The 57,671-nt window shown below is 63.1% G+C and carries 45 protein-coding genes (1 of these 45 only partly in view); 13 read left to right on the top strand and 32 right to left on the bottom strand.

All coding sequences use genetic code 11. The annotated features are described in order from the left end of the window. The 3 genes from hppD to AB5Y80_RS12065 all read right to left on the bottom strand — a co-directional run. Window positions 1-676 carry the 5' portion of a 4-hydroxyphenylpyruvate dioxygenase gene (gene hppD / locus AB5Y80_RS12055; RefSeq protein WP_041214989.1) on the bottom strand. Its footprint begins 479 nt before the window's first position, so the window shows 676 of its 1,155 coding nt (coding positions 1-676); it begins with the start codon at window positions 674-676; its stop codon lies off the left edge, out of view. Between the two features lie 239 nt (window positions 677-915). Continuing rightward, on the bottom strand, window positions 916-1,569 hold the full coding sequence (locus AB5Y80_RS12060; protein WP_368172977.1) for a haloacid dehalogenase-like hydrolase: 654 nt from the start codon (window positions 1,567-1,569) through the stop codon (window positions 916-918). Further along, on the bottom strand, window positions 1,566-2,210 hold the full coding sequence (locus AB5Y80_RS12065) for a TIGR01621 family pseudouridine synthase (protein WP_368172978.1): 645 nt from the start codon (window positions 2,208-2,210) through the stop codon (window positions 1,566-1,568). The genes AB5Y80_RS12060 and AB5Y80_RS12065 overlap by 4 nt, the downstream gene beginning before the upstream one ends. A gap of 88 nt (window positions 2,211-2,298) precedes the next feature. Between AB5Y80_RS12065 and AB5Y80_RS12070 the strand changes: the two genes are divergently transcribed. Then, the gene (locus AB5Y80_RS12070) at window positions 2,299-3,891 is read left to right on the top strand and encodes a GGDEF domain-containing protein (RefSeq protein ID WP_039038778.1); all 1,593 of its coding nucleotides are present in this window, start codon (window positions 2,299-2,301) and stop codon (window positions 3,889-3,891) included. A 103-nt stretch (window positions 3,892-3,994) separates the two neighbouring features. On the opposite strand, the gene AB5Y80_RS12075 is transcribed toward AB5Y80_RS12070, so the two are convergent. The 3 genes from AB5Y80_RS12075 to AB5Y80_RS12085 all read right to left on the bottom strand — a co-directional run bounded on the left by AB5Y80_RS12075 (window position 3,995) and on the right by AB5Y80_RS12085 (window position 7,969). After that, the gene (locus tag AB5Y80_RS12075) at window positions 3,995-5,548 is read right to left on the bottom strand and encodes a PAS domain-containing methyl-accepting chemotaxis protein (protein WP_039038779.1); all 1,554 of its coding nucleotides are present in this window, start codon (window positions 5,546-5,548) and stop codon (window positions 3,995-3,997) included. A 121-nt stretch (window positions 5,549-5,669) separates the two neighbouring features. After that, window positions 5,670-7,328, bottom strand: a complete 1,659-nt coding sequence (locus AB5Y80_RS12080) for a fatty acid--CoA ligase (protein WP_182936146.1) — start codon at window positions 7,326-7,328, stop codon at window positions 5,670-5,672. 59 nt (window positions 7,329-7,387) lie between these two features. Further along, a complete protein-coding gene (locus tag AB5Y80_RS12085) occupies window positions 7,388-7,969 on the bottom strand; it encodes an alpha/beta hydrolase (protein ID WP_266141962.1) in 582 nt (193 codons plus the stop codon). A 298-nt stretch (window positions 7,970-8,267) separates the two neighbouring features. Between AB5Y80_RS12085 and AB5Y80_RS12090 the strand changes: the two genes are divergently transcribed. Then, a complete protein-coding gene (locus tag AB5Y80_RS12090; RefSeq protein ID WP_323919573.1) occupies window positions 8,268-9,320 on the top strand; it encodes an AraC family transcriptional regulator in 1,053 nt (350 codons plus the stop codon). Between the two features lie 280 nt (window positions 9,321-9,600). Here the strand turns inward: AB5Y80_RS12090 and AB5Y80_RS12095 are convergent, their stop codons facing one another. The 12 genes from AB5Y80_RS12095 to AB5Y80_RS12150 form a co-directional block, all read right to left on the bottom strand. Further along, on the bottom strand, window positions 9,601-12,093 hold the full coding sequence (locus AB5Y80_RS12095; protein ID WP_368172979.1) for an RND family transporter: 2,493 nt from the start codon (window positions 12,091-12,093) through the stop codon (window positions 9,601-9,603). A gap of 71 nt (window positions 12,094-12,164) precedes the next feature. Then, window positions 12,165-13,250: a WD40/YVTN/BNR-like repeat-containing protein gene (locus tag AB5Y80_RS12100; RefSeq protein ID WP_368172980.1), complete on the bottom strand. Its 1,086-nt coding sequence runs from the start codon at window positions 13,248-13,250 to the stop codon at window positions 12,165-12,167. Window positions 13,251-13,392: 142 nt separating this feature from the next. After that, window positions 13,393-14,754, bottom strand: coding sequence for a DUF1329 domain-containing protein (locus AB5Y80_RS12105; RefSeq protein WP_323883283.1), 1,362 nt, complete (start codon window positions 14,752-14,754; stop codon window positions 13,393-13,395). Window positions 14,755-14,780: 26 nt separating this feature from the next. Beyond that, window positions 14,781-16,712, bottom strand: coding sequence for a DUF1302 domain-containing protein (locus AB5Y80_RS12110; RefSeq protein ID WP_323883286.1), 1,932 nt, complete (start codon window positions 16,710-16,712; stop codon window positions 14,781-14,783). Between the two features lie 558 nt (window positions 16,713-17,270). Beyond that, a complete protein-coding gene (locus AB5Y80_RS12115; protein WP_323883288.1) occupies window positions 17,271-17,900 on the bottom strand; it encodes a CoA transferase subunit B in 630 nt (209 codons plus the stop codon). Between the two features lie 94 nt (window positions 17,901-17,994). Beyond that, entirely contained in the window at window positions 17,995-18,696 is a 702-nt protein-coding gene (locus tag AB5Y80_RS12120; protein ID WP_039038784.1) for a CoA transferase subunit A, read from the bottom strand. A gap of 201 nt (window positions 18,697-18,897) precedes the next feature. Further along, entirely contained in the window at window positions 18,898-19,917 is a 1,020-nt protein-coding gene (locus AB5Y80_RS12125; protein ID WP_368172981.1) for a YeiH family protein, read from the bottom strand. Beyond that, window positions 19,905-20,885 carry a DsbA family protein gene (locus AB5Y80_RS12130; protein ID WP_323881288.1) on the bottom strand — a complete coding sequence of 327 codons (981 nt, stop codon included), beginning with the start codon at window positions 20,883-20,885 and terminating at the stop codon, window positions 19,905-19,907. Before AB5Y80_RS12130 ends, AB5Y80_RS12125 begins: the two co-directional genes overlap by 13 nt. After that, entirely contained in the window at window positions 20,882-22,201 is a 1,320-nt protein-coding gene (locus tag AB5Y80_RS12135) for an MFS transporter (protein WP_182936143.1), read from the bottom strand. Before AB5Y80_RS12135 ends, AB5Y80_RS12130 begins: the two co-directional genes overlap by 4 nt. Window positions 22,202-22,406: 205 nt before the next feature. Then, entirely contained in the window at window positions 22,407-23,456 is a 1,050-nt protein-coding gene (locus AB5Y80_RS12140; RefSeq protein ID WP_039038787.1) for a 3-keto-5-aminohexanoate cleavage protein, read from the bottom strand. A 52-nt stretch (window positions 23,457-23,508) separates the two neighbouring features. Further along, the gene (locus AB5Y80_RS12145; protein ID WP_266141957.1) at window positions 23,509-24,357 is read right to left on the bottom strand and encodes a TauD/TfdA family dioxygenase; all 849 of its coding nucleotides are present in this window, start codon (window positions 24,355-24,357) and stop codon (window positions 23,509-23,511) included. 74 nt (window positions 24,358-24,431) lie between these two features. Next, window positions 24,432-25,412 (bottom strand): quinone oxidoreductase, encoded by a 981-nt coding sequence (locus tag AB5Y80_RS12150; RefSeq protein WP_042016948.1) that lies wholly within the window; start codon window positions 25,410-25,412, stop codon window positions 24,432-24,434. A 381-nt stretch (window positions 25,413-25,793) separates the two neighbouring features. Between AB5Y80_RS12150 and prpB the strand changes: the two genes are divergently transcribed. The 4 genes from prpB (at window position 25,794) to prpF (ending at window position 31,934) form a co-directional block, all read left to right on the top strand. Further along, the gene (prpB, locus tag AB5Y80_RS12155; protein ID WP_368172982.1) at window positions 25,794-26,678 is read left to right on the top strand and encodes a methylisocitrate lyase; all 885 of its coding nucleotides are present in this window, start codon (window positions 25,794-25,796) and stop codon (window positions 26,676-26,678) included. 64 nt (window positions 26,679-26,742) lie between these two features. Next, window positions 26,743-27,900: a 2-methylcitrate synthase gene (gene prpC, locus AB5Y80_RS12160; RefSeq protein WP_301482303.1), complete on the top strand. Its 1,158-nt coding sequence runs from the start codon at window positions 26,743-26,745 to the stop codon at window positions 27,898-27,900. A 58-nt stretch (window positions 27,901-27,958) separates the two neighbouring features. Then, window positions 27,959-30,577 (top strand): Fe/S-dependent 2-methylisocitrate dehydratase AcnD, encoded by a 2,619-nt coding sequence (gene acnD / locus AB5Y80_RS12165; protein WP_323922294.1) that lies wholly within the window; start codon window positions 27,959-27,961, stop codon window positions 30,575-30,577. A gap of 157 nt (window positions 30,578-30,734) precedes the next feature. Continuing rightward, window positions 30,735-31,934 carry a 2-methylaconitate cis-trans isomerase PrpF gene (gene prpF, locus AB5Y80_RS12170; protein ID WP_323943401.1) on the top strand — a complete coding sequence of 400 codons (1,200 nt, stop codon included), beginning with the start codon at window positions 30,735-30,737 and terminating at the stop codon, window positions 31,932-31,934. Window positions 31,935-32,038: 104 nt separating this feature from the next. On the opposite strand, the gene AB5Y80_RS12175 is transcribed toward prpF, so the two are convergent. From AB5Y80_RS12175 to AB5Y80_RS12185, 3 genes are all read right to left on the bottom strand, one after another. Beyond that, window positions 32,039-32,272, bottom strand: coding sequence for a DUF6719 family protein (locus AB5Y80_RS12175; protein WP_319903873.1), 234 nt, complete (start codon window positions 32,270-32,272; stop codon window positions 32,039-32,041). A 162-nt stretch (window positions 32,273-32,434) separates the two neighbouring features. Then, window positions 32,435-33,481, bottom strand: coding sequence for an alpha/beta hydrolase (locus tag AB5Y80_RS12180; protein WP_368172983.1), 1,047 nt, complete (start codon window positions 33,479-33,481; stop codon window positions 32,435-32,437). A gap of 97 nt (window positions 33,482-33,578) precedes the next feature. Further along, window positions 33,579-35,735 (bottom strand): TonB-dependent siderophore receptor, encoded by a 2,157-nt coding sequence (locus tag AB5Y80_RS12185; protein ID WP_368172984.1) that lies wholly within the window; start codon window positions 35,733-35,735, stop codon window positions 33,579-33,581. A gap of 130 nt (window positions 35,736-35,865) precedes the next feature. Between AB5Y80_RS12185 and AB5Y80_RS12190 the strand changes: the two genes are divergently transcribed. From AB5Y80_RS12190 to AB5Y80_RS12205, 4 genes are all read left to right on the top strand, one after another. Then, entirely contained in the window at window positions 35,866-36,810 is a 945-nt protein-coding gene (locus AB5Y80_RS12190) for a helix-turn-helix transcriptional regulator (protein ID WP_368172985.1), read from the top strand. Between the two features lie 163 nt (window positions 36,811-36,973). After that, window positions 36,974-37,630: a Bax inhibitor-1/YccA family protein gene (locus AB5Y80_RS12195; protein WP_010675134.1), complete on the top strand. Its 657-nt coding sequence runs from the start codon at window positions 36,974-36,976 to the stop codon at window positions 37,628-37,630. A gap of 264 nt (window positions 37,631-37,894) precedes the next feature. Beyond that, entirely contained in the window at window positions 37,895-40,036 is a 2,142-nt protein-coding gene (gene yccS / locus AB5Y80_RS12200) for a YccS family putative transporter (protein ID WP_368172986.1), read from the top strand. A gap of 122 nt (window positions 40,037-40,158) precedes the next feature. Beyond that, the gene (locus tag AB5Y80_RS12205; protein ID WP_039038798.1) at window positions 40,159-40,503 is read left to right on the top strand and encodes a TusE/DsrC/DsvC family sulfur relay protein; all 345 of its coding nucleotides are present in this window, start codon (window positions 40,159-40,161) and stop codon (window positions 40,501-40,503) included. Between the two features lie 105 nt (window positions 40,504-40,608). Here AB5Y80_RS12205 and dedD read toward each other — a convergent pair whose 3' ends face one another. From dedD to AB5Y80_RS12240, 7 genes are all read right to left on the bottom strand, one after another. Continuing rightward, on the bottom strand, window positions 40,609-41,412 hold the full coding sequence (gene dedD / locus AB5Y80_RS12210) for a cell division protein DedD (protein ID WP_029314728.1): 804 nt from the start codon (window positions 41,410-41,412) through the stop codon (window positions 40,609-40,611). Window positions 41,413-41,591: 179 nt separating this feature from the next. Then, on the bottom strand, window positions 41,592-42,851 hold the full coding sequence (folC, locus tag AB5Y80_RS12215) for a bifunctional tetrahydrofolate synthase/dihydrofolate synthase (RefSeq protein ID WP_368172987.1): 1,260 nt from the start codon (window positions 42,849-42,851) through the stop codon (window positions 41,592-41,594). A gap of 2 nt (window positions 42,852-42,853) precedes the next feature. Then, window positions 42,854-43,717, bottom strand: coding sequence for an acetyl-CoA carboxylase, carboxyltransferase subunit beta (accD, locus tag AB5Y80_RS12220; RefSeq protein ID WP_010675139.1), 864 nt, complete (start codon window positions 43,715-43,717; stop codon window positions 42,854-42,856). A gap of 119 nt (window positions 43,718-43,836) precedes the next feature. Continuing rightward, window positions 43,837-44,646: a tRNA pseudouridine(38-40) synthase TruA gene (gene truA / locus AB5Y80_RS12225; protein ID WP_368172988.1), complete on the bottom strand. Its 810-nt coding sequence runs from the start codon at window positions 44,644-44,646 to the stop codon at window positions 43,837-43,839. A gap of 147 nt (window positions 44,647-44,793) precedes the next feature. Then, window positions 44,794-46,920 carry a FimV/HubP family polar landmark protein gene (locus AB5Y80_RS12230; RefSeq protein WP_368172989.1) on the bottom strand — a complete coding sequence of 709 codons (2,127 nt, stop codon included), beginning with the start codon at window positions 46,918-46,920 and terminating at the stop codon, window positions 44,794-44,796. 293 nt (window positions 46,921-47,213) lie between these two features. Continuing rightward, window positions 47,214-48,230 (bottom strand): aspartate-semialdehyde dehydrogenase, encoded by a 1,017-nt coding sequence (locus tag AB5Y80_RS12235; protein ID WP_041214974.1) that lies wholly within the window; start codon window positions 48,228-48,230, stop codon window positions 47,214-47,216. A gap of 147 nt (window positions 48,231-48,377) precedes the next feature. Continuing rightward, window positions 48,378-49,499 carry a 4-phosphoerythronate dehydrogenase gene (locus AB5Y80_RS12240; RefSeq protein ID WP_042016923.1) on the bottom strand — a complete coding sequence of 374 codons (1,122 nt, stop codon included), beginning with the start codon at window positions 49,497-49,499 and terminating at the stop codon, window positions 48,378-48,380. Between the two features lie 250 nt (window positions 49,500-49,749). Between AB5Y80_RS12240 and AB5Y80_RS12245 the strand changes: the two genes are divergently transcribed. Beyond that, window positions 49,750-50,472: a phosphatase PAP2 family protein gene (locus AB5Y80_RS12245; protein ID WP_042880100.1), complete on the top strand. Its 723-nt coding sequence runs from the start codon at window positions 49,750-49,752 to the stop codon at window positions 50,470-50,472. Window positions 50,473-50,525: 53 nt separating this feature from the next. Here AB5Y80_RS12245 and AB5Y80_RS12250 read toward each other — a convergent pair whose 3' ends face one another. Further along, complete coding sequence (locus tag AB5Y80_RS12250; RefSeq protein ID WP_368172990.1) at window positions 50,526-51,347, bottom strand: MetQ/NlpA family ABC transporter substrate-binding protein; 822 nt, start codon at window positions 51,345-51,347, stop codon at window positions 50,526-50,528. Between the two features lie 335 nt (window positions 51,348-51,682). On the opposite strand from AB5Y80_RS12250, the gene AB5Y80_RS12255 reads away from it, so the two are divergent. Both AB5Y80_RS12255 and AB5Y80_RS12260 read left to right on the top strand, forming a co-directional pair. Continuing rightward, window positions 51,683-52,417 (top strand): NYN domain-containing protein, encoded by a 735-nt coding sequence (locus AB5Y80_RS12255; RefSeq protein ID WP_368172991.1) that lies wholly within the window; start codon window positions 51,683-51,685, stop codon window positions 52,415-52,417. Between the two features lie 8 nt (window positions 52,418-52,425). After that, window positions 52,426-52,965, top strand: coding sequence for an isochorismatase family protein (locus tag AB5Y80_RS12260; protein WP_368172992.1), 540 nt, complete (start codon window positions 52,426-52,428; stop codon window positions 52,963-52,965). A 2-nt stretch (window positions 52,966-52,967) separates the two neighbouring features. Here the strand turns inward: AB5Y80_RS12260 and modF are convergent, their stop codons facing one another. The 3 genes from modF to AB5Y80_RS12275 all read right to left on the bottom strand — a co-directional run bounded on the left by modF (window position 52,968) and on the right by AB5Y80_RS12275 (window position 57,156). Continuing rightward, complete coding sequence (gene modF / locus AB5Y80_RS12265; protein ID WP_368172993.1) at window positions 52,968-54,431, bottom strand: molybdate ABC transporter ATP-binding protein ModF; 1,464 nt, start codon at window positions 54,429-54,431, stop codon at window positions 52,968-52,970. A gap of 160 nt (window positions 54,432-54,591) precedes the next feature. Next, the gene (locus tag AB5Y80_RS12270) at window positions 54,592-56,151 is read right to left on the bottom strand and encodes a diguanylate cyclase (protein WP_368172994.1); all 1,560 of its coding nucleotides are present in this window, start codon (window positions 56,149-56,151) and stop codon (window positions 54,592-54,594) included. A 300-nt stretch (window positions 56,152-56,451) separates the two neighbouring features. Continuing rightward, window positions 56,452-57,156 (bottom strand): EAL domain-containing protein, encoded by a 705-nt coding sequence (locus AB5Y80_RS12275; protein WP_368172995.1) that lies wholly within the window; start codon window positions 57,154-57,156, stop codon window positions 56,452-56,454. Window positions 57,157-57,671 lie beyond the last annotated feature (515 nt).

The following is a 57,671-nucleotide window of genomic DNA, read 5'->3' on the forward strand; positions in this document are numbered from 1 at the left end:
TGGGAATGCGAATTTTGCCGCAAGGGGCCGTCATGGCGCGCGAGTGCAGTCCGGTCAGTTTGCCCTCGATGTCGAAGTAGCGGATTTCCCGGAAGTTGCCGATCCGCTCGTAGAAATTCGACCAGAGGTTCATGTTGCCGCGATGGACGTTGTGGGTCAGGTGGTCGATCTCATAGAGCCCCGCGTCCACCTCGGCCATGCGGGCCTGCCAGTCGGGGTAGAAGATAAAGTCCACGTCATAGATGGAGCCCCGCTCGCCATAGCGATCGACAAAGGAGAGGGTACTCTCGCCGATGCCGTAGATGGCGGGGATGTTGAGTTCCATGGGGCCTATTTTGCCCACAAACGGCTTGGCCCCCTGGCCGATGGCGTACTGCTGGGCACGGCCGGCATCGCTCACCCGAAACGCCATGCCGCACACGCTCGGACCATGGGCCCGGGCAAACTCCTCCGCCTGGGAGTGGGGCTCGGCATTGACCACGAAGTTGATGTCCCCCTGGCGATAGAGCCAGCACTGCTTGTGCCTGTGCTTGGCCACTTCGGCAAAGCCCAGTGAGACGAACAGCGCCTTGAGGGCCGCAATGCCCTTGAGATCCGGCGCCGTGTACTCGACAAACTCAAACCCGTCGGTGCCAAGGGGGTTGATGGTGTGAGTACGGGAAGAGGGGGTGGTCATGATGCGCTCCTTGCGATGAACTGATAACGAAACGGGTCACGCCGCAAGGGCTCGACAGGCAGCCCGCACGGCATTGTTAACAACTTGTTTCATTAGAGTGGCGAGCGCAGGGAATGAGAAGGGGCGGCGTTCAGATAGTTTGGCGGGGGTCCGCGCCAAAAAATGTAAATGAAATGTGACATCACAGCCCCAGCCTTGCACTGCGCTCGTTAGCGTCCCGCAAGGCTGTCAGCTTTGCCTTACAGCGACCAATAACGGGGTTCGATATGGGGCAGTACCGCCCTCGCCTTTAGCAATCGAGTCCTTTGCGGATTGATGAGCCAGGCTTGCTCCCCCAACGCCAGCAGGGGCAGATCGTGCAGGCTGTCACTCAGGGTGAGCGCGGCCTCCAGGGTCAGGAGCTCGGGCAGCAGCTTGTGCCTGCCATGGCAATAGAAGCGCGGCACCAGGCCGCCGAAACGGTAACCCATCCGCGAGCCGATGATGCGGTGAGGGAGCCTTGGCAGTTGACGATGGATCTGGGCACGGACTAGGGCGCGGGGACTGGCGGAGATGACCCAGCAGCGGTACCCCTCCCCCGTCAAGAGGGCTCGCGCCTCCCGATACAGATCGGGCCGGGTCAAGCTGTACTGCCGTACCAGGGCGCGCCAGGCCAGGGGGGATAGCCCGAGGGTGATGGCCCACCAGATGAGTGCAATGCCGCGACTGCGCTGACCTGGCAGCAGATAGATCACGGCGCCGAGCGCCATCAGTGGCCACAGCAGCAGCGGCCAGATACGGCGGCGCAAGATGAAACGCAGCAACCCTGCATGGCTGTCATCCGGCGCCAGCGTGTCATCGAAGTCGGCCAGGATCCAGCCGCGGGCTGGGACTCTCGCGGCTGCAGCGCTCATTCGGAGATCTCCGCGATGACGGCATGCAACTCGGGCAGGAGGAACAGCGCCCCCTCATCGGGCGGACAGACGAGATCGAAGCTCTCACCTGCCAGGGTGAAGGCGAGGCGCCAGGCGTGCAGATAACCGCGATCCGCCGCCGTGCCGCCGTAACGCTCATCTCCGAGGATGGGGGCTCCCACGCTCTTCAAGGCCACCCGGATCTGGTGGGTCTTGCCGGTCCGGGGCTTGATGCGATAAAGGCGCAGCCCCTCGCGCACCGAAACGGAGTCGAACCAGCTGATGGCCGGGTTATCCTGGGTGCGGCTCAGCATCCAGCTGCCGCCTCGCCCTTTCTCCATGTCCCCCTTCACCCAGCCCTGCTTCTTCTTCGGTTTGCGATCGGAGAGGGCCAGATACTGCTTGCTCACTTCCCGCGCCGCGAAAGCCATGCTGAGGGCGCGATTCGCTTCGGCGGTGCGGGCCAGCAGCACCAGCCCAGAGGTCATCTTGTCCAGTCGATGGACCGGATAGAGGTCAAGACCGGTATCCATTCTGACCCGATTGACGAGACCCGGCTCGCCGGCATCATCGTGCATGCCAATGCCCGGACGCTTGTTGATCACCATGAAATCTTTGTGCTGCAATTGTATCCGGTACATGTATAACCCTTTAGAATGTTATTTGTTAACAACTTGAATGCAGGCCTGCAGGCCATCTTCATGGACCCTCAGCACAAGAATCGCACGAATGAAAAAATGCCTGTTTTGGCTGTTGTTGCTTGGCATCACTTGCTTCTCGCCCCTCCAGGCCAGTGAACGGACACGTGATCTGCCGGAGAAGGTGGTATTGCAGTTGCGCTGGCTGCATCAGCCCCAGTTTGTGGGCTATCACATGGCCAAGGCCAAGGGGTATTACGCCGACGCTGGTCTGGATGTCGAGATAAGGCCAGGTGGCAAGGGAATAAGTCCGGTTCAGGAGGTGCTGGCCGGACGCGCCGACTTTGGCGTCGGCAACACCGAGGTGCTGACCCACTACGCCCAGGGCAAGCCGCTGCTGGCGCTGGCCAGCGTCTACCAGCACTCTCCCTCCATCTTCCTGGCACGCCGCGACAGCGGCATTCTCACCGTTGCGGACATGCGTGGCAAACGGATCATGATGTTTCCGGGTCATCAGGATGCCGAACTGCTGGCCACCCTCTACTATCAGGGGCTTCACGAGCGCCAGCTCATCCCGGTACCCACTTCGGTCAACATCGACGATCTGATCGCCGGCCGGATAGACATCTTCAACGCCTATCTGAGCAATGAGCCCTTCTATCTGGAAGAGCGCGGCATCTCGGTGTCCGTCATCAACCCTCGCAACTACGGCATCGATTTCTACAGCGACATTCTCTTCACCACCCAGGCACAGGAGCGGCTCAATCCGGAGCGGGTGGCACGTTTTCGTGCAGCCAGCCTCAAGGGATGGCGCTATGCCCTCACCCACCCCGAGGAAGCCATCGCCCTGCTGCGCACGGAGTATGGCGTCAACCGCAGCCAGGCCCACATGGAATACGAGTTGCAGATGAGCAAGGAGATGATCCAGCCGCTCTATGTGGAGATCGGGTATATGAATCCGGATCGCTTCGCTCACATCATGCAGCAGCTGGTGGAGATAGGCCTCCTTGCCAAGCCGGTCTCCCTGACCCGTTTCCTCTATCAGGTCCCCTCAGAACAGTGGATCTTCTGGCGCCCCTGGTTCCTGCTGAGCCTGGGTGTTGGTGGTCTCATCCTGCTGCTCTCCCTCTATCTTCTGATGAGCAACAAGCGGCTCAACCAGGAAGTGGCCCTGCGCAAGCAGCGAGAGCAGGAGATACTGCAACTGGCCCGCCTCGATCCCCTTACCGGGCTGCCCAATCGCCTGAGCCTGATGGAGCAGTTGAAACACCAGGTACAAAGCGACAATCCGGGCTGCCTGCTGTTTTGCGATCTCAATGACTTCAAGCGCATCAACGACAACTTCGGCCACAGCCAGGGGGATGCCATCCTCTGCCAGCTGGCCAGACGGATCCACGACGCCATCGGCCACCAGTGCTATTTTGCCCGCTTGGCGGGGGACGAGTTCATCCTGCTGCTGCCGGGCTACGATATTCGTCAGGCAGAGGAGGTCACCGCCGTGATCCGCCAGGCCATGCAGGCCCCCTTCGTGGTCAATGACCAGCCGATGCAGGTGGGCATCAGCATCGGCGTCAGCCACTACCAGCATGACTGGAGCCCGGAACAGTGGCTCATCCAGGCCGACAGGGCCATGTATTGTGACAAGGGTGGCCGCGTCATCACGCTGGCGGAGCAGTCCGGCTGACTGGCTCATCTCCCGGCACACAGAGCCGATACCCCCATGAAACCAATAAACAAGAAGGCCACCCCAGGGGTGGCCTTCCTGCATTGCATGAGTCTGACCGCTCTTACCCGAAGGTCTGCCCCAGGGATTTGAGCTGGCGAGCCTTGGTGAGCAGGATGTCGCTCGAGGCATCCATGTCCTGCATCTTGTTGCTGTTGGTGTGGGAGTGCTGGGAGATGGCGTTGACGTTGCGGCTGATGTCCTCCACTACCGCCTGCTGCTCCTCTGCCGCCGTCGAGATCTGGGCCGAGAGGTCCACCACCCGTTCTATTTCCGCCAGCACCTGATGCAGGCTCTCTGATCCCTGGCGGGTCAGGGTCACGCAGGATTGGGTCTGTTGCAGGTTCTGCTGCATCATTCCCTTCCAGCCGTTCAAGGTACGCTGGATCTGGCCTATGCTGCTCTGGATCTGCTCGGTCGCCTTGTGGGTGCGCGTGGAGAGGGTTCGTACCTCGTCCGCCACCACCGCAAATCCTCGCCCCTGCTCCCCTGCCCGCGCCGCCTCGATGGCGGCGTTAAGCGCCAGCAGATTGGTCTGATCCGCAATGCCCTGGATCTCGCTCATCAGCACACCGATGCGATCCGACTCCTCCGCCAGTGCCACGGCGGCCGTGAAGGCATGCTCTGCCTGGGTGGCCAGCTCCGTCACCCTGTGCTGGGTATCTTCCAACTGCTGGTCGGTGTGTTGGCAGTGCGCCTTGGCCTGAGCTATCTGGTTGTCCGTCTCCAGGATATTGCGGGCAATCTCGTGGGCTGTCGCCGCCATCTCGGTGATGGCCGTCGCCACCTGCTGGGTCTGGACATCCTGTTCGGCGATGTCGGCGCTCGCCTCGCTGGAGGCTGTTTTCAGATGCACCGCGAGATCCTGCAGGGAGAGGGTCGCATCGTCCACTCGTCCAAGGACGGTGCGGATCCTGGCCTGCAACAGCTTGATGTGGAAGTCTGCAATGGCACTGGCATCCTCCCCCGAATAGATGAGCCGGGTCAGGCTGTCATATTCGTCCGCGAGCTGTCGCAGATAACGGGGGGTAGTGATGAGGGTGTCACGATAGATCAGGGCCAGCCACAAGAGGGGCAACAGGGTGAACAGCGGCCCCCAGGGCCCCATCAGATAGGCTCCCCCCGCCAGCATCAGCAAGACACCGACGATGGCCAGCCCGTGGCGCATCGGGCGCAGGCTCAATCCGCCCTTTCGCTCCCCCCGCTCCACGCTCTTCAATCTGGCATAGGTGCGCCCGGCCACGGCTTTCATCTCCGGCGCGGCGCGACTGCGGACCGACTGGTAGCCATTGATCCGCCCCTGCTCGAAGATGGGGGTGACATAGGCATCCACCCAATAGTAACGCCCATCCTTGCAGCGGTTTTTCACCATGCCGCGCCAGGGTTTGCCCTGCTTGAGCTTGCCCCAGAGGTCAGCAAAGGCGGCCTTGGGCATGTCCGGGTGGCGAACCATGTTGTGGTGCTGGCCTATCATCTCTGCCCTGCTGTATCCCGCCACCCGGCAGAAGTGGTCATTGGCATAAGTAATGACCCCCTGAAGATCCGTGGTGGAAACCAACTGTTCACTGGACGGAAAATCCACCTCTTCATCAACGAGATGAATCTGGGTTCTGTTCATGGCGCACGCCTCTTGTGTGATAACTCAGTTATCGTAGTCAAGCCATGGCAGCCCGGCCAACAAGGCCCCTCAGACAGTGGGGATGACTGAGAGGCCGTCCTCTGGATCTATGACGGCGCCCTCAGTTCTCCACCGCCGGATGGCACTCGCGCTCCCGGATCAGCTTCTTGTTCACCTTGCCGACACTGGTCTTGGGGATCTCCTGCACTATGCGGATCTGGCGCGGAATGGCCCAGCGATTGATGCGACCACTGTCGACGAACCCCTGCAGGTGCGCCTTGATGGCCTGGGGATCCAGGTTCGTCCCCTCCTTGCCGACCACCAGGGCCAACGGGCGCTCCCCCCACTGCTCGTCCGGCACCCCCACTACGGCCACCGAATGCACCCCGCAATGGGCGCTGATGAGGCTCTCCAGCGCCAGCGAGCTTATCCACTCGCCACCTGTCTTGATCACGTCCTTGATGCGGTCCTTGATCTCCACCGTGCCGTCCGGGGTGATGGAGGCCACGTCCCCGGTGTGCAGCCAGCCGCCATCCCACAGCTCAGCCCCCTTGGCGGGCTCCTTCAGGTAGCCCTGGGCCAGCCAGGGGGCGCGCACCACTATCTCCCCCATGGCCTCACCGTCGTGGGGCAGATCCTTGCCCTCGGTATCGACGATGCGCAAGTCCACCAGGCCGATGGGCTTTCCGGTCTTGATCCGCAGCGGCAGTTGCTCCGCCATGGGCAGCGCCAGCTCCTCGGGAGCGAGGTGCACCACGCACAACAGCGGGCAGGTCTCCGACATGCCGTAGCCGGCGTGCACCCGTATCCCCTTCTGGCTCGCCTGGGTCGCCAGCCCGAGCGGCAGCGCACTGCCTCCCAGCAGCATCTTCCAGCCCTCGAACGAGGTCTGCCTGGCCTCCTCGCAGTCCAGGATCATCTGCAATATGGTCGGCACGCAGTGGGAGAAGCTCACCCCCTCGTCGCGATAGAGCTTGACCAGCTTGTTCGGCTCGTAGCGCCCCGGGTAGACCTGCTTCACCCCCAGCATGGTCGCCACATAGGGGACGCCCCAGGCATGGACGTGGAACATGGGTGTGATGGGCATGTAGACGTCGTCGGAGCAGAGCAGCGACTGGCCCGCATGGGCCGCCAGGGTGCCCAGCTCGTTGAGGGTGTGCAGCACCAGCTGGCGGTGACTGAAGTAGACCCCTTTGGGATCCCCGGTGGTGCCCGTGGTGTAGAACAGGGTCGCCACCGAATATTCGTCGAAGTCGGGGAAGTCGAACTGGTCGTCCGCCCCGGCCAGCAGCGTCTCGTACTCCCCGAGCAGGGGCAAACCGGTAGAGGGCGACTCCCCATCGGTCAGCCGGATGTAACCGCGCACCGTGGGCAGCTTCTCCTGAATGGAGTCCATCATGGGCAGGAAGTCGTCATGAACCAGCACCAGGTGATCCTCGGCGTGGTGCATGGTGAAGGCGATCTGCTCCGGCGACAGGCGCACATTCACCGTGTGCAGCACGGCGCCTATCATGGGTACCGCGAAGAAGCACTCGAGGGAGCGGTGGCTGTCCCAGTCCAGCAGGGCCACCGTGTCCCCCGGTCCAATGCCCGAGGCGGTCAACAGGTTGGCGAGGCGGTGGATGCGCTGATTGAGGGTGCGGTAGTCGTAGCGCAGCCTGTCTGCGTAGACGATCTCCCGGCCCGGGTGATGGCGCCCCCCGGACAACAGCAGGCTCTTGATCAGCAAGGGATAAGCATGGGCTCCCTGGGCTGGCGGTATGATCCTTGTCTTCACCATACGGACTCCTTCCGATTCGTGTTTGGGCGCAGGGGAGCCGTCTCCCCTCACCATCTGAGTTAGCGGGCGTCGAGACGCCCGAGCAAGGCCTCGGCCTCTGGCCAGGGGCCAAATCCGCTCGCCGGATTGAGGTGTCCCACCGCCCCGGCATCCACCAGCTCGCTCCCCCACTCCCCGGCCAGGGCACGCACCGCCGCAGGGCTCGCCAGGGGATCGTTGTGACTCAGCACTACCAGACTCGGGAACGGCAGCGTCATACGGGGCAAGGGGTGCCAACCGCCGGCCGCCATGGCCTCCTTGCTGGGATAGTGGGAGGGCCAGTCGGCATCCAGATCCGGTGGCGTCACCAGCAGGGCGCCCTTTATCCTGTGCTGACTGACAGCGCCGTACTGGGCAGCCCAGTGGGCCACCATCAGCACCCCGGCGCTGTGGGCCACCAGGATCACCGGGCCCTCGATGGCGGCGAGCGCCGCCTCGATGGCCTCGACCCTGGCCTGGCAGTTGAGCTTGTCCGAGGCGAGCGGTGGCACCGTCACCACCTTGTCAAGCCTCTCGGCGAGCAGGGTCTGCCAGTGATCCGCCACGTGTTCACGCAGGCCGGGCACGATCAATACGGTGGCCTCGGGCTGACATTCCTTCATGTATCTTCCCCTGTTCAGGCGCTCCGGCGACGGCCGGATGACATCGGGACCACAGTAAGGTGCCGGGCCCCCGGCTGCTTTACCTTGGATGCCATGAAGTTGTCTTTTTGCGACAGAGACTCGGCCGGACAAGGCGGCGATCGCTGGGCCTGGATGCCATCGGAAGCGGACTGTGAGCGAGCTCACCCCCTGAGATCTGCGACTAACAGATAGGTTAATAAGCCTTCCCATGATGTAGCCAAAATGATAATAAATAGTTAACAACCAGCAGATGAGCTGTCGCCATGGGAACTGCATCATGACCCTTCTTGCCAGAGCCGCTACCCTCACCAACTACCTCGACGTCGCCCGCCAACTGGGCCTCAATACCCCCCACCTGTTGTCGCAAGCCGGCCTCAGTGCCTCTATTCTGGATGTGCCCAATCAGCGCATCCCGGTTTCCACCATCATCAACTTGCTGGAGCTCACCGCCCGCACCGGCGACTGCCAGAGCCTGGGGCTGCGCATGGCAGAGCATCGCCAGCTGTCGGACTTTGGCGAGGTGAGCCTGCTGCTGAGCTATCAGCCCAACCTGCGCGAGGGCTTGCAGGTGATGGTGCAATACATCCATCTGTTCAATAACGCCCTGGCCATCTTCATCGAGGAGGCGGGCAAGGCGGTGATCATTCGCGAGGAGATCATCACCGACGCCCCCATGCCCTCGCGCCAGGCCACCGAGCTTGCGGTCGGCGTCATGTATCGCTTCTGCGCGGCCCAGGTCGGGGTCGGGGCGAACTGGCATCCCATCAGCGTCAACTTCACCCATGACGCGCCGGCGGATCTCTCCATCCACAAGCGGCTGTTCGGCTGCAAGCTGGAATTTGGCAGCGAGTTCAACGGCATCGTCTGTCAGTCAGCGGATCTGGACATCCCCAACCCCCTGGCCAACCAGGCCATGGCCCGCCATGCGCGCCAGTACCTCGACACCCTGCTGGTGGAGACCCAGCAATCCCTGATGACTGACGTGCGCAAGGCCATCTACCTGCTGCTGCCCATGGGGCGCGCCACCATAGAGCAAATAGCCCGCACCCTGGGCATGAACGTGCGCACCCTGCAGCGCCATCTGGAGGAGAGCGGTGCCACCTTCAGCGAGCTGGTCAACGACGTGCGCCGGGATCTGGTGATGCGTTATCTGCAAAACTCCGGCTATTCGCTGGGCCACATCGCCGACATGCTGGGTTACTCCATGCCGAGCTCATTCACCCGCTGGTTCAACGCCCAGTTCGGCATGCCGCCCGCCACCTGGCGCTTCCGCCACAAGGGCGTGCCCAAGGTGACCCAGAGCGCGCACACCAGCCTTGCCTACGGCTAGACCCCATTCCTTCGCCAGACGTTGAGTTAAAGAGGGAGGCTGCGGCCTCCCTCTTTGCATTCCGCTCTCCATCATGTGGGGCACTCGCCATCGACAGCGAAACGAGTGGGATGCCATGAAAGCCAGCAGCGCGACACTCCCGCATCACTTTGCCATCCAACCCGGCCCCTCAACAGATCACGCCAAAAAAGAAGAGGGAGGCTTGTCGCCTCCCTCTTCACATCTCGGCTTGCCGCCCCTAGCGGACATCAGCCGGCAGCTGTTCCGCCTTCATCCTCCCCTAGGGCGCGGAGGCGTCGACGCTCGCACGGGGCGCAGCAGCCTTCTCAACGGCTTCGGCCAGAGCGGGCTGGGTGCCGCGCAGCAGGAAGTAGGAGAGTGCCGGCACCCCTATCAGGGCCCCCAGCATGTTCCACAGGAACATGAAGGTGAGCAGTATGCCCATGTCGGCCTGGAACTTGATGGGGGACCAGACCCAGCCCACCACGCCGGCGGCCAGGGTGATGCCCACCAGCCCCACCACCCGGCCGGTGAAGGCCACGGCCTGGCGATAGGACTCCACCAGCGACATGCCCTGGCGTTGATGGTGCAACTGCACGCTCAGCAGGTAGAGCGCGTAGTCCACCCCGATGCCGACCCCGAGCGCAATCACCGGCAGGGTCGCCACCTTGACGCCTATCCCCATGAAGACCATCAGCGCCTCGCACAGCACAGAGGTGAGCATCAGGGGCACCAGGGCCACCACGGTCGCCCGCCAGCTGCGGAAGGTGATGAGGCAGAAGACGGTCACCGCCAGGTAGACGTAGAGCAGCATGGTGCGGTTCGCCTCGTGCACCACCAGGTTGGTGGCCGCCTCGATGCCCGCCGAGCCCGCGGCCAGCAGGAACTGGCGATCCGGCGACGAGTTCTCCCGGGCAAACCGCTCGGCGATGACCACCACGCCGCTCAGGGTCTCGGCCTTGTGATCCCTCAGGTAGGCGATCACCGGCATCAGGGAGCAGTCGGTGTTGAACAGCTCGGGGCTGTTGACCGAGGCCTGCTGGGCCGCGTAGTTCAGCACGTTCTGGTTGCGCTGGATGCTGGCGAGCCTGGGGTTGCCCTCATAGGTGCCGGCGGTGATCTGGCGCACCGCATTGACCAGGGAGCTGGTGGCCTGCACCCCGGGATGCTGCTGCAGCTCCCAGCCCAGGCGATCCGCCAGGATCAGGGTCTGGTAATTGAGACACCCCTCCGGCGCCGTCTTGATCATCACCGCGAACAGATCGCTCGAGAGCGCATAGTGGCTGGTGATGTAGCCGTTGTCCTTGTTGTAGCGGGAATCGGCGCGCAGCTCGGGTGCGCCGCTGTCCAGATCGCCAATCTTGAGGTGCAGGCTGACCAGGTAGCCGCCGATCCCCATGGCCAGGCCCAGCAGCACCACAAAGGTGGCCCACTTGCGCTCGGTGCAGCGGTCCAGCAGCGTCCAGAGCCTGCCGAAGCCCTGGTTGGAGGCGGCGTTATTTTCAATGGCCAGCGCCCGCTCGGCCGCCTTGTGGCCCACTCCCACATAGGAGAGCGCCACCGGCATCAACAGCAGGGAGGTGAAGATGAGCACCGCCACCCCTATGCTGGCGGTGATGGCGAGATCCTGAATGACCGGGATGTCGATCAGCATCAGCACCGCGAAGCCCACCGCATCGGCGAGCAGCGCCGTGACTCCGGCCAGGAACAGCCGGCGGAAGGTGTAGCGCGCGGCGATCAGGCGATGGGTGCCGCGGGCGATGTCCTGCATGATGCCGTTCATCTTCTGGGCCGCGTGGGAGACCCCGATGGCGAAGATGAGGAAGGGCACCAGCACCGAATAGGGATCGATGGCGTAGCCGAGCCAGGCGACGAGGCCGAGCTGCCACACCACGGCGATCAGCGAGCAACCCACCACCAGCAGGGTGCTGCGCACGCAGCGGGTGTAGAGGAAGATGATGAGAAGCGAGGTCGCCACCGCCAGGGCGAAGAACATGATCACCTGAATGAGGCCATCGATGAGATCGCCGACCAGCTTGGCAAAACCGATGACCCGGATCTTGTACCGACCCGTCCCCTCCTCTCCCGCCTTGTGGGGCTTGCCGTCGAACTCGATCTGGCTGCGCAACGTCTCGATGCGCTGGGAGAACTCGTGGTAGTTGAGGGGCTTGCCGGTGGCCGATGCCTTGTCCAGCAGGGGCACGATCAGCATGGTGGATTTAAAATCGCTCGCCACCAGGCTGCCGACGATGCCGGCCCGGTTGATGTTCTGGCGCAGCTGCTCGATGTCGGCGGGCTTGCCCTGATAGGCGTCCGGCATCACGGGGCCGCCCTGGAAGCCCTCCTCGGTCACCTCGGTCCAGCGCACCGCCGGACTCCAGAGGGACTTCATCCAGGCGCGGTCCACCCCCACGGTGAGGAACAGCTCGTCATTGACCCGCTTGAGCACGCTCAGATAGCCGGGATCGAAGATGTCGCCTTGGGTGTTCTCCACCACCACCCGCACCGAGTTGCCGAGGCCACGCAGGGACTGGCGGTTCTCCAGGAAGTTTTTGATGTAGGGCTGGCTCTGGGGGATCATCTTCTCGAAGCTGGGCGCCAACGCCAGGCGAGTCGTCGCCATGTAGCCAAACACCAGGGTCGCCAGCGTCATCACTAGCATGAACACCGCTCTGTGGTTGAACACCAGCCGCTCCAGCAGGTTGCCGGAGCGCCTGTCGAACTGCGCCAGCTCGCGGATCACCGGCATCGCATCTTGCTTCACATGGCCCATGTCTGGATCCTCGTTATCGTTATTGGGCCGTCATCCGGTGACGGCCTGATTTGGCAATACTTGTGACCGCCTTAATTCACCGCCAGGGTGCGCACACCGCGGCTGCCCACCAGTGCCAGGGTGCCCTGGGGCGTCAGCAGGGCGCCCGCCACCGGGGATGGCTCGGCCAGGGGTTCCAGAGTCAGCGGCTCGTTGCCCCGTTGCCGCAGCATATGGCCGGCCTGGGTAAAGAGGCGGAACTGGCCATCTGCCCCCTGCATAGCAGTGCTGAGGCTGATGGGCAGCGGACTGGCCAGTCTCGCCCAGTGCTGGCCGCCATCCGTGCTGCGATAGGCATGGCCCCGCAGCCCATAGACCAGCAGCTCGCCGGGCCGACCGATGAGGCCGAAGAAGCTGCCGTCATAGGGGCTTGGCAGTGAGACGAAGCGCTGCGTCCCCGGATCCCACTTGCGCAGCAAGCCCTGCTCGCCGGCGAGATAGAGGCTCTCCCCGGCCAGGGCGATGGCATTGAGATGCAGCCCATCCGGGTTGTCGGTGCGATCCTGCATCGGCGTCCAGTGCTGGCCGCCATCCTGGGTGCGCAGAATGAGGTTGAACACCCCGACCACGTAGCCAACCCTGTCGTCCTCGAACCAGACGTCGAGCAGGGGCTTGTCGGCCCCCTCCTCCACCAGGCGCTGGCCCTCTTCCACCAACGCGGCCCACTGCTCGTTGTCCGGCTCGGACTGGGCCTTGGCCGAGTAGTATTGCAGCACCAGGTCGCCTATCTGGCGGCCATCCAGCTGTTTCTGCCAGCTGGCGCCACCGTCCTGGCTGTGCAGGATGACCCCGTCCCCCCCCACGGCCCAGCCCTGCTCGGGACTGGGGAAGACGACGGCATTGAGATCCGAGCTCACCGGCACCCTGGCCTGCTGCCAACCCTTGCCTTCATCGTCGGAGTAGAGGATGTGACCCCGCTGCCCCACCGCCACCAGCCGGCTGCCGGCTCTGGCCAGATCCAGCAAGGGGCTCTGCTTGGCCAGGGCGCTCGGCTTGGCGGGCAAGTCCAGCACGTCCACATAGGCCGACGCCGCCGTGATCGTCTCCGCGCTCTGCGCGGGCCCTGCCATCAGCAGGGCGCCGCACAGCCAGGGCGCCAACTTGTTGAATGAACCCATACCACTTCCTTGTCTTCAAAACCCATCGGATGGTCGCAACAACCCCACCCCGGCCCTCCCCTTGGCAAGGGGAGGGAGCACTTCACTCCTCCCCCTTTCGAAGGGGGAGGCCGGGAGGGGGGTCAGTGGAGATCATCAATGCTTAGCGGATCCCGGCGCCCGCCAGGGACTCCGGCGACCACTTCGCCTTGGACAGCGAATCGCCGTACTTGATGCCGCCATGGGGCCCCACCACGCCGTTGATGTTGTAGGTCCCCGCCACCAGGTCATAGATCATGAAGGGGGTGGCATCCGGGGTCTGCTTGTCGTAGCTCTGGCTCAGGAAGGCGAAGGAGCCGCGATAGAGCTGACCACGGGCGTCGTACTGATCCGAGGCCAGGGCCACCCAGCTGTCTTCGTCCAGATAGAAGCGACGCTTGGCATAGATGTGGCGCTCGCCGGCCTTGAGGTTGCCCTCCACCACCCAGACCCGGTGCTTCTCCCAGCGCACGTGATCCGGTGACAGGAAGTTCGGGGTGGTCAGCGCCCGGGCATTGGGCTCATAGGTCAGCTTGTAGGTGTTGTAGGGAACTATCATCTCCTGCTTGCCCACCAGCTTCCAATCGAAGCGGTCCAGCGCGCCGTTGAAGACGAAGACGTCGTCATAGGTGCCGGCGCCCGAGGTGCCCGGGTTCGGGGTATCGTAGGCCAGGTTCGGTGCCAGCTTGACCCGGCGCTGCCCCGGCAGGTACTGCCAGGCCTTGCGCGGCTGCTCAAGGGGGTTGGCGGCATCGCGCAGCATGATGGCTTCACCGGCACGGCGGGCGGGCCCGGTGTAGTAGAGCTTCATCTGGTAGTAGGTGTCCTTGGCCGCGATGGGCTTCTTCATGTCCTCGTAGATGGCGTAGTTGATGAACGCCTGCCCCGTGGTGGAGAGCGCCGCTACCCCGGCGGAATCGACGTTCCAGGAGTCGTATTTGGTGGCGATGTTCACCCCCTGGTAGCGCAGCAGGAAGTTCCACATCGCCTCGGCGCCGGTCTGCGGGATCGGGAAGGGAATGCCCGGCAGCACCTGATCCACCGCCATCCCCCCTTCCAGGGTCTTGGCGTTCAGGGCGTTCTGCTTGGTGTTGTCCAGCACCGCCTGGGGCAGCGCCACGCTGCGGTGAGTCGGGTAGACATCGACTCTGAAGTCCGGGAAGCGGCTCAGCAACTCGGCGGTGGTGGCGGTCAGCTCACCCTTGTACTTGGCCACGTTCTTGCCGTCGATCACCAGCTGCGGCTTGTCGCCCGCATAAGGATCCGGGCGCATGCTGTCACCGGCCTTGAAGCCGGCGGGCGCCGTGGTCAGGCCGCCGGTATAGGCGGGGATGGAGCCGTCGGCGTTGGCCGCGGCATCGGCGCCGACCTGGGTCAGGCTGGTGCCCAGCTTGCCCGCTTCGCTGGCGGAGACGGCCGCCTGGGCCTGACTGGTGAAGGCCAGGGCGAGGGACAGGGCCAGCATGGTCTGTTTATGTTTCATCATCTTGTTCTCCGACTCGGTCGCTTGACTCAATAAGTGGTCTTGAGGGTCAGGTAGACGGCCCCTCTGTCTTCCGTGGTGGCGCCGCCACCGGAGAAGGAGGAGTAACCGCCGGCATAACAGGTGTTGCGCTGGGTCGCATCCAGGGCGTTGGGGGTGGAGCCATCGGTGGCGCCGTCGTTGCACTCGGCAGACTTGCCGAAGGAGTCCACGTACTTCAGATCGACGAAATACTGGTTGTAGATGGTAGCGCCGAGGCCAAGGGCGTAGTTGCCGGTGTCCTTGGCACCGCCGCCCTGCACGGGAGACACCCCCGCCAGGCCGAGGTTGATCGACAGCGGCATGCTCATGTCCACGCCGGGGAACACCTGATACCAGGTCGGGGTGAAGTTGACCGCCAGGCCCCAGTTGTCGGTGGTCGACTTGTCGAGCCCCTGGTAGCTGTCCTCGCCCTTGTAGAGCGCCTTGTTGTGATCGTTGAGGCTCAGCAGGTTGCTGTAGTAGAGCTCGGCCAGCAGGGCGGCACCGTCGAACAGCGGGGTGTCGGCCATGGTCATCAGGCCGTTGAGGGTCCAGTGCAGGGTCTCGCCGGTGGCGCTGTAACCGTCGCTGTCGTCGGTGATCACCCCGGTGCTGTCATTACGGGCAGGCAGTGCGCCGAGCCCCTGTTTCAGCCCGAGTGGACCCGAGGCACTCAGCAGCGCCGGGATGCTGGAGAGGGGCATGTTGTGGCGATAGTTCAGATCGCTGCCCACGCTCACCCCGGCGATGTCCTTGGACAGGCTCAGACCCAGGATGTCGATGTCCTCGCCGTAGGCCAGGGAATAGCTGGTGTTGGCAATCGAGTTACGCAGGTTGGGAATAGCCCCGGCCGGCAGGGGATTCGTCCCGCGGACGCTCAGACCACGGGCGTCCAGTACCGCCTGGGGCAGGATGTCGGCGGTGCGACGGTAGTAGGCCCCCAGGGTGGCATCCAGCGCCTCGGGGGACCACTTGGTCATGAAGCCCCAGTCACCGTGCTTGCCCGGCTCTATGTCTGCGCCGCGGCGGATGTTGCTCAGGGTGCCGTTCGGCCCGGCGAGGCCGGGGCCACCGGTGTGACCCAGCAGGAAGGCGCGGGCACCGTAGCCCACCAGATCGGAGCCACCGTAGAAGGTGCCGGCCTCCGGCAGACGGGCCGCGTCCCAGTCGAAGAAGTACTGGGCGGCGAAGGTCCACTCCGGGTTCAGGGTGAAGGAGGCGGAGATCTGCTTGCGGGGCATGAACAGCTCTTTTGCCTCGGTGCCCGGGGACGCCGCGAGCTTGGCGAGATCCAGGCCAGACTGGCCGTAGCTGATGGAGTGCACCGGGTTGAGCAGGGTCTCGCCCCAGAAGATGTTGTGCTGGCCTATCTTGACGCCGAGCAGCGACTCGTCACCTATCTCCATGTTGTGGAACACGAAGGCGTCGAGGATCTCGCCGGAGGGGCCGTTGTAGTAGCGATCGGCATAATCGCTCAGCCCCGGCTGGCCAAACATGGTCGACCTTGCGGGGTTGGCGCCCCAGCCCGGGATGCCGGAGGCATCACCGTTGTTGTTCAAAAAGGGGTTGTCGCTCGCGCCGACGTCGTCATAGGCATAGTCGTACCAGCTCGCCGCACTGATGCGAAAACCGGTATTGCCCTTGTTCACCACGTCCAGCTCGGTCAACAGATCGAAGCGGGTGGTGACGGTGTCGCCGGCATCCTTGAAGTTGTAGTCCCCATCGTTGCTGTTCGGGGTGGCGAGCATCCGCTCGTCGGCGCTCTCGGTGCGCATGCCGTAGTTGAACTTGCCGGTGTTGTCGAAACGCACGGACCACTCTTCACTGTCCGTGTCGATCTCGACCGCCTGAGCGGTGGGCAGGAGCACGGCCGCAATGGCCGTCGCCAGCAGGCTGAGGCGCAGGGCACCGCAACCATGACTCGTGTGCTTGTAATCCATTACAGTCTCTCCGAGTGTCGTCATCTGTTGTTTGTTGTTCTGTGTCTAGTCGCCGTTTCCGTTGGCTTTATTGTCTGGCTTTATTGTCTGGCTTGTTGCTTGGCTTCTTGCCTGGCTGTTGTGCCAGTGTCGGCGCTTCCCTTGGGGATGAGGGGGCGCTCTGTTTGCCTCCTCCCCTTGCGGGTTCCTCCCCCGGGTGCGCTCTGTGTTGTTGCTACCGACTCTACGGCCAGCCCAACCCCCTTGCTTGCCATTGAACGTCAGCCACTTTTCATTTGATGACAGGGAGTGGCGGCGCCGAACAAGCGGCGCGAAAGGGGTGTCGGACGGCATCCGCGCAGGGATTCTCGGGGCTCAGCCAGGGACCATGGTGAAGGACAGGGGTCCGCCAAGGGGCTGGCGTGTCCAGTGAGTGGGTGGGTGATGGCAGTCTGTTATCGGGGCGAGAGGCAGCAGGCAGAGCATCTGCGCCGTCACGGAGAGCATAAAAGCGGCGGAGCAGGCCCAAGCATCCTCACTCCGCCGTGAAAATGGCCGACGAGTCGGCCCACACGCGATTCAGCGGTAGATGCGGCAGCCGGTGGCGGCCTGCAACTGCTCAAATTCGATGCCGGGGGCCAGCTCCACCAGCTTGAGGCCGCTTGGGGTCACGTCCAGCACGGCGAGATCGCTGATGATGCGATCCACCACCCCGACCCCGGTCAGGGGCAGGTTGCACCACTCCAGTATCTTGTGCTCACCGTTCTTGGCGCAGTGCTCCATCAGCACCACCACCCGCTTGACCCCGGCCACCAGATCCATGGCCCCCCCCATCCCCTTGACCAGCTTGCCGGGGATCATCCAGTTCGCGAGATCCCCGCGTTCCGAGACCTGCATGGCCCCGAGCAGCGCCAGGTTGATGTGGCCACCGCGGATCATGCCGAAGCTCTCGGCGCTGTCGAAGAAGCTGCTGCCGGGCAAGGTGGTGATGGTCTGCTTGCCGGCGTTGATGAGATCGGGATCCAGCGCCTCCTCACTCGGGAAGGGGCCTATGCCGAGCAGGCCGTTCTCGCTCTGCAGCCACACCTCCATGGCATCCGGGATGTAGTTGGCCACCAGGGTCGGCAGGCCGATGCCGAGGTTCACATAGAAGCCGTCCTGCAGCTCCTTGGCGGCGCGCTGCGCCATCTCTTCACGGGTCCAGGCCATGACTTAGCTCCTTACTGCAGGCTGTTGAAAACAGGAAGCCACCGGCAGTTCCTGGGTGATGCACAGCGCCCTCTCTTCACGGATCAAAACCATCTTATTTCTTCTCCATGACGGTGCGCACTTCGATGCGTTTCTCGGGATTGGGGTTGTGTACCAGCCGCTGCACATAGATGCCGGGCAGGTGGATCTCGTCCGGGGCCAGCTCCCCCACCTCGACTATCTCCTCCACCTCGGCGACGCAGACCCGGCCCGCCTTGGCGCAGAGCGGGTTGAAGTTGCGGGCCGTCTTGTTGAACATCAGGTTGCCCGCCTTGTCGGCCCTGGCGCCCTTGATGATGGCGAGATCCGCGGTGAGGGATCGCTCCATCACGTACCAATCCCCATCGAACTGACGGGTCTCCTTGCCCTCGGCGATCAGGGTCCCGTAACCGGTGCGGGTGAAGAAGGCCGGAATGCCGGCGCCGCCGGCGCGAAGCTTCTCGGCCAGCGTCCCCTGGGGGGTGAACTCCAGCTCCAGCTCCCCTGCGAGATACTGGCGCTCGAACTCCTTGTTGCCCCCCACGTAGGAGGAGATCATCTTCTTGATCTGGCGGCTATGGAGCAGGGGCCCCAAGCCGAACTCGTCCACCCCGCAGTTGTTGCTGATGATGGTGAAGCCGCGTTTGCCGCTCTCCTGCAGCGCCTCGATAAGCTGCTCCGGGATGCCGCACAGGCCGAAGCCCCCCGAGGCGATGGTGATGTCGTCCTGCACCAGATCGCTAAGAGCGGCCTGGGCGCTGGGGTAAACCTTGTTCATAACTACCTCTCTGCTCTCTGGCTAGTCCGTTGGCCACAGGGGCGCGTTCGTTTATTGCGGTTTTTCTGATTGATCTCGTATCGCGATCGTCCGATTACGCCGCTACGCGGCTAATCGAACCTACGCAGTCAATTGAGTTGATAGGTTCGGGTAGCGAAGCCTATTCGGACGTTCGCGGCATTCATGACATTCCTGATATGCCTAAGGCTTGATGCCCCAATGCATCAGGGTCAGCACCAAGGCGACCAGGAAGGCGGTCTCCCCCACCATCAGCAGGATGGGTTTGATGCCGACCGCCGCCAGCTCCTTGAGCTGGGTCTTCATGCCGATGGCGGCGATGGCGATCACCAGGCACCAGCGCGACAGCTCGTTGACCCCCCCCTGAACCAGGGCGGGCACCCAGCCTGTGCTGTTGATGCAGGCCAGCACCAGGAAGCCGACCGCAAACAGGGGCAACAGGGGCGGCCGCTTGCCGGACGCGGGATCCGCCCCCTGCATCCGGGTGATCATGGCGGCGACCAGGATCACCGGCAGCAGCATGGCGACCCGCATCAGCTTGACGACGGTGGCCACGTCCCCGGTCTCGGTGGACATGCTGTAGCCGGCCCCCACCACCTGGGCGACGTCGTGAATGGTGGCACCGAGAAAGACCCCCGCCTCCACCGGCGTCAACTCGAAGAAGCGGGCGATCATGGGGTAGAGGATCATCGCGAGCGTCGAGAGCACCGACACCCCGATCACCGTGAACAGGGTGGCGCGCTCCTTCTGGGGATGGTTCGGCAGGGAGGCAGCCAGGGCCAGGGCGGCGGAAGCACCACAGATGGCGGTAGCGCCCCCGGTCAGCATGCCAAACAGGCGCTGGAAACCCATCGCCTTGGCCACCACCACCGACAGGCTGATGGTCACCACCGCCAGGGTGACCACCAGCAGCACCGGCATCCAGCCGAGTTCGGCGATCTGGCCGAGGGTGATGCGCATGCCGAGCAGGGCGACCCCGATGCGCAAGACGCTTCGCGCCGTGAACTCGATGCCCGCCTTGCAGCTTCCCTCGCCGCTGAGGAAGTTCAACCCCATGCCGAGCAGCAGGGCGAACAGCAGCACGGGGGCGCCGTAGTGCTCCGACAGGAAGGTGGCGGCGGCCGCCACCGTGATGCTGACCGCCATGCCGGGGGCCAGTGTCCGTACCCGCTGGAAGCGATCCGTCATGGTCAGGGTGAGCATGGGATGGCCTCCTGGGACTCGATGACGATGGACAACCCCTCCCCCGCCGGCTCGACCGGGTAGCGGCGCACCCTGAGCTGGGTCGAGTTCAGCAGCAACCCGGTCGTCAGGTTGAAACGCAGACCGTGGGCAAGGCACTGGATCACCTCCCCCTCCAGCCGGCCGCCGCACAGGGACGCCCCCTGGTGGGGACAGCCGTCATCGATGGCATGGAAACGGCCATCGACGTTGAACAGCACCAGGCTCTTGCCCGAGTCCTCGATGAGGACGCGCTGGCCCGGCGCGGGCACCCGCTCGGCCGGCACCAAGACTCGCGCCTGCGCCCGGGTCATCGCCGCGACGGCCTGGTGCAAGCCGGCAAGCAACTGCGCCACGGGCTGGGCACCGCTGAGGATCCGCCCCTTCCCCAGCACGAAGCTCGGCACCCCCTGCCGAGCCGCCTCTGGCTGATCGCAGAAAAAGGGGGTTCCGTCTCCCTGCAGGCTGCCCACCAGATCGGCAGGCGAGAAGCCCACCGCCTCGGCCAGCCCCAGCAAGGTAGCACCATCCCCCAGATCCCCGCCGTGCAGGAAGTGGCACGCAAACAGCCACTCCAGCAGACTCTCCAACTGCGCCGGCGATCCCAGCTGGCAGGCCCGTTGCCACAGGCGGTGGGCATCGGCCGTGTTCGGCATACGGGGGATCTTGTCAAAGTCCAGCTCAACGCCGACGCTGGCCGCCGCCTGCCGCACCTGAGCCTGGCGCAGGCGCACCCCCTGTTCGCTGCCAAGGCGCCGCAGATAGAAGGCGTGAAAATCCTCCCCCTGCATCGGCAGCGCGGGCAGCAGTTGCACCCCGCGCCAGCTCACATCGACCCGCACCTCGGGCCGCTCCACCCGCAGCTGGGCCAGCGCCTCATCCAGCTGACGCTTGCCGATGAGGCACCAGGGGCAGATGAAATCGAAATAGACCTCGATGCTGAGCCTCATACCCTCACCTCGCTGCCCTGAGGGCCGGCGACGACCTGGCGGGCGTCCCCTTCAATCCTGGCCACGTCCTTGTGGTAGTGGCGCTTGCCGTAGAAGAAGACCGCAGCCGCCGCGACGCTGATGAGGGGCACCAGCTGGAAGGCGTTGTCCAGCCCGATGTGATCGGACACCTTGCCGGTGATAAAGGGACCGGGGGCCAGCCCCAGCAGGTTGTTGGCAAGGGTCAGGGTCGCAAACGCCGTACCGTGCACGCTGGCGTGGGTGAGATTGGCCACCATGGCGCCGGCGGGGCCCGAGGTGCCGGTGGCGATGAACATCCCCAGACCGATCAGCACCAGCTGGGGGAAGCCGGCCGGCAGGGCAAACGCCAGGGAGAGCAGGAGACAGCTGCCGAGGCAATAGGCGATGGCGAGGCTTATCTTGCGATCCGGCCGGTTGCGGCACAGCCGATCGCTCAGCATGCCGCACAGGATCATGCCGGCACCGCTGCACAGCACTATGATGGCGGCCATGAGTCCCGCCTTGTCCGTGTCCAGCCCGTAGTAGCGGTTGAAATAGCTCGGCATCCAGACGATGACGGTGCCGCCGACGAACAGCTGCAGGCCGCTGCCCACGTAGGCCGAGATCACCGAGCGGCTGGAATAGAGGCTGCGCAGGGGGTTGCGGCCCGCCTTGCTGCCCTGGGCAGCCCGGCTGGCCTGGGAGATCCGCGCCTCCTTGACGATGAGGGGATAGATGGCCGCCAGCACCAGACCGAACAGGGCCATGCCGGCGAAGGCCCAGCGCCAGCCGAGGAGATGCGCCAGCACGCCCCCGCAGGCCATGCCAAGCACAGAGCCGAACATGCCGCCGGAGATGAAGGCGCCGGAGAGGGTGGCCCGCATCTCCCGCGGGAACACCGAAACCACCACGGCGATGCCGACACTGCCGTAGGCGGCCTCCCCCACTCCCACCAGGAAGCGGGCGATGAACATCTGCTCGTAGTTCTGTGCCAGGGCGCAGCCCAGGGTCGCCAGGCTCCAGAGCGCGGCCATCATGGCCAGGCTCTTGACCCGGCCGAACCGGTCCGCCAGCAGGGAGAGCGGGAAGGTGAGCAAGCCGACCATGAGCGCGACTATGCCGCTGAGCAGGCCGAGCTGGGTGTCGGAGAGTGCCCACTCCCCCTTGAGCATGGGGAAGACGGCGTTGAGCACCTGGCGCGACATGTAATCGGAGATGAGCAGACCGAAGGTCAGCGCAAACACTATCCAGGCATAACGACGGGGCACGGCAACCTTGCCGGCCTCGGGGTCGTCATCGATATGAAACGTAGCCATACATTCCCTCGCGCTACTGCAAATTGGGTTGGGTATTCGGTCAACCAGCCGGTGGAAAGGCCCCCGGCCAGACAATATTGACTCATCACTCAGTTGCCCTGCGTGCTGCATAGTGCAAGGACAACCGCCGTTTGGCAAACAGGTTCTTAGGGCGCTTGGCTTGGGGGCCTTGCGCCCTGACACGCAGATCTGCGTGGGTATTACATCACTTCTTCAGGAAGCCCTGCTGACCGCCCTTTGGATTCGGGGCGAAGCCGTTGGCTGCAAGGGTTTCTTCAACCGTCTCATAGAAAACACCGATTTTGAGGATCTCGCGGGCTTCCTTACCGTTGGCAACTGGACGGCCGATCTCTTTGGCAAGGCGCACCAACTGTTCGATCTGCTCGACGGAGGTCATCTTACGCGAACGGTCCTGGGTCCAGAGGTTATCCTCAATACCGCAGCGCACGTGCAGGCCCATCGCCATGCCCATCAGGTTGATTGGCAGGGTGTTGAGCATGGAACTTTCCACCGTCAGCATGGTGCCGTCAGGAATGGCGCGCAGGAAGTTGGCCATGCTGTAGATATGCGGCTGGTCCATGCCACCGCCAATCGCCACCCAGTTGCATACCAGCGGACCCTTGTAGACACCGCGGCGGATCAGCCGCTCCACCGACTCGTAGCTGTTGATGTTGTAAAACTGGAAGGCACTCTGGATGCCGGCGGCACTCAGACGCTTGACGTGCTCCTCGATGAAGCCAGGGCCGGAAGGCACGATCATCTCGCGGTAGGCTTCGTAGGTATCGGTCCCCATAGAAGTGCCGGCGTAGTCACGCTTATCCATCTGCTCGACCACGTTCATCTGCGTGGTGTTGACGGTCACAGTGACTTGGTCGGGTTTGGGCTCGAGTTCGGCGAGCATGTGCCGAGTGTCGTCATGCAGCCACTTGGCGGCCGCGCCATCTTCTGGCGGCGCGAAGGAGATAGAGCCGCCGACCTGGATGATCATGTCCGGCACGGCCTTGCGCACACCAGCGATCAGCTCGTTGAACATCGACAGGCGCTTGGAGCCCTTGCCGTCCAGTTCACGCACGTGCAGGTGCAGTACGGCGGCGCCCGCTTCGTAGCAGTCGACCGCTTTCTGGATCTGCTCTTCCATGGTCACCGGGATGTCTTCCGGATAGTCAGAAGGGAACCATTCAGGGCCATACGGGGCTACGGTAATAACCAACTTGTCCTGATTTTCAGGGAAGAGAGAACCGTCAAGGAAGTTCATGTCTATTGCCTCAAGTTATTGAAAATTAGCGGTATCACTGGGATGTTACGACTCAGTAAGGCGTGTCGCCCATGATCCCGGCCCGCTCCATCTTGCGATGGCAGGGGGCGTAATCCATGGCGGCGTAGTGCTGGGTGCTGCGGTTGTCCCAGATGGCCACGCTGCCCGGTTGCCAGCGCCAGCGCACCTGGAACTCGGGGATATAGGCCTGGCTGATGAGGTAGCGCAGCAGATCGCTGCCACCCATGGTGTAGTCCTGGCCGACACGGACATTCGCCGGGGTGTGGTAGTTGGTGAAGTGGGTCGCGAAGGCGTTGACGAACAGGATCTTCTCGTCGGTCTCCGGGTGGGTGCGCACCACGGGGTGCTCGGCGTCCGGGAACATGGCCTTCAGGGCGAGCCGCTTCTCCATCGGCATGGCCGCCCCGAAGCTCGCCTCTATGCTGTGGCGGGCGCGCAGGCCGGCGATCTTCTGTTTGATCTCCTCGGGCAGCGCGGCGTAGACCGCCGCCATGTTGGCCCAGAGGGTGTCGCCCCCCACCGGCGGGCACTCCACGCAGCGCAGCACGCAGCCCATGGGCGGTTGCTCGCGCCAGGTGGCATCGGTGTGCCAGGCGTTCTCGTAGCGATCGTTGGGCACATCCGGCGACTTGTAGATGCGCACCAGACCGGGGTGATCCGGATCGCTGCCCGCCACCGGGTGATCCTCCAGCTCGCCGAAGCGGCGGGCGAAGGTCACGTGATCGCTGCGGCTCATCTCCTGATTGCGCAGGAACAGTACCTTGTGCCTGAGCAGTTGGGCGCGGATCTCGGCAAACAGCCCTGCGTCGTGGGCCGCATCCGCCAGCTGGACGCCGCTCAGTTCGGCGCCGATATGGCAGGTCAGTTGTTCTACACGCATGTCTCTCTCCCTGAATGACAAGTCGGTGCGCTCAGGCGCCGCCATCGAGTGCGGGCTGGCCTGAGATCCTTGGCCTAGATGATGAAAACGGAGGAGCCCGTGGTCTGGCGCGACTCCAGATCCCGGTGGGCCTGCGCCGCGTCCTGCAGCTCGTACTTCTGGTTGACCTCGATCTTGATCCGCCCGCTGGCCACGTGATCGAACAGCTCGCCGGCCAGGGCCTCCTTCTCGGCCGGGTCGGCGATGTAGTCCGCCAGGGCCGGTCGGGTCAGATAGAGGGAACCCTTCATGGCCAGCAACTGGGGGTTGAAGCCGTCGATGGGGCCGGAGGCGGTGCCGACGCAGACCATGAGGCCGCGGCGTTTGAGGGAATCAAGCGAGCCCAGGAAGGTGTTCTTGCCGACGCTGTCAAACACCACGTCAACCCCGGCGCCGCCGGTCAGGGCGCGCACCCGGGTCGCCACATCTTCCCGGCTGTAGTCGATGGTGAAGTCGCAGCCGTGGGCACGGGCCAGCTCGGCCTTGGCGCCGCTCGAGACGGTGCCTATCACCGTCAGCCCCAGCAGCTTGGCCCACTGGGCGACGATGAGGCCGACCCCGCCCGCCGCGGCGTGCAGCAAGATGCTGTCACCGGGCTTGAAGGCGTGGATGCGGCGCATCAGGTAGGCGGAGGTGAGGCCGCGCATGGTCATGGCGGCGGCGGTCTCGCAGGAGATGCTGTCCGGCAGGCGAATGAGCGGCGCGGCCGGGATCAGGCGCTCGGTCGAATAAGCGCCGAGTGTATTGATGAAACCGGTGTAGGTGACGCGATCGCCGACGTCGACGTTGGTGACGCCCTCGCCCACCGCCTCCACCACCCCGGCCGCCTCGACGCCGAGGCCATTGGGCATGGGGATGGGGTAGGTGCCGTTGCGAAAATAGGTGTCGGCATAGTTGAGGCCGACCGCGGCGTGGCGCAGGCGCACCTGGCCAGGCCCGGGCTCGCCCACCGCCACTTGTTCGTAGCGCAAGACCTCGGGGCCCCCGGTTTCATAAAAGCGAATGGCGTTGGCCATGGCGGTTCTCCAGATTCATTCGTGGGTGAAAACATCGTCCAGAGTGAATCTAGGGATTAACGTAAACGTCCGCTTTGCATCGGGCGACAGCCACTTTTCATCTCATGACACCCCCCTTCGAATCCGTTGCCCCCCCTCGGGGAAGAGGCCAGAATCGGCCCTGTTCCCCCATGACGGCGAGGTGACAGTGGCCGGGCATGAATCAAATTGGGAAGCTACTTGATTGAATTACATGAAGTTATACAGGAAGCAGCCGCTGGTGCCCGCCCATTGACGGGCCTTGGACTTAAGCATGATTGACGTTAACGTCAACGTAGTGTGAGATGAACCTGTTCACAGCCAGCATCCGCAGCAGACAAGCACCCCATGAAAGGAGTCACGATGTCCAACCTATCCCCCTCGGCCGGCACGCGTTTTCGCACCGCCCTAGCCAATGAGAAGCCCCTGCAGATCGTCGGCACCATCAACGCCTACATGGCGCTGATGGCCGAGCGCAGCGGCTTCCAGGCCCTCTATCTCTCCGGCGCCGGGGTGGCGAACGCCTCCTATGGCCTGCCGGATCTCGGCATGACCTCCATGAACGACGTGCTGATCGATGCCGAGCGCATCACGGCCGCCACGCAAGTGCCGCTCCTGGTGGATATCGACACCGGCTGGGGCGGTGCCTTCAACATCGCCCGCACCATCCGCGCCTTCGAGCGCGGCGGGGTGGCCGCCGTCCACATGGAGGATCAGGTGGCCCAGAAGCGTTGCGGCCACAGGCCCAACAAGGCCGTGGTCTCCCTGTCCGAGATGGTGGACAGGATCAAGGCGGCGGTGGATGCCCGCCAGGACGAGAGCTTCGTCATCATGGCCCGCACCGACGCCCTGGCGGTAGAGGGGCTGGGCTCGGCCCTGGAGCGCGCCGCTGCCTATGTGGAGGCGGGCGCCGACATGATCTTCGCCGAGGCCGTCACCGAGCTGGATCAGTACGACCGCTTCAAGCAGGCGGCAGGGGTGCCGATCCTCGCCAACATGACCGAGTTCGGCAAGACCGAGCTGTTTGACAAGGAGGCGCTCGCCTTGCATGGCGTCGACATGGTGCTCTACCCGTTAAGCGCCGCCCGCGCCGCCAACCAGGCCGCCCTCAACGTCTATCAGACGCTTCGCCGCGACGGCCACCAGCGCGCCGTGGTCGACACCATGCAGACCCGGGAGTCTCTCTACGACTTCCTCGGCTACCACCACTACGAGCAGACCCTGGACAGACTGTTCACCAAGGAATAAGCCCGCGACCAGCCGCCTCATGCTGGCGGCTGGCGCTTCAACGGACTGAATGAGGAAACATGTGATGAGCGCCATTCCCGAAACCACCGGCTTCAAGCCGAAAAAATCCGTCGCCCTCTCCGGCACCGCCGCCGGCAACACCGCCCTGTGCACCGTCGGCCTCTCCGGCAACGACCTGCACTACCGTGGCTACGACATCCTGGACGTGGCCACCAGCTGCGAATTCGAAGAGATAGCCCACCTGCTGGTGCACGGCCATCTGCCCAATGTGGCGGAGCTTGCCGCCTACAAGGCCAAACTCAAGGCCCTGCGCGGCCTGCCCACCGGGGTCAAGACCGCCCTGGAGCAGCTGCCCCCAAGCGCCCACCCCATGGACGTGATGCGCACCGCCGTCTCCGTGCTGGGGTGTCTGTCGCCGGAGAAGGACGATCACAACCACCCGGGCGCCCGGGACATCGCCGACAAGCTGATGGCCTGCTTAGGCTCCGTGCTGCTCTACTGGTACCACTTCAGCCACAACGGCAAGCGCATCCATGTGGAGACCGACGATGACTCCATCGGCGGCCACTTCCTGCACCTGCTGCACGGCGAGAAGCCACGGGACTCCTGGGTGCGCGCCATGCACACCTCCCTCATCCTCTACGCCGAGCACGAGTTCAACGCCTCCACCTTCACCGGCCGCGTCATCGCCGGCACCGGCTCGGACATGTTCTCCTGCATCACCGGCGCCATCGGCGCCCTGCGCGGGCCCAAGCACGGCGGCGCCAACGAGGTGGCGTTCGAGATCCAGAAGCGCTACGAGAATCCGGACGAGGCGGAGGCCGACATTCGTGCCCGCATCGAGAAGAAGGAGGTGGTCATCGGCTTCGGCCACCCGGTCTACACCGTCTCCGATCCCCGCAACAAGGTGATCAAGGAGGTGGCCCGCGCCCTCAGCCAGGAGCAGCACAACACCAAGATGTTCGACATCGCCGAGCGGCTGGAGTCCACCATGTGGGAGGCCAAGAAGATGTTCCCGAACCTGGACTGGTTCAGCGCCGTCAGCTACCACATGATGGGGGTGCCCACCGCCATGTTCACCCCGCTGTTCGTCATCGCCCGCACCTCCGGCTGGTCGGCCCATGTCATCGAGCAGCGCATCGACGGCAAGATCATCCGCCCGAGCGCCAACTACGTCGGCCCGGAAGATCTGGTGTTCGTCCCGCTCAAGGAGCGCCAGTGATGAACAACGCCCACTATCTCGCCCGCGTGCACGCCGAGAAGAATCAGGAGCGCAAGTGATGATAAACACTCAATACCGCAAGCCCCTGCCCGGCACGGCACTCGACTACTTCGACGCCAGGGAGGCGGTCAACGCCATCGCCCCCGGCGCCTGGGATAGGCTCTCCTACACCGCCCGCGTCCACGCCGAGAACCTGGTTCGCAAATGCGATCCGGCCATCCTCGGCGAGTGCCTCGGCCAGATAGTGCACAACAAGCGCGATCGCGACTTTCCCTGGTTCCCGGCGCGGGTGGTGTGCCACGACATCCTGGGGCAGACCGCCCTGGTGGATCTGGCGGGCCTTCGCGACGCCATCGCCGAGCAGGGGGGAGATCCCGCCCAGGTGAACCCTGTGGTGCCGGTGCAGCTCATCGTCGACCATTCCCTGGCCGTTGAATGTGGCGGCTTCGACCCCCAGGCGTTCGAGAAGAACCGCGCCATCGAGGATCGCCGCAACGAGGATCGCTTCCACTTCATCGACTGGACCAAGCAGGCGTTCAAGAACATCGAGGTGATCCCGCCAGGCAACGGCATCATGCACCAGATCAACCTGGAGAAGATGTCCCCTGTTATCCACGCCGATCGCGGCCTCGCCTACCCGGACACCTGCGTCGGTACCGACAGCCACACCCCCCACGTGGATGCCCTCGGCGTCATCGCGGTGGGGGTGGGCGGGCTGGAAGCCGAGAACGTGATGCTGGGGCGCGCCTCCTGGATGCGGCTGCCTTCGATCGTCGGCGTGGAGCTCTCCGGCAAGCCGCAACCCGGCATCACCGCCACGGACCTGGTGCTGTCGCTCACCGAATTCCTGCGCCAGCAGAAGGTAGTCGGCGCCTACCTGGAGTTTCGTGGCGAGGGCGCCGCCGCCCTCACCCTCGGCGATCGGGCCACCATCTCCAACATGGCACCGGAGTATGGTGCTACCGCGGCCATGTTCTTCATCGACCAGCAGACCCTCGACTACCTCAAGCTCACCGGCCGTGACGACGAGCAGGTCAGGCTGGTGGAAACCTATGCCAGGGAGGCCGGTCTCTGGGCCGATGCCCTGGCGGGCGCCCAGTACGAGCGGGTGCTGCACTTTGACTTGTCCACCGTGGTGCGCACCCTGGCCGGCCCCTCCAACCCCCATCGCCGCCTGCCGGTCTCCGCCCTGGCGGAGCGCGGAATCGCGGTGGATCTGGACAAGGCTCGCGCCCAGGAAGCGGACGGCCTCTTGCCCGATGGCGCCGTGATCATCGCCGCCATCACCAGTTGCACCAACACCAGCAACCCGCGCAACGTGATTGCCGCTGGCCTGCTGGCCCGCAACGCCAACAAACTCGGTCTGGTGCGCAAGCCCTGGGTCAAGTCGTCGCTCGCGCCCGGCTCCAAGACAGTCGCCTTGTATCTGAAAGAGGCGGGACTGGATGAGGAGCTGGAGCAACTCGGCTTCGGCGTGGTGGCCTTCGCCTGCACCACCTGCAACGGCATGTCCGGCGCGCTGGATCCCGCCATCCAGCAGGAGATCATCGATCGCGACCTCTACGCCACGGCGGTGCTGTCGGGCAACCGCAACTTCGACGGCCGCATCCACCCCTACGCCAAGCAGGCGTTCCTCGCCTCCCCGCCCCTGGTGGTGGCCTACGCCATCGCCGGCACCATCCGCTTCGACATCGAGAAGGATGTGCTGGGGGTGGTGAACGGCAAGGAAATTCGCCTCAAAGACATCTGGCCGAGCGACGAGGAGATCGACGCCGTGGTGCGCGCGGCGGTGAAACCGGCGCAGTTCCGTCAGGTCTACATCCCCATGTTCACCATAGAGGAAGACCTGGGCCCGAAAGTGGCGCCCCTGTATGACTGGCGCCCCCAGAGCACCTATATCCGCCGCCCGCCCTACTGGGAAGGTGCCTTGGCGGGCGAGCGCACCCTCAAGGGGATGCGGCCGCTGGCGCTGCTGCCGGACAACATCACCACAGACCACCTCTCCCCCTCCAACGCCATACTGCGCAGCAGCGCGGCGGGGGAATACCTGCACAAGATGGGCCTGCCGGAGGAGGACTTCAACTCCTATGCGACCCACCGCGGCGATCACCTGACCGCCCAGCGCGCCACCTTCGCCAACCCCCAGTTGGTCAACGAGATGGCGGTGGTCAACGGGGCGGTGAAGAAGGGATCCTTGGCCCGGGTCGAGCCGGAAGGCCGGGTCATGCGGATGTGGGAAGCCATCGAAACCTACATGGCGCGCAAGCAGCCGCTCATCATCGTCGCTGGCGCCGACTACGGTCAGGGCTCGTCTCGGGACTGGGCGGCCAAGGGGGTACGGCTGGCCGGGGTGGAGGTGATAGCGGCGGAAGGCTTCGAGCGCATTCACCGTACCAACCTCATCGGCATGGGGGTGCTGCCGCTGGAGTTCAAACCGGGCACCAGCCGCCTCACCCTGGGGCTGGATGGCACCGAGACCTATGACGTGAAAGGGACCCGCACCCCGCGCGCCGATCTCGTGCTCGTGGTGACTCGTCGCAACGGTGAAGTGGTCGAGGTGCCCATGACCTGCCGCCTCGACACCGCCGAGGAGGTCTCGGTCTACGAGGCGGGCGGCGTGCTGCAGCGCTTCGCACAGGATTTCCTGGCGTCGGCTGCGCAAAAGGCCGCAAGCTAAATCGCAACCCCGCTCCGCCCCTTTGAAAAAGGGGAAGGCATAAGGCACCCTCTCCCTTTGAGAGAGGGTTGGGGTGAGGGGAAATCCCCCTCATCCGCCCTTCGGGCACCTTCTCCCAGAGGGAGCAGGATCCATGACTCTTTTCAGGACACTCTCTATGGCCCACATACCACAAGTAAAAATCCCGGCCACCTACCTTCGTGGCGGCACCAGCAAGGGGGTCTTCTTTCGCTTATCTGACCTGCCCGAGCGCTGCCAGCAGCCGGGCCCGGCACGGGATGCCTTCTTCCTGCGGGTCATCGGCAGCCCCGACCCCTACGGCGCCCACATGGACGGCATGGGGGGGGCCACCTCCTCCACAGCCAAGTGCGTGATCCTCTCCAAAAGCCTGCAACCCGATCACGATGTGGACTACCTCTACGGCCAGGTCGCCATCGACAAGGCATTCGTGGACTGGAGCGGCAACTGCGGCAACCTCTCCACCGGCGCCGGGGCCTTCGCCATCCACGCCGGCCTGGTGGACCCGTCCCGCATCCCGGAGAGCGGCACCTGCGAGGTGCGGATCTGGCAGGCCAATATCGGCAAGACCATCCTCGCCCACGTGCCGGTGACGGGCGGCCAGGTGCAGGAGACCGGCGACTTCGAGCTGGACGGGGTGACCTTCCCCGCCGCCGAGATCGTACTGGAGTTTCTCGACCCGTCCGACGAGGGTGAAGACGGCGGCGCCCTCTTCCCCACCGGCAATCTGGTGGACGATCTGGAGGTGCCCGCATCTGTTGTAAAGAGCGGCGTGCTGAAAGCCACCCTGATCAGCGCCGGTATTCCCACTGTGTTCGTCAACGCCGAGGACATCGGTTATGAGGGAACCGAACTGCGCGAGGCGATCAACACAGATCCGCAAGCGCTCGCCCGTTTCGAGGCGATCCGGGTTGCCGGTGCCCTGCGCATGGGGCTCATCAAGCGCCCCGAAGAGGCGGCCACTCGCCAGCACACCCCGAAAATTGCCTTCGTCGCACCCGCCAAGGATTACCGCACTGCCAGCGGCAAGGAGATTATTGCCGGCGAGATCGATCTGCTGGTGCGGGCCCTCTCCATGGGCAAGCTGCACCACGCCATGATGGGCACCTGCGCCGTGGCCATCGGCACGGCGGCGGCCATTCCCGGCACCCTCGTCAATCTGGCCGCCGGGGGCGGCGAGCGCGAAGCGGTGCGCTTTGGTCACCCCTCCGGCACCCTGAGAGTCGGAGCCCAGGCAGAGCAGGTAGCGGGACAGTGGACGGTCACCAAAGCGGTGATGTCCCGCTCCGCCCGCATCCTGATGGAAGGCTGGGTGCGGGTCCCTGGAGATGCCTTCTAGCCCGCTGCGGCATCACACCGACCAGGCCAGCCAGACGAAAAGAGCCCCAAGGCGACTGCCTCAGGGCTCTTTTTTGGATGTTTCAGGCTGTGAAAATCACATCATCATTGCGGTCTTGCCACACACTCCACCTTTCTTGGCACATTGTGCTTCGCGTCCCCGCCGATGAGCCGCTTGACCTGCCCGGGTGGGCAGCGACCGTCATCCACATAGGCGGTCTCCCCAAGGGGCAGCCTGCCTGGGGGCGGATCCTGACTCAGATAGGTGACGGGAATGGGCGCAGGCGCAAACCCACTGCACCCCGACATCAGGAGTACGCCGCACCACAGAGCCAGCATGCCTCCCCTCTTTCCTGCAACCGCCATCGCTCACTCCCTGCCTCTGTCGGGGCACCGACCCGGCGCCCCTCGTTTCGGCAGTCTACCCAGGGATGGCGCCGGACCGACACCCGTCTCCGGCGCCGTTGTGACGATTCCAGACACAGGCAAAAATATCGGCTTTCACGGCTTCGCCCCGTAGTAGTGGGCCAGCAGGGCATCGGCCTCGTCCACGGAGATCGCCATCTGCGGCCAGCGCGCGGCCTTCTCCCTGATGTCCCGCAGGCTCCCCAGCTCCGGGCGCAGTGCGCTGCCGAGGTGGCGGTTCAGGGCATCAAAGCGGGCGATCACCCCCTGTCGGCTGAAGTGACCGGGCGCCAGATCCAGCCGATAGCCCTGAAACAGCCACTGGAGTCCCTGATAGACGGCGGGGTGGTAGACGCTGTGGTGATCCTCCTCCTCGAAGTAGCGGCTGGTGACGTGCAGATTTGGGCCGGGCGCGGCCACCACCTGCCGGGCAAACTGCTGCAGGCGATCCCGGTGAAACGCCGAGCGCCCGAATCCCGGGGTGAAGAGGTTGTTGGCCACCGCCATAAACAGCGAGGAGGCGTGCCTGAGCGGCCCGGTCAACTCCGACGCGATGCGCTCGTAATTGCGGGGATAGTCGAACCAGAGGCTGGCGTCGATGGCGATCACCCCCTGGAACTGGCCGCCGTCTTGCGCCTGGGCATCGAGCGCCAGCAGGCCGCCGAGGGAGTGGCCCACCAGCAGGGCCGGCGCCCGGGTCCGAAACCTCTCCTCGATGAGGGGGCGCAGCTCCTCACTCAGATAGCGCAGGAATCGGGGCCCGCCCCCCGTCACGGCATAGCCGGGCCCCGCCGGTGACCCATTGGGCAAGGTCATGGTGTGGCTCGGGGTGTAATCCCGCATCCGGTCGGTGTTGTGGACCGCGACGATGATGAGGGGGGGAATCGCCGGATTGAGCCCGGCCCGCAGGGCCCGGGTGATGCCGACAACCTCCAGCAGACTCTTCTCCCCGTCGAGCAGATAGAGCACGGGGAACCGAGCCCCGGGCTCGCGTTCATATTCCTGGGGCAGGGAGACGCTGTATTGCCGCGTCTCCCCCAGCAGGGCCGAATGGTGGGTGAAGCGCTGGGCGTAGTGGAGCATGTCTGCCTGGGCAGAAGAGAGTGTGATCATGGTGAGCAGCAGGATGATGAGTCTTGTCATTGGATGAACCAGGATTGTGTCGCCAGCCTTGGGGATCCCCCGTAGGGCGGCGCACAGAGACGACAACAGGGCCCGCAGGCCCTGCTGTCGTCGGTCGTTACAGCTTGTAGGTGAAGCCTGCCATCAGGTTCGCCGGCTCGCCGTACATGTTGAAGGTGCTGGTGGAGCCGACCCGGTAGAAGTACTCCCGGTCGAGCAGGTTGTAGAGGTTCAGGGTCGCCTGCATCCTGTCGTTGATCTCGTAACGCACCGCCGCATCGAACAGGGCATAGCCCCCCTGATGGGTCTCAACTCCCTTCTGGTTGAAGCCGTAGTCGCTCACCGCCGTCATCCCGGCCCCGAGGTGCAGCCCCTGCACCCAGTCGGCCAGGTGGTAGTCGGTCCAGAGGGAGAGGACGTGACGGGGGATGGTGTCGAATTTCGGGTTGTGATCCCCGGCCTTCTCCTCGATGTCGGTGAAGGTATAGCCGGCCATCACCATCCAGTTCTGGCTGAGATAGCCGCTCGCCTCCAGCTCCACCCCTTGCGTCTCCACCTTGCCGGTGGCCCAGTAGGTGTTGGTGATGGCAATGCCCTGATCGTCGTAGGCCTGGGCCGCGATGTTGTCGTCCTTCATCAGGAAGAGGGTCGCCCGGGTGTTGAGCAGGCCGTCACGCAGCGAGGACTTGATGCCGGTTTCCCACTGGCTGCCCTCCCGGGGCTTGAGCAGGTTGCCGCTCTCGTCCTGGCTGGTCTGGGGCTTGAACACCTTGGAGTAGCTGGCATACCAGGCGTGTTCGTCGCTCAGGTCATAGACGGCCCCCGCGTAGGGGGTGAGCTTGCCGTTGAACGCACTGGACTCGCCGCTCTGGGCTCCGGAACTCAGGGTCGTGCTGACGGCATCCAGATCGTACCAGGAGACGCGGGCCCCGGTGATCACCGAGAGCGGCTCCATCAGCCGCCAGGTCACCTTGCCATACAGACCGAGCTCCGACTGCTCCTCATGATCATTCTTGGTGTAGCTGTAGTCCGGCTTGGCGACCCGGGTCGGGTCGAAATCGAACACATTGATCTTGCCGAGGTTGCGGTTGGTGTAGGTCTGGATGTCCGACTCGTAGCGCTTGTAGTCGGAGCCCAGCACAAACTCGCTCTTGTGCCCCAACAGATCGAACATCTGGCTGTAGTTGGCATCGAAGGCCATGTTCTTCTGCTGGTTCCCCTGGCCGTTGAACATCAGCCCGGTGTTGCCCGCCGCGTCCACGGGGCCGTTGGTGAAGGTCTGCTCCAGCCGCATGTCGTGATCCATGTAGCGGGCCGAGACCTGACCCACCCCGCCGTTGGCAAAGGCGTGTTGCAGCGAGGCCCCCACATCCGTGGTGTCGGCGTCGAAGAAGTCTTCAGCCGACCCCAGGTAGGTGCTGCGGCCGATGTCGAGCAGGGAGCCGTCCTTGTACGCCGGCAGGCCGTTGGTGGGCAGGATGTCCTTGGTCTGGTGCAGGGCGTAGACGGAGAGCCGGGTGCGATCCGAGAGATCGAACTCCAGGGTGCCGTAGTAGGTACCGTTGTCGTTGTTGTTGTAGTCCACCTGGTTCTTGATGTCGGCGTTGGCCACCACGACGCGGCCGCGCAGGGAACCCTCGTCGTTGAGTGCGCCCCCCATGTCCGCCTCCAGGTAATGCCTGTCCCAGCTGCCATAGCGCGCCGTGACCGAGCCCTTGAAGGCGTCGGTCGGACGCTTGAGCACCATGTTGATCACGCCCCCCAGCTCGCTGGTGCTGTTGAAGAGGCCGGAGGGGCCCCGCATGATCTCCACCCGATCCACCGCCGCCAGCGACGGCAGGGTGCCGTACTTGCTCTGCATGGGCGATGGCAGGCCGTTGAGGTTCACTTCGTCGTACTCATAGCCACGGGAGAAGATGGAGGAGCGACCGCTGTCGTTGACTAGGGTACGCAGACCCGGCGTGAACTTGGCCAGATCGTCCACCGCCACAAAGTTGCGCTCCTCGATGTAGTCGTTGGTCAACACGGTGATCGACTGGGGGATGTCTTTGAGGGCCGCCGGCGTCTTGGTGCCGACGGTGGCCGAGTCGACCCCATAGCCTCCCGTCTCCTCCGACGGCGACATCCCGTAGAGTGGATTGCCATAGACGACCAGGGTTTCGTCCGGCTTGATGTCCGGTGTGTGTGCCCCTGCCGGGGCGGCAACGGTGACGGCCAGAGCGGCAGAGATGGCCAGAGCCAGCGGGCTTCGCGCTTTATCCTTCAAGACAACCATAGTAAGAGTGACCCCAAGATAGAGATGATAATCATTTTCATTTAATTTTCCGGGGGCTAATATATCACTCCATCTTCCGCCGCAGTTTTGCGGTGTGGTCATTTCACTCTTCGACATGGTCAAATTGCACATGACTGACACAGTGGCAAGGGACACCAGCGCACGCCAGCGGGGGCGCTTCACCGGCAGGGTGGAGAACCTGGTGATCCAGGAGGGTCTTCGCTTTCACAACAAGGACATCGTTCACAAGGCAGACTTCGCCACCGAGCGGGAGTTGCCGCCGCAGTTGATCATCGCCATTCCCCTCGAGAGCCGGGCCCTGATGACCTATGGCGCCACTCACAGGCTCAAGGGGTGCCGCTTTCACGAGTCCGACCCCATAGTGGCAACCGCCATCCTCTATACCGAGCCCGACATCGTGCAGGGGGCGGCCAAAGCCCAGGTGCGCAGCCGCAGCATCGTCCTCTCCCTGGACCACACCTGGCTCGCCCACAACCTGGCACAGGCGCATCGCAAGGCTTTCGCACAGACCTTCAGCCACCATCTGAGCCGCGTCGACTGGACCCTGCCCGCTGCCCTTGGACAGATTGCGGAAGCGCTCAATCTCACCAGCAGCCAGAACGCCTCCGAGATGCTGATGCGCAAGGCCTTTGCCCTCAGTGTCTGGGAGAGCCTGATGACCAACCTCCAGCAGGCCGCCTCCCCCTGCTGCCAGCGCCAGAACGAGCAACCGACGCGCCTCAAGATGCTGCTCAGGGATGAAAAAGTGGACGAGATGACCCTGACCGAGATCGCGGCCACCCTCGGCATGAGCGTCTCCACCTTGCAGCGAGCCGCAAAAAAAGAGCTGGGCATGAGCCTGCAGCGCTACCTTCGCCAGCGAAAGCTGCAAGAAGCGCGGGCCAGGCTGGAGGCGCGCAGCCTCTCTCTGCAAGGCGCCGCCGCCCACGCCGGCTATGACCATGTGGCCAATTTCATCACGGCGTTTAGAAAGCAGTTCGGCTTCTCGCCGACGCGGATCGCCAGACAGGGTAAAGAGCAGGAGCAGGAGCAGGCGCCCTCTGCAACGCCTTGAGCCTCCTTGTTCATGCGCAATACATCTTTGCTCTGGGATAGTAGGCACCACGCAGGTGGGGTGGCGCTTGAAATCAGCGCTCGTCATCCACACATTCAGTGCATACAATGCGTTAACGAAGCACAACTGGTCGCTTCACCCCGGAAATCAAGAGGACATCAAGATGGATACCCGTTCTATCTACACTGGCACCCAGGGTGCCGTGCGCGACACCAACAAGGTGCTGCGCAACACCTACATGCTGCTCTCCCTCACTCTTGGCTTCTCAGCCGTGGTAGCCGGGGTAGCGACCGTCATGAACATGCCGCCCCTGCACTGGGCCGTGTTCCTCATCGGTGTCTACGGTCTGATGTTCCTGACCGAGAAGAACCGTGACAACGGCATGGGGCTGGTGTTTACCTTCGCCCTGACCGGCCTGCTGGGCTATAGCCTCGGCCCCATCATCAACATGTACATGAACAATGGCGGCGGCGAGATCGTGATGACGGCGCTGGGCGGTACTGCGCTCACCTTCTTCGGCCTGTCTGCCTATGCCCTGACCACCAAGCGGGACCTCTCCTTCCTCGGCGGCATGCTGTTCGTCGGGTTCTGGGTACTGCTGGTAGCCATGGTCGCCAACATCTTCCTGCAGATGAGCGCCCTGAGCCTGGCCCTGTCCGCCATGTTCATGCTCTTCTCCTCCGGCGCCATCCTGCTGACCACCCAGCAGATCGTGCGCGGCGGCGAGACCAACTACATCTCTGCCACCGTCACCCTGTATGTCTCCATCTACAACATCTTCCTGAGCCTGTTGAGCCTGCTTGGCGGCAACCGCAACTGATGGATGCTTGATATGCACAAGACCCCGCTTCGGCGGGGTTTTTATTGGCGCCCATTTCTGTCAGGATAAGTTGCAAATCAAGGATATGAAGCGAAGTGGCCCTGATCCAAATCAGGGCCGTTTCGTTGCCGACGGGTTATGCTGTCGCTTTCGTTTCGCTCAAGGGTTGCCTTCATCCCATGCCCATGGACTTCTCAGGTTTATTGCGCCGTCTGCTGACCGACAGCCACATCGATTTCACCTCGTTCAAGGGTGGTGCCTAGCATGCCGATGGATTTCTCCGGCCTGCTGCGCCGGCTGCTGACAGACAGCCACATCTATTTCGCTCTCAAGGTCCTGCTCGCCATCGCGGGGCTGCTCGCCTTCGCGCTGGCTACCGGTGACATCCAGCTCACCGTGCTGCTCTCCCTCGGGGTGGTGGCCGGCGCCATCGCCGAGACCGACGACAGCCTCTGGGGCCGGGTCAAGAACCTCGCCATGACCCTGCTCTGCTTCCTGTTTGCCTCATTGTGCGTGCAGTATCTCTTCCCCACCCCCTGGCTCTTTGCCATCGGGCTCGCGGGCTCCACCTTCCTCTTCGTGATGGTGGGGGCCCTCGGCCAACGCTACGCCACCATCAGCTTTGGCTCCCTGCTGATTGCCATCTACACCATGCTGGGGGCCGCCAAGGCGCCGGATCTCTTCTATCAGCCGCTGGCCCTGTGCGCCGGGGCCCTCTGGTACGGCCTGGTGTCCCTGGTCTGGCTCTGGCTGCTGCCCTACAAGACCCTGCACGAGCAACTGGCCCAGAGTTACTTCGCCCTCGCCCGCTACTTGCAGGAGAAATCCCGCTTCTTCCCGGCCGACGAACACGGCGCCCAGGCCATCCGCCACAATCTGGCCCAGCTCAACATCAACCTGGTCAATGCCCTGAACCAGGCCAAGACGGCGCTCAATGCCCGTCTTCATGCCCCCGGCCGCCACGGGGTTGCCCCCGAGCTCGCGGGCCTGCTGCGCCTCTACCTGCTTGCCCTGGAGATCCAGGAGCGGGCCACCTCCAGCCACTACCCCTACAGCAAGCTGGAAGCGGAGCTCAAGCAGGGCATCGTCCTCGACGGCTTCCAAGAAGTGCTGTCACAGCTTGCCGACGCCTGTCAGCAGCTCGGCTACGCCATCCTGGTGCACAAGCCCTACACCCACCACAAACGCATTCACTGGACCCTGGAGGCCCTCGGCGATCAGCTGGAGTTCACCCACCTCAAGCAGCACTACCCCAAGACCCTGCTGACACCGATGAAGTTCCTGCGTCGCAACCTGGCCAGCATCAACCAGTTGCTGCAAAGCGCCGAAGAGCTGCAAAACCCCGCAGCCCCCCCCACCAGCCTGCCTCCCCTGGCACGGCCGGTCGCCCTGTCCCTGCTGGCATTGCTCAGGCAGCACCTCACCCCTAACTCCATGGTGTTTCGCCATGCCCTGCGGCTCTCCCTCGGGCTGGTCGTGGGCTATGGCATTCTGCAAGCGTTTCACCTGGACAAGGGGTACTGGATCCTGCTCACCGTATTGTTCGTCTGCCAGCCGAGCTACAGCGCCACCCGCCGTCGTCTGGTGCAGCGGATGCTCGGCACCTTTGCCGGTATCCTCATCGGCGTGCCCGTGCTCTGGTTCTTCCCCGAGCTGCACCTGCAACTGGGGATCATGGGGCTGGCCGCCTTCCTGTTTTTCACCCAGGTGCGCAGCAACTACAGCGCCGCCGTCTGCTTCATCACCCTCTACGTGCTGATGGCGTTCAACCTGCTGGATGGCATCGGCTTCGCCATCCTGGGACCACGCCTGCTCGATACCCTGCTCGGCTGCCTGCTCTCCTACGCCCTGGTGGCCTGGCTCTGGCCCGACTGGCAATACAAGCGGTTGCCGACCCTTATCGCCAACTCCCTGTCCGCTAATGCGAAGTACCTCTCGGCGGTACTCGCCAGCCTGCATCGCCAACGGGATGAATCCCTGGACTACCGGGTGGCCCGCAAGTGTGCCCACCTCGCCGACAGCGAGCTGGCCATGGCCTGGCAGAGCATGCTGGTGGAGCCGAGCAAGCGCCGCCGCTTCCTGGATCTCTGCTTTACCCTCACCTGGCGCAACCATGCCCTGCTCTCCTATATCTCGGCGCTCGGGGCCCATCGCGACAAACTCGAGCCCATCGAGGGGCTGGAGGAGATAAGCCGCCACATCAGCCAGACCCTGGAGCAGGCCGCCGGTCACTTGGCGGGGCAGATGCCGACGCCGCTCGCGGGAGCCTGTCCAACCATCGCTCCGGAGAGCAGCGAGGAGCAGCTGATGCTGAGCCAGCAGCTCTCCCTCATCAGCCAGTTGGCAGACGAGCTGTTGGTGCTGGCCAACGACGGCCAGTTGCTGACAGGTCAGGGGCGAACCTAGCCGGACATAGCCGCCGGGCCAGTCCCACCCGAGGCAGGAGCCAAGCGCCGCCCCGGTTGCCGGACGGGACGCAAGGCGCTACCATGCCCGCCCCATTGAGATAGCCTTTTCGAGGAAGCGTCATGTCCGAGCCACATCATTTGCAGTTCAACGGCCAACTCATCGAGACCGATGCCCAAGGCTATCTGCGCCACAGCGAGCAATGGAGCGAGGCGCTGGCCTTGGTGCTGGCCGAGAAAGAGGGGATAGTGCTGGAGGATCCCCACTGGGAAGTGGTGCGTTTCGTACGGGCCTTCTATCTGGAGTTCAACACTTCCCCCGCCATCCGCGCCCTGGTCAAGGCGATGGAAAAGCAGTACGGCCCGGAGAAGGGCAACAGCCGCTACCTCTACAAGTTGTTCCCGGAAGGCCCCGCCAAGCAGGCCACCAAGATCGCAGGCCTCCCCAAGCCGGTGAAGTGCATCTAGGCCTCCTCGGCAGCCCGATAGCCACACAGCCTCCCCCGTGTTGGACACAAAAAAAGACCGCGCCCATGTTGCCATGAGGCGCGGTCTTTTCATTTCATCGTCCTGTCAGGGGTTGTAGGCCACCACGGAGCCGCTCAAGCCCGTCATCTGGCTGATCCGGCTCTGCATGCCCTGCAACTTGGCCTTGGAGACATCCGGCCCGATAAAGACCCGGTTGATCTGCCCCTGCACCGGGGTTCTCGGCGACGTCTGGGCCGAGTAGCCCGCCGCCCTCAGCTTGCTCACCAAGGCATTGACGCTGTCTGCATTCTTGAAGGCGCCAAGCTGCAGGATCCAGCTCCCCTGAGCCGGGGCTGCTGCCGGTGCCGTAGTCGGCTGGGCCATCTTGCTCGCGATAAGATCATCCATGGTCTTGATCTGGCCCGCCTGTGGCTTGGCCTCCACCGGTTTTTGCACCTCTACCGGCTTGGTTGGCACCGGCTTGGGTTTGGGCTGCTCCACCGGTTTCTTGGCGATCACTTCCGGCTTGGGCTCGGGTTTGGGCTGGGGCTTGGGTTGCGCCACGGCCTGTACCGGCTGCTGCTGGGTGATGGGAGCCTGACTGGCTCCCGCTGGATTGGCTCCCCCCTGATTGGCCAGGGTCACGGTATCGCCAATCTCCTCTACCTGCCACTGGGTCGCGGCAGAGGCCTGCTGCTGACTCGCCAGATGCTCGGCCGGCAGGGTGCTCGCCGCCGAGACCTGAAGCGCAGGCTTGGCGGGCTCCAGCTCCGGACGCAGGGGGATCTTGGCGAAGGCCTCGTCCTTCTGCTCCAGCTTGTTGCCGTCCATCAGGTCCGGCAGAAAGATGACCACCAGGGCGACCAGGATGACGGTCCCCACCAATCTGTTTTGAAACTTCGAAGCCAAGTTAATTTCCACCCATGTTACTTAGGATCCATTGCAATCTTGCACACTTCGCAAAGAACGCCTCCCCTCACGCCGGCTGGCGAAGCCGGGTCCCTCGCCACCCACTTGGCCTGAAAGGGGATTATCCAGTGCAAAACCCGGCCCGTCGTCACGTTGACGGAGCCAGGGGAGCGAACGGCTCAGACCGAGCCCAGAGCCAGCACGTCGGCGACAGTGTAAAACGAGCCGAACACAATGACCATATCGTCAGGACTCGATGCGGCCAAGGCGGCGCCGTAGGCATCCCCCACGCTGGCAAAGGTGAGCGCCGCGCCCCGGCCGCGGCCAAGGGCCGTCGCCAACTGGTCGGCCGTGGCCGCGCGCGGGCCGTGGAGGCTTGCCAGGAACCACTCGTCAATCAGACCGTCAAGCTCGGCCAGCGACCCCGCCATGTCCTTGTCCTTGAGCATGCCAACCACGGCGCGGCGCTTGCCCTTGCCGGGGCGCTGACGCAGCTGGCTGGCGAGATAGGCCGCAGAGTGGGGATTGTGGGCCACGTCGACGATGACCAGCGGCGAGGTTTGCAACTGCTGCATCCGGCCAGCCAGGCGGGCATTGGCCAGGCCGTCGCGGATGGCGGACTCCGCCAATGGCAGACCGAGGGACTCCAGGGCCGCCAGCACGGTGACCGCATTCATCAGCGGCAGGGCCGGTTTGGGCAATCCCGACCAGTGGTGCAGGCCGTGATAATCCCAGTCGCCTTCATGCTCGTCACCACGAAAATCGATGCCGACCTGACGCAGGCAGGCGCCAAGGCGCGCCGCTTCGCTTGCGATGGTCGACGGCGGATTGGGCTCCCCGCTGATGGCGGGTTTATCTTTGCGATAGACGCCGGCTTTCTCCACCGCCACCGCCTCCCGGGTATCCCCGAGCCAGTCGCAGTGATCCAGGGCAATGGAGGTGATCAGGGCGACGTCCGATTCCACCACATTGGTGGCATCGAGCCGCCCCCCCAACCCCACTTCCAGCAAGAGCACATCGGGCGCGGCGCGGCGAAACAGCCACAGACCTGCCAGGGTGGCGAACTCGAAGAAGGTGAGGGCGATGTCGCCCCGGGCGGCTTCCACCTCGGCAAAGGCCGCGCAGTGATCGCCATCGGCCAGCTCCTGGCCATTGACGCGCACCCGCTCGGTAAAGCGCAGCAGGTGGGGGGAGGAGTAGACACCGACCCGGTAGCCGGCGGCCATCAGGATGCTGGCCGCCATGGCGCAGGAGGAGCCCTTGCCGTTGGTGCCCGCCACCGTGATCACTTTGAATGGCAGTTCGGTGAGGCCCATGCGGCGGGCAACCGTGCCGACCCGCTCCAGCCCCATGTCGATGTTGGCCGGGTGGATCTGCTCCAAATAAGAAAGCCAGTCGACCAGCGACCGGCTTTGGGATTGTTGCATGTGTGAACTCATCTTCAGTCTTCGATGACCTGAGTGTTCATCAGCTTGGCCAGCAGACCGGCCAGACGGTTGCGCATTTCGCGCCTGTCGATGATGAGATCGATGGCACCCTTCTCCAGCAGGAACTCGGAGCGCTGGAAGCCTTCCGGCAGTTTCTCGCGCACGGTCTGCTCGATGACGCGGGGGCCGGCAAAGCCGATCAGCGCCTTGGGTTCGCCTACGTTGATGTCACCCAGCATGGCCAGACTCGCTGAGACGCCACCCATGGTGGGGTCGGTCAGCACGGAGATGAAGGGCAGGCCCGCCTTGGTGAGGCGATCTAGGGCCGCACTGGTCTTGGCCATCTGCATCAGGGAGAACAGGGCTTCCTGCATCCGCGCACCACCGGAGGTGGAGAAGCAGACCAGGCCGCGGCCCTCCTTGATGCTCTCCTCGACGGCGCGCACGAAGCGGGCACCGACCACGGAGGACATGGAGCCCCCGATGAAGGAGAACTCGAATGAACAGGCGACGACCGGTACCCCCTTGAGGGTCCCCTTCATCACCACCAGCGCATCCTTCTCGCCCGTCTCTTTCTGGGCGGCAGACAAACGATCCTTGTAGCGCTTGGAATCCTTGAATTTCAGGATGTCTTGCGGCTCCAGCTCGGCCGCGACTTCGCTGCGTCCCTCGGCGTCGAGGAAGCTCTCGAGACGGGCACGTGCGCTGATGCGCATATGATGGTCACACTTGGGGCACACTTCGAGATTGCGCTCCAGCTCTGCCCGGTAGAGCACCTGTTCGCAAGCAGTACACTTGGTCCACACCCCTTCCGGAATGTTGTGACGACGCGGTGTGGTGATCTTGCTCTTGGGAAGGATCTTCTCAAGCCAGCTCATGGAATTCCTTAATGCATTTGTGCCTGACAAAACACATCGAGCCTTGATTGTTCAATGACTTAACGGCTCGATGGCAATAAACGACGGATCATTAAACCACAAATTTTCGGGCCCAGTTACTAAAAACTGGTCGTACCCGGTGCCGAGTCCGGCAGCCACAGCGGGCCGAGGGGCGGCCGGGGCAACCCGAATTCGGCCGGGTAATCCACATCCACCAGATAGAGGCCGCCCGCCTTGGCGGTCGGGCCCGCCAGGTTGCGATCCTTCGCCGCCAGCACCTCGGCTATCCACTCCACGGGTTTTTGCCCCTGCCCCACCAGCAGCAGGGAGCCGGTGATGTTGCGCACCATGTGGTGCAAGAAGGCGTTGGCCTTGATGTCGAGCACTAGGTAGGGGCCGGAGCGGCTGACGCACAGGTGGGTCACGTTGCGCCAGGGGGTGTTGGACTGGCAGGCGATGGCCCGGAAGGTGCTGAAATCGTGCTCCCCGAGCAGTTGCTGGCCGGCCTGGTGCATCAGCTCGGCGTCCAGGGTCTCGTGGTAGTGGCTGACGCCTTGGCCCAGGATCGCCGGGCGGTAGTTGTGGTTGTAGATGACGTAGCGGTAGCGACGGGCGGTGGCGCTGAAGCGGGCGTGGAACTGCTCGTCCACCTCCTTGACCCAGCGCACGGCGATGTCAGGGGGCAGGTTGGAGTTGAGCCCCAGGGTCCAAGCCCCCTCGGCGCGGTTCGCCTCGGTATCGAAGTGGATCACCTGGCCGGTGGCGTGCACCCCGGCATCGGTACGACCGGCGCACTGGATGGAGACCGGGTGGTTGGCGATGCGGCTGAGGGCTTTTTCCAGTTCGGCCTGCACGCTGATCACTTCGCGCTGACGCTGCCAGCCGAAATACCGGCTCCCGTCGTATTCAATACCTAGGGCAATTCGCATGGATAAATCTTGTCTTGTGGGGAAAGGATGAAAGAAACGGGCCGGATTATACGCCCTTGGGCCCAAAAGTCCCAGTTCGGGCCGGGCGGCCAGGATGAAAGAGGGCAGCCCGCGGGCTGCCCTCCGTGTTCATCACAGGCAAAGGGATCACCCCAGACGCCTGAGCAGCTTCTCGGCTTCGCTGCGCTGGTGCTCGCTGCCCTGGGCCACCGCCTCTTCCAGCAGCTCGCGGGCGCTCTCCTTGTCGTCGATCTCGAGGTAAGCCCTGGCCAGATCCAGCTTGGCCCCCACCCCGCCGTCATCGGCATCCACATCAAAGCCGTTGGACTCCGGCAGCACCTCGGGGAAACCGTCCAGCCCCACATCCAGGGAGAAGCCCTGATAGGGTTCCTGCTCCGTGCTGCTGGCATCGGCATCGGCCAGCAGCTTGTCGATTTCAACGAAGTCGCTGTCTTGCACCTGTTCGCGGGGTTTCACCTCCCCCTGATGGGACTCCACCTCGGCGAAAGCGTCCTCGAAGTCCGCCAGGGCCAGCTCGCTGGGATCCCACTCGGACGCCGCCGGCTTGGTGGGCTCCAGCCCGAGCTCGGCCAGCATGTCGTCCACATCGTCCTTGCCAAACCCCGTCTCATCGATGTGCGGCGCCTTGGCGGCCAGCTCATCGTCGGTCGGCTCGCCAAACCCGGTCTCTAGATCGCTCAGATCGAAGTTGGCCAGTGTCTCGTCACGCTGGCTGCGGCTCTCCTCCTGGGCCTGGGCCAGATCCGCTTCCAGATCCGCGTCCAGTTCGGCAAACAGGGCGGCCTGCAGCTCCTCCTCGGTCATGATCTCGTCATGACCTCGAGCAGAGGAGGCGGGCTCGTCGGAGAGATCGAGTTCCGGCACCACGGGGAGATCGAAGTCACCCTCGTGGGCCAGATCCAGCTCGGGCACCAGATCCGGATCCCGGTTCGCCGTCGTCACCGCAGGTTCCACATCAAAGGCGGAGAGCGCCGTCTCGTCATCCCGGAAGATGACATCGGCGGCAGCACTGGCACCATCTTGCTTCCTGCTCACTTCCGGCTCGTTGAGATCCGGCATGCCATGGAGGGGCTCGTCATCCGCGATGCCCACCGTCATCAACTGCTCAAACTCGCTGTTCTCGTCTCCCATGACCATGGAGGTCGACTCGGAGAGGCTCTTCTCCTGCTCTTCCAGCTCGCGGCGGGCACGAGCACGCAGCCAGAGCGTGACCAGGGCAAGCACCAGGAGCACCGGCAGCAGGATGATCATGGCGAGATTGAGCGGCGAAGAGAGCAGCTCCATCAGCCAGCTCTGTTTGGGCACAGGCGCCACCACGGGAGGCGTCGGATTGGCCTTGAGTTCCGCCACCTCTTTTTGCAGGGCGGTCTGATCCTGCAACTGCGCCTTGAGGGTCTCCACCTCTTCGGTCAGGGCTTGCAAGCGCAGCTTGAGCCTGTGGTTCATCTCGGTGACCTGGCCGAGCTGGGCGTTGGCATCTTCCAGGGCCAGCGCCATCTCGGTGGAAGGTTTGCCCACCGCAGTGGCGGGCAGGGGCGCCGGCGCCGTGCTGGCGGCGCTGCTCGCAGCAGCGCTCACCACCACGGGGGTGGAGACAGCCGCCTTGGCGGTCTCCTTCACCTCGGGGGCTGGAGCCGTTGCCTTGGGTGCCGCCGGGATCGGCGCCGCCTTGGGCGGTGTATTCTTGGCCACCACAGCCGGCTTGGCCGGAGCAGGTTTGCTCACCACCGGCTGGGCGACGTGGGATTGCTTGTTGGCTAGGTATTTGGGGCTCAGCCCCTTCCAGCTCGCGTTGTCGCTGTTGAAGCGACGGCGTGCTTCGGCATCCGTGATGCGCCCCGCCTCTGCGGCGGTGGGCAGCAGGATGTGGGAACCCACCAGAATATGGTTGATGTTGCCGTCTGCGAAGCTTCGGGGGTTCTTGTCATAGATGGCCACCATGGTCTGGTAGACACTTACCCGGTTGGACGGGCGATGCTTGCTCGCCAGACTCCAGAGGGTATCGGTGGGACGCACGGGACCATAACTGCCAGCCGACGCAGCAGGCACCTGACGCACGATGGGCTGGGCTCTGGGCAGGGTGACGGGCGCCACGGGCTGGGCCCGGGGCTCTGGTTGCACCGCGGGGGGCGGTGAGCCATCCGGTCCCTTGAGTTCGACAAAGAAGGGTTCTCGCGCCCCCTCTTCGGCCTGAACCGTGCCCAGAAGCCCCAATGCGAGTAGCGTTGCCAGCGTTATGCGGGAATGTCCCATATTCGTTCCTTCGTATGACGGCCCTATCACATTGAAAAATCTGGATAGTTACCCCAAAACAATCGGCTCAATATAAATCAGGCGCCGGTCTCAAGCCAGCGATCCGACATATTTCGCGCCCGGCGGCGACCAGAAAGCAGCCCCAGACGCGAACCAGAGTGTAGAAAAAAACCTAGTCCACTGATATCACACGGTATTCCAAAAACCGGAGAGTGGGTTCCCGGTCACATACCGGGGCCAGGGCGCCCACATCAAGGCGGGGTTCCCTCCCCGCCCGGGGCCGACATCCGGCCTCAGAGGTAGTCGCGTACCAGCAGTTCGGCAATCTGCACGCTGTTGGTCGCCGCGCCCTTACGAACGTTATCGGCCACGATCCACATATTGATACCACTCGGATGAGAAATATCCTGGCGCACCCGCCCGACCATCACATCATCCTGGCCGGTGGCATCGCGCACCGGGGTCGGGTAGTCCCCTTCATCATCAAACAGGGTCACCCCCGGGGCATTGCGCAACAGCTCCTTGACCTGCTCGGCGTCCAGCGGCTGGTGCAGCTCCACATGAACCGCCTCGGCGTGACCGTAGAAGACCGGTACCCGCACGCAGGTGGGGTTCACGGCGATGCTGGCATCCCCCAGGATCTTCTGGGTCTCCCACACCATCTTCATCTCTTCCCGGGTGTAGCCGTTGTCGGTGAAAGCATCGATCTGCGGGATCAGGTTGAAGGCGATCTGCTGCGGATAGAGGGTCGGCTCCACCGGGCGGCCGTTGAGCAGGTGGGCGGTCTGGCCCGCCAGCTCGCTCACCCCTTCCTTGCCGGAGCCGGAAACGGATTGGTAGGTCGCCACGTTGATGCGACTGATGCCTACCTCATCGTGCAGGGGCTTGAGGGCCACCAGCATCTGGATGGTGGAGCAGTTGGGGTTGGCGATGATGTTGCGGTTGCGAAAATCGGCCAGGGCGTCCGGGTTCACTTCCGGAATGACCAGGGGAATGTCCTCGTCGTAGCGGAAGCAGGAGGTGTTGTCGATGACGATGCAGCCGTGCTCGGCGGCGATGGGCGCCCATTTGGCCGAGACCTCGGCACCGGCGGAGAAGAGTGCGATCTCCACCTGGCTCCAGTCAAAGGCCTCCACATCAAGGATGTCGACGTTCTTGCCGCCAAAACGCACCGTGTCCCCAGCGCTGCGACTGGAGGCGAGCGGATAGAGGGTCGCTACCGGGAAGGCGCGCTCCTCCAGGATCTCGATCATGGCCTGACCCACGGCGCCGCTGGCACCCAATACCGCTACGTTGAATTGCTGACTCACTGATCTGTTCTCCTGTGATGCGGCCCGTCGGGGCCGGGCATGAGGGCCCCGGCTGGCACGCGTATCGGTTTGATGACAGGCCCGCCATGATGCCGGGCCGGGGGGAAGCGCCGCCTGGGCAAGCCCCTCCCCTTGTTGAAATCGGGTTTATTGCTTCGAGACGGCAAAGCCCAGTCGGGCCAGTCTGTCGTCGGCGAAGGGCCCTTTCAGTTGCAAGGCGCCCAATTCGCGCCGCTCGGGGTAGCGCTTGCGCTGCTCATCGAAGCTGCCGGGCAGCCCGATCCGGTTGCGAAAACGGGCGTCGTCCCGGCGCACGTCATAAACAAGGTGGACAAGCTGCTTGATGAGCGCCTGATCCGCCGGCTGCCCCGGCGTCAGCTCGCGCACCTCGGGGGCAGGCAGCAGGGATTGCAGATCCTGGCGCGGGGTGCGCCCCAGTTGCCGGCACAGCGCCTCATAGAGCATCCAGGTGCCACGGGCCTTGCCTTCCAGGCTGTAACCGGCGATGTGCGGGGTGGCCAGCTCGGTATGGGGCACCAGTTCCTTGAGGGGCTCCGGCTCTCCTTCCCACACGTCCATAACCAGCCGCAGGGGATGGGGCCCCTGCTGGCGGACAAGCAGGGCACGGTTGTCCCACACCTCGCCGCGGGAGGCGTTGATGAGGATCTGCCCGGCCGGACGCTCGGCGATCTCCTCGACTCCCAGCAGGTGGAAGGTGGCTTCATCCCCTTCACGAAGATAGGGGACATGGAAGCTGACGATGTCGGCATCCAGGGCAGTGCGGAAATCCACGAAGTCGCCAGCGGCGCCGCTACGGGCCAGGGGCGGGTCGCAGCGCAGCACCTTCATCCCGAGCGCCTCGGCCTTGCCGGCCACGCTCTCGCCGGTGTTGCCGGCGCCGATGACGGCGAGGCTCATCTCGCTCAAGGTCAGCTCATGGCGTTCCGCCAGAACCAGCAGGGCGGAGAGCACGTAGTCCCCCACCGACACCTTGTTGCAGCCGGGGGCGCTGAAGAAGGGGATGCCCCGCGCCGCCAGCAGCCCCTGATCGATGTGATCCGTGCCGATGGTGGCCGTACCGACAAACCCCAGCCTGGGGCAACTCGCCAGGAGCGCTTCGTTGACCCGGGTCACGGAGCGCACCAGCAGCACATCCGCCTCTTGCAGATCCGCGGCCTTTATTTCTCGTCCCGGCAGGGGAACCACTTCACCAAATTCCGCAAACAGCTCCACCGCATGGGGCATATTTTCATCAACGACGATCTTCATCGGCACGCATCTCGTCCACAAGGGCCACAGGCGCGCCATTCTAGCCCAAACGCGACGGATTTTCAGAGGCTTGTTGGCAGACCGCTCTGCGGCCATCTTTTCGCCTCCCGGCCTCAGGTGCGGGCACGATGCCCGGCAGCATCATATGTAACAGCCTGTTGCCCTCGCCCCCTTCGCCTTGACCAGAGCAACCTGACTGGCACAATGACGCCTCTTTTTAGCCGCTCGCGCCACCGAACCGGACCCCTTGATGCCGACTCACTCCTCTTCGTTGCCACGCCGCAAGGTGCTTCATTTCAATGCCCTCCTGCTCCTTCCCCTGCTATTGCTCGTCTGCCTGCCCTGGCAGCCGTTCATGACCCAGGCCCTGCAATCGGGCTGGCTATGGTGGCCCTACGCCCTCACCCGCATGGTGGACTTGCCGGGGCTGGTCTTCACCATCGCCGCCCTGCTGCTGCTCACAAGACACAAGCTGACGCTGGACAGTCGCGCCCTGCTGGCGCTGGCTGGCGCCCTCTTTGTCGTGCTGGCGAGCGACTGGGTCATCAAGAGCCTCATCAAGCTGCTGACCGAGGAGCCTAGGCCCTACCTCATCTGGCTGGAGAGCCAGGAGCTGATCCCCGCCATCCGCCAGTTCTATGGGGGAAGCCAGGCCCTTCGCAGCGAACAGGTCCACGCCGCGACCCAGTTGCTGGCGCTTCCCGCCTGGCTCGGTCAGCACTGGCAGGCAGAGGTCAACTACGCCTTTCCCTCCGGTCACAGCATCGCCGCCATGAGCCTCGCCCAGTTCTTCGGCCTGATCTGGCTGGCCCGGGCTCCCGCCGGGGCCTGGCTGCTGCCACTCTGGGCCATCGGGATCGGCCTCTCGCGCACCCTTATCGGCATGCACTGGCCCCTGGATGTGCTGGCAAGCGCCCTGCTTGGCAGCCTCACCGCCCTCCTGGCCGCCCGCTGGTGGTTGCGCCACTACTGACCTCCAATAAAAAACGGGCACCTGGGTGCCCGTTTTTATCGCTTGTACGCCACTCACCCCTTCTGCTGCCAGCCCTCGGGATACTTGTAGCCGACGAAGCGCTTGGCGGCATAAGCCTTGAATTCAGGGGAGTTGTAGGCGGCCGCCACGTCCTTGGCGAACGGCTTGCCCGCATCGGCGCTCTTTACCACCACCCAGTTGATGAAGTCATAGCGGCGCTCGAGGAAAAGGCCGGAGCTGAACGGGATCCCGCTTGAGGCGGCAAAGTTGCCGTTGATGACGGAGAAGTCCACATCCTCACGGGAGCGCGGCAGCTGCGCCGCTTCCAGCAGCACCAGCTTGAGGTTGTGGGGGTTCTTCACCACGTCGAACTCGCTCGCCTTGAGGGGATTGATCCCCTCCTTGAGGCTCAGCCAGCCCAGATCCTGCAACATCAGCAGTGCCCGGGCCTGGTTGGTGGGATCGTTCGGGATGGCGACCGTGCTTCCCTCTTTCAGGGCCTTGAGATCCCCCAGCTTGCCGGCGTAGAGCCCCATGGGGCCGGTCGGCACCTGGGTGATGGGCGCCAGAGAGAGACCCCGGTCTTTGGCGAAGCTCTCCAGATAGGGCTTGTGCTGGAAGCAGTTGACGTCAAGCGACCCGTCCGCCAGGGCGATGTTGGGGGTCACGTAGTCGGTGAACTCCACCAGCTTGACCTTGTAGCCCTTGGCTTCGAGCTGCGGCTTGATAGAGTCGGTCACCATGTCGGCAAAGTCGCCAACCGTGGTGCCGATGACGATCTCTTTCTTCGCCTCATCGATGGCAAAGGCGGACAGAGGCAGGCTGCTGGCGAGCAACGCCAGGGCGGAGAGGGTGAAGAAGGAACGACGCTGCATAATAAACTCCCTGTCTACATGATGATCAACACTGTGGTCGTGGGTGCCATGGAAGATAGAGACACACAACCATCTAGCCATCCAAACGGCTAATTAAGATCACCATAACAGAGCTTGCTCCCTTAGCCAAGCAACAAAACCGGGCAAGCTTGGCCAGATGGCGGTGAAGTCCCTCCGGCCCCGAGCTGAAAATCTTTGATAACGCACGCAGTTATCGCGTTTGCCCCCTCCCCGCTTGAGGCACAACTGGCCTATTGTGGTGGTGTGATGTTGGAGTTGCAGCATAAGGCGGGATAATTCTAGATTTTTATAAAAATGAAATGACAGGAGGTCATTTGAAAGATAAGGAAAAAATCGCGGTATTTATTGATGCCGATAATGCTCCAGCGAGCAAGATTGAGACTGTATTGTCTGAACTCGCTCGCTATGGCGTCGTCAATATTCGCAAAGCATATGGCAATTGGAAAAACCCGACGCTCAAAGGGTGGGAGGAAATACTGCATGAATTTGCCATTCAGCCAGTACAGCAATTTGATCTGACCAAGGGAAAAAATGCCACAGATATGGCTTTGGTTATTGATGTGATGGACGTGCTCTATACCAAGGATGTCGACGTCATATGCCTAGTCTCTTCAGACTGCGATTTTACCCCTCTTGTCACTCGCTGTCTGGCTGATGGTAAATTTGTGATTGGATTTGGTGAGCGCAAGGCATCAATGCCATTCGTCAATAGTTGCTCTCGTTTCCTCTATTTGGATGCAGAGCTACAAAATATAAAAGAAGAACTGCCAGTAGCAAAGCAAACAAAAAATTTAAAAAGTGACGCTCGCCTTATAAATTTATTGCGACAAGCCGTGGATGCCGTAGAAGAAGGTGGAGGATGGGCAATGCTGGGGGCGATAGGAAACCATATATCAAATCACGCCTCATTTGATCAACGAAATTATGGTTTCAAAAAACTCAGTGACCTTTTTCTAGCTATTGACCTATTCGAAATGAAGAAGACTGACAACTCGGTATTATGGGTCAGAGACAAGAAACGGGCGACTCAGCTAAGCAAGCCAAAATAGGAGCAACCATGCTGACCACTTCCACCACCGGCCTGTTGGTGGTCGATATCCAGGGCAAACTGGCCCGTCTGGTCGAGGGGAGCGAGGCCCTGATTGCCAATACCGCGAGACTGGCAGAAGGCGCCCGGGCGCTGGGGTTGCCTGCGGTCTGGCTGGAGCAGAATCCAGACAAGCTCGGCGCCACCGTGCCCGAGTTGCAGCCGCTGCAGGCAGGCGCCCTTGTGCTGCCCAAGTTCAGCTTCGGTGCCCTGGGGGAGCCAGCGGTGGCCGCCGCCCTGGCCGAAACCGCCGTCAGCCACTGGCTGGTGTGCGGCATCGAGGCCCATATCTGCGTCTACCAGAGCGTGCTGGGGCTCTTGGCAAGCGGCGCCCGGGTCTCACTGGTGGTGGATGCGGTGTCGTCCCGCACCCTCGCCAACTGGGAGCTCGCCATCAGCCAGCTGACGGCCCGGGGCGCCGCCCTCACCTCGGTGGAGATGTGCCTCTATGAGCTGATGGGGGATTGCCGCCATCCGGCGTTTCGCCAGATCCTCGCACTCGTCAAATAGGCCTATACAGCCCCGTCATTCAGCTTCTCCTGCAGATAGCGATAACTCCCCACGCCGTCCGGCACGAAACTCAGGCGATGGGTGAGGCCGGGGGGCGCATCCTCGGGGTGGTGGGAAACGAACAACAGCTGGGTTCCCTCGCCCACGAGGCGCGCCACCATCTCCCGTACCAGGTGACGGTTGAGGGGATCCAGTCCCTGCAGGGGTTCGTCCAGGATGAGCAGCGGCGGATGTTTGACCAGGGCCCGGGCGATCAGCACCAGTCGCTGCTGACCGAAAGAGAGAGAGTGGAAAGGCTGCGCCCCCTGATCGGCCAGCCCCAGCAGGGCCAGCCACTGGTTGGCCAGCGCCAGCTGACGATCCCCCGGCCGGGTATAAAGCCCGATGGAGTCGTAGAAACCGGAGAGGATCACTGTCTGCACCGGGCAGCTGACACGATAGTCCAGATGCAGCGCCGGGCTCACGAGCCCGATGTGGCGCTTGATCTCCCAGATGCTCTCGCCGCTGCCCCGCCGCCGTCCGAACAGATGGAGCTCATTGTTGTAACCTTGCGGGTGATCTCCGGTGATGAGGGAGAGCAGGGTCGACTTGCCAGCGCCGTTTGGTCCCACCAGTTGCCAGTGCTCCCCCTCGTCAATGGTCCAGTCGAGCCCGTCGATGATCACCTGATCCCCGTAAGCGATACGCATGGCTTTCATGACGACCCGAGGGCCGGGAGGCAGGGGCTCGGGTGTCGTCAGCGGGGGCGGCAAACGGGGGGACGTGGTCTCGGCCCGTGCCAGCTGGGCCACCTCCTGGCTGCCGAGCACCGCCTCGCGCTCCCCCGCCAGCAGCAGACGACACTCGCCGAGCAGGCCGAGGTGAGTGGCAAAGGGGGGGATCTCGTCAAAACGGTTGACGATCACCACCAGGCGCAGCCCCTCTGACACCAGGTCGGCCAGCAACATCATCAAAGAAGCCCTGGCCCCCTGATCCAGGCCATCGAAGGGTTCGTCCAACACCAGCAGCTCGGGTCGCCCCAGCAGGGCCCGGGCCAGCAGCAGCTTGCGCCCCTCCCCGCTCGAGAGGTAGCGATAGGGGCGCTCCCACAGGGATTCAATGCCAAAACGGGCCAGCAGCGCGCGGGCCTCATGCTCCTCACCCCCTGCCTCCAGCATCAGGGTCGATACCCGATACCCCGCCTCCTCCTCTTCCCCCAGCATGTCGGTATTGCGCCGCTGCCAGTCCAGCTCCCCCAGCTGTTGCTGCGACTCGAACGAGAGTCGTTCGGCCCGGACTCGACCCGATACCGCTCCAGCACGCACGGCCAGCTCGCCGCACAGGGCCGACGCCAGCGCCGTCTTGCCGCTGCCGTTGCTGCCGACGAAGGCCCAGCACGCTTGAGGCGCCAGCTCAAGATCGGGAATGAAGAGGGTCTGGCTGCCGTGAAGGGCCAGCCTGGCCTTGTGCCACTGCAATAGGGTCATGAGTCCATCCAGTTAACCTGTCTCTCGCTACCTTAACAGCTGGAGGGGTGAGAGTGTATCGATAAGGGGCATCCGGGCCCCCTCTGTCACGCCCCCTGATCGTGCTGGCTGGCCAGCCCACAATTGCACCACCACAGAGAAGGGATGCCGGACTGTGCCATCAAAGCCCGGTGGCGCGATAGATTCGATCCTTGCCATCTTGCTTGGCGCGGTACAGGGCCTGATCCACCTGCTCCATCAACGCTTCCGGAGTGCGCCCCTCGGTCGCGCCGATGCCTCCACTGAAGGTCACCTTCATCGCCTCATCCCGCCATCTCATCTCACCCACCCCCTGGCGCCACTGTGCCATCAGCCACTCGGCCTCGGCCAGGGTGCAGTGTTCGAACAGGGCGACCAGCTCCTCGCCACCATACCGGCACAGGGAGGCCGCATTGGCGAGCCGCTCCTGCCCGAGCGAGGCGCAGCGGCGCAACACCACATCACCGACGGCATGGCCATGGCCATCATTGATGCTCTTGAAGTTGTCGAGATCCACCAGCGCCAGCACGAACGGCCTCCCCTCGCTGTGCAGTTGCCTGAGCCGTTCATCCAGGAAGCGGCGATTATAAAGACCGGTCAGTGCATCCCGGTTGGCGGCATCGTGCGACGCCTGCAAGCGATCGGAGACCAGATTCAGCTCCTCGTGCAGCTCCGCTATCTCCGGGAAATCCGGCAGTATCATCGTCGCCCTCTCCTGCGTCGAGCTCAAACGCAGCAGGCGCACCATCTGGATAAGCCCCCCGATCAGCGCCGACAGCCGCAAGCGAAAGAGGATCGCCATCACGATGAACAGAGCGCTCGACAACAGCAACAGCACAATGACGGCACCGCCCCCCACCAAGGCCACCGCGTCTCGCCTCGGCTGCATAGTGATGGCCAGTAGGTTCGAACGCCCCGGCAGGGCCTGATAAGCCACATACTGGCCGACTTCCTCCGAGAAGAAGGTGCCGGACGCTCCCTCCAGCCGCGCTAGCCAGGGATAGGCGATGACCTGACCATTGAACTCGGCCTGGGAATGGACCAGGATCTGGCCGCTGGATCGGTCAAACAGCAGGTGATTCAAGCCGTTGTCCCGATAGAGCATGGTGCTGAGCCGCTGCGACCAGGCGGGCAGGTTGATGTCGAGGCCGATGACACGCTCCTTCACCCCCCCAAATGGCCTTAGCCGATGGGAGACGGTCAGGGTATAGGCCCCGGTCAGCGCATCCTGATAAGCGCCGGTCCAGCTGAAACCGGAGGTGCCGAGCGCCCCCTTGAACCAGGCACGATTCGTCGAGTCAAACTGGGTGGTGTCCCAGGCCAGATCCTGCTCCTCGTTATTGGAAAAACTCTGTCCGCTCGCATCGGCGTAGTAGATCAGGTTCAGTTGCTCGCCGAGCGTCACCTTGTCATTCCACAGGTTGCGGCTGTAGGCCTTGTCTTCCTCGGAGAAGGTCAGAGGACGCAGCTCGTCGGCATTGACCTCGGCGACCAACACCTGCTCCACCTGTTCGAGGCGCTCCGCTTCGGCGTTCGCAATGGCGTGGTTGAGAATCACCAGCTTCTGCTCCACCCCGGCGCGATGATTGAAGATAGAGAGTGCAAACACCCCACCGATCCCCAGCAACATGGGCATGGCAAGTAACCAGAAATATTTGGTACTAAAGGCGTATTTGGTCGTTGGACGGGCGGTGTGAGACATGCAGGAGACCCTCGATACATCTGTGGTATGGTCCCCCGACCCGCTCGCGATAAAGCCGGCATCTGCCCGTCTTGTCCATATTATCGACAAGGTTCTCTCAGGTCAGGGAAATTCATTGATGCAACACGACATCACGTTGATATTTATCTCAGCCATCAATATGCAGTAATTCATTGCCGTTGCTCCTTGTTTACAGGGTGAAGAGCGCTGGCATTTCTCTAACTATTTTTTAAATCACGACCAAACACGCATAATATATTTTCATCTAATTCCGTTAGGACCGGTCAGGTTTTTCATCAATCACAGACTCGAAATGAGGTTGCGTAATAATCTGGCCCGCCAATAAAACCCTTGCCCCTGAACAAAGCCATGTAATCTGAGGAATGAGAGGTGATGCTTGTTTTCGACCCCCTCGATGATGACATTGTCATGTCCCCAGTCAGCAGTGAGCCTGGTCATGGCGGTGCCATCACATCGGGTGAAGCAGCGCCAGAAGAACTGTTTATTGACCCTAATGCCATCGAACAAGGCTGCGGATACATGGTCCATCGACAACAAGGATTCATCGGCATTGTTTATCCATAACTTGACCCCTAATCTTCTAAGCCTCGCCATATTATTCAATGCCAAATCTGGGATACCATCAGCAATATCCGCCATCTCAAAGGCCATACTCAGTCCAAAATTCGATATATACGAACCGAAATCTTCCCAAGAGATAAAGCATTCCATCAAATGCATATCGACACGGAGAAACACCGCCTGATAGAGGCGACTGTCGATTTTATTAAGATCTTTAAAGAACACCAGTTGTTGCGTAAATAGCCATGCGGCGTAGGAGGTGGTCATGTTGCTGAAGTTGGCTCTGGAAAAGACAGCCTTTTTTTCTGAAAATGAAATAACCTCAACTGCAAAAATATCCCCGACATGCAGGTTGGCGATGGGTTCAATAGTATGCCTGATATAATCATGACCTTCGATGCTATGGCTTATGATGGTCGTCACCCGCTATTCCCCCCTACTGAATGAATTGGGCTTAATATGGCGACAGCCACCACACAATGACGGCAAAAAGCAAGTGGCACGGGTCACCTCATCATCGCTGACATTCACTTCAAGCATGGTTACCTCTTTATCAAGCCATGCCCTATCTGGCCCACCGGCATCTCCCCTCATACGGCACCATTATCAGTTCAATTGCTGTATCCAGACTGAATCGTTTTATGCTCACATAATAAGACCGCCAGTGCATGCCAATCAAATTACCTTGCCATTCATCAACAATAAAATCATTTAATAACAATGAGATATGAACATATTTCTGCTAAAGGGACGTGAATGAGCAAGATAAAAAAATGAGTTTTAAATTTTTTCGGAATTAAACTCTGAGGTATTGCCGTTATTAAAACAGAGGAGCGCCAAGAGAAAGCGTTTTCAAGGCTTGCCTTGATATCATGGCAAGGAGACCGACCATCAAAAAACTGATATCTCTCTCCATGACCCCTCTTATTGCTTTATTT

Origin of the sequence: Aeromonas sp. R2-1 (assembly GCF_040908425.1) — a bacterium.
GTDB lineage: Bacteria > Pseudomonadota > Gammaproteobacteria > Enterobacterales > Aeromonadaceae > Aeromonas > Aeromonas caviae.

Coding starts and splice junctions, on each gene's coding strand:
- yccS (WP_368172986.1), top strand. CDS start 37,895: ATGCCGATGGATTTCTCCGGCCTGCTGCGCCGGCTGCTGACAGACAGC.
- AB5Y80_RS12150 (WP_042016948.1), bottom strand. CDS start 25,412: ATGGCCAACGCCATTCGCTTTTATGAAACCGGGGGCCCCGAGGTCTTG.
- modF (WP_368172993.1), bottom strand. CDS start 54,431: ATGACCCTATTGCAGTGGCACAAGGCCAGGCTGGCCCTTCACGGCAGC.
- AB5Y80_RS12075 (WP_039038779.1), bottom strand. CDS start 5,548: ATGAACAGAACCCAGATTCATCTCGTTGATGAAGAGGTGGATTTTCCG.
- AB5Y80_RS12105 (WP_323883283.1), bottom strand. CDS start 14,754: ATGATGAAACATAAACAGACCATGCTGGCCCTGTCCCTCGCCCTGGCC.
- AB5Y80_RS12080 (WP_182936146.1), bottom strand. CDS start 7,328: ATGGTGAAGACAAGGATCATACCGCCAGCCCAGGGAGCCCATGCTTAT.
- AB5Y80_RS12065 (WP_368172978.1), bottom strand. CDS start 2,210: ATGTACCGGATACAATTGCAGCACAAAGATTTCATGGTGATCAACAAG.
- AB5Y80_RS12120 (WP_039038784.1), bottom strand. CDS start 18,696: ATGAACAAGGTTTACCCCAGCGCCCAGGCCGCTCTTAGCGATCTGGTG.
- AB5Y80_RS12250 (WP_368172990.1), bottom strand. CDS start 51,347: ATGCAGCGTCGTTCCTTCTTCACCCTCTCCGCCCTGGCGTTGCTCGCC.
- AB5Y80_RS12230 (WP_368172989.1), bottom strand. CDS start 46,920: ATGGGACATTCCCGCATAACGCTGGCAACGCTACTCGCATTGGGGCTT.
- prpF (WP_323943401.1), top strand. CDS start 30,735: ATGGCCCACATACCACAAGTAAAAATCCCGGCCACCTACCTTCGTGGC.
- prpB (WP_368172982.1), top strand. CDS start 25,794: ATGTCCAACCTATCCCCCTCGGCCGGCACGCGTTTTCGCACCGCCCTA.
- AB5Y80_RS12110 (WP_323883286.1), bottom strand. CDS start 16,712: ATGGATTACAAGCACACGAGTCATGGTTGCGGTGCCCTGCGCCTCAGC.
- AB5Y80_RS12070 (WP_039038778.1), top strand. CDS start 2,299: ATGAAAAAATGCCTGTTTTGGCTGTTGTTGCTTGGCATCACTTGCTTC.
- AB5Y80_RS12260 (WP_368172992.1), top strand. CDS start 52,426: ATGCTGACCACTTCCACCACCGGCCTGTTGGTGGTCGATATCCAGGGC.
- AB5Y80_RS12195 (WP_010675134.1), top strand. CDS start 36,974: ATGGATACCCGTTCTATCTACACTGGCACCCAGGGTGCCGTGCGCGAC.
- AB5Y80_RS12140 (WP_039038787.1), bottom strand. CDS start 23,456: ATGAACTTCCTTGACGGTTCTCTCTTCCCTGAAAATCAGGACAAGTTG.
- AB5Y80_RS12135 (WP_182936143.1), bottom strand. CDS start 22,201: ATGGCTACGTTTCATATCGATGACGACCCCGAGGCCGGCAAGGTTGCC.
- AB5Y80_RS12060 (WP_368172977.1), bottom strand. CDS start 1,569: ATGAGCGCTGCAGCCGCGAGAGTCCCAGCCCGCGGCTGGATCCTGGCC.
- AB5Y80_RS12100 (WP_368172980.1), bottom strand. CDS start 13,250: ATGGGTTCATTCAACAAGTTGGCGCCCTGGCTGTGCGGCGCCCTGCTG.
- AB5Y80_RS12095 (WP_368172979.1), bottom strand. CDS start 12,093: ATGGGCCATGTGAAGCAAGATGCGATGCCGGTGATCCGCGAGCTGGCG.
- AB5Y80_RS12180 (WP_368172983.1), bottom strand. CDS start 33,481: ATGACAAGACTCATCATCCTGCTGCTCACCATGATCACACTCTCTTCT.
- prpC (WP_301482303.1), top strand. CDS start 26,743: ATGAGCGCCATTCCCGAAACCACCGGCTTCAAGCCGAAAAAATCCGTC.
- truA (WP_368172988.1), bottom strand. CDS start 44,646: ATGCGAATTGCCCTAGGTATTGAATACGACGGGAGCCGGTATTTCGGC.
- accD (WP_010675139.1), bottom strand. CDS start 43,717: ATGAGCTGGCTTGAGAAGATCCTTCCCAAGAGCAAGATCACCACACCG.
- AB5Y80_RS12115 (WP_323883288.1), bottom strand. CDS start 17,900: ATGGCCTGGACCCGTGAAGAGATGGCGCAGCGCGCCGCCAAGGAGCTG.
- AB5Y80_RS12190 (WP_368172985.1), top strand. CDS start 35,866: ATGACTGACACAGTGGCAAGGGACACCAGCGCACGCCAGCGGGGGCGC.
- AB5Y80_RS12205 (WP_039038798.1), top strand. CDS start 40,159: ATGTCCGAGCCACATCATTTGCAGTTCAACGGCCAACTCATCGAGACC.
- AB5Y80_RS12090 (WP_323919573.1), top strand. CDS start 8,268: ATGACCCTTCTTGCCAGAGCCGCTACCCTCACCAACTACCTCGACGTC.
- AB5Y80_RS12125 (WP_368172981.1), bottom strand. CDS start 19,917: ATGCTCACCCTGACCATGACGGATCGCTTCCAGCGGGTACGGACACTG.
- AB5Y80_RS12085 (WP_266141962.1), bottom strand. CDS start 7,969: ATGAAGGAATGTCAGCCCGAGGCCACCGTATTGATCGTGCCCGGCCTG.
- AB5Y80_RS12145 (WP_266141957.1), bottom strand. CDS start 24,357: ATGCGTGTAGAACAACTGACCTGCCATATCGGCGCCGAACTGAGCGGC.
- folC (WP_368172987.1), bottom strand. CDS start 42,851: ATGAGTTCACACATGCAACAATCCCAAAGCCGGTCGCTGGTCGACTGG.
- acnD (WP_323922294.1), top strand. CDS start 27,959: ATGATAAACACTCAATACCGCAAGCCCCTGCCCGGCACGGCACTCGAC.
- AB5Y80_RS12240 (WP_042016923.1), bottom strand. CDS start 49,499: ATGAAGATCGTCGTTGATGAAAATATGCCCCATGCGGTGGAGCTGTTT.
- AB5Y80_RS12130 (WP_323881288.1), bottom strand. CDS start 20,885: ATGAGGCTCAGCATCGAGGTCTATTTCGATTTCATCTGCCCCTGGTGC.
- AB5Y80_RS12175 (WP_319903873.1), bottom strand. CDS start 32,272: ATGCTGGCTCTGTGGTGCGGCGTACTCCTGATGTCGGGGTGCAGTGGG.
- AB5Y80_RS12185 (WP_368172984.1), bottom strand. CDS start 35,735: ATGGTTGTCTTGAAGGATAAAGCGCGAAGCCCGCTGGCTCTGGCCATC.
- AB5Y80_RS12245 (WP_042880100.1), top strand. CDS start 49,750: ATGCCGACTCACTCCTCTTCGTTGCCACGCCGCAAGGTGCTTCATTTC.
- AB5Y80_RS12270 (WP_368172994.1), bottom strand. CDS start 56,151: ATGTCTCACACCGCCCGTCCAACGACCAAATACGCCTTTAGTACCAAA.